This is a genomic window from Olivibacter sp. SA151, from assembly GCF_054130995.1.
The window spans coordinates 1903158-1960828 of the sequence record NZ_CP096391.1 but is presented as its reverse complement, the minus strand read 5'-3'; the positions used below and the strand labels follow the sequence as shown (position 1 = coordinate 1960828).

The following is a 57671-nucleotide window of genomic DNA, read 5'->3' as shown; positions in this document are numbered from 1 at the left end:
CGAGTGCAATACGCTTTAAAGACCCCGTATACCTCTCCTATTCGCTGCGGAGCGATTCCCAAGCCCACACAGGCACCCCCGGAAAGCGTACTAGAGGAAGTCGCGAAAGGGTAAGAGCCATGATCTAAATCCAGTAGAGTCGCCTGAGCTCCTTCCGCTAATATCCGGCCTCCGCTATTTAAAATTTCCTGGAGTACGGGTTCGGTATCGATAAGGGTGAATTGGCGTAAAATATTGATGTTTTCCATAAACTTTTGATAAAGTGTTTCCAGGTCAATTTCTTCTGAAAACAATACCTGCAGTTGTTTAGCATGGTCCTCCATCAATTTTCGACAGCGTAGCGCAAAGTCGGGTTGCAAGAGATCACCAACACGAATACCTTTGCGAAGAATTTTGTCCGCATAGGCTGGAGCAATCCCTTTCTGAGTGGATCCAATTTTCCGTTCTCCTAAGCGCTCCTCTGCAAAGCGATCCAGAAGGCAATGTGTCGGCAAAACCAAATGTGCTTTTTTCGAAATAAGCAGATTCTGCCAATCGATGATCTGGTGCCCCAAGGACTCGAGTGCATTCAGCTCGCGCCGTAATGCAGCCACATCCAATACAACACCGCTGCCAATTACATTACGAATTTTTCGGTTAAAAATTCCGGACGGTAGAACGCTAAGCACCACCTTCTGTCCATTAAATTCCAGGGTATGTCCGGCATTTGATCCACCGTGATATCGGGCCACCACTTGATACCGGTCACACAGAACATCAACGATTTTACCTTTACCTTCGTCTCCCCACTGAAGACCTAAAACAACATCTGCTTTCATTTTTGACGAATTAAATAATTATGATCCAAATTTGATCGCTAATTTTTAAATTCCCATTGCCATTTGACAAGAATGCTTTCGTTTAGGATATATTTCTTCGGATACGACTTAACGAGGAGGGAGTTATTCCAAGGTAGGAAGCCAACATTGATTGGGGAATACGATTAGACAGTCCCGGATAATGATTGAGGAAGTTCAAATAACGCGTTTGTCCATCCTGCACCAACATATTGCTAGCTGTTTTCATTTTGTTCTCCAACACGGCTGCATTCAGTTTTACAAAAATGGTTGACCAATTTGGAAGTTCGTGATCTAAAAGCTCAAAATCTTCCCGGTTCAAAAGATAAATACGTGCATCAGTTATCGCTTCAATATATTCTGTGGAGGCAATACGATCAATAAAACCATTTATATCGCCTATTAATCGACCTTCATAGACAAAATACCTCGTAAAATCATCTCCAAATTTGTTGTAATAACAAGACCGAAAGATCCCCTCTTGCACAAAACCGAGGCTCGAACAGATTTTTCCTGCTTCAACGAAATATGCGCCCTTATGGATCGAAACTTCTTTTACAAGCTCTTTTAGAAGCTGCTCCCCTTTGTGCGTAAGTCTTCCAAATTGATCGAGATACGCTAATAATTCTTTCATTCAATAAAGGTAGCTACCAAATATCGTGAACCAATTGTCAATTGACAAAAATTTAAAAACAAGTAGCAGCATCTACTACTTCTTATCGATCCACCGGACATTTATCTGTTTGCGCTTCTAATCGAATTAATTTATCTTTAGGTCGTGTAAAGATTAAGTTTTTGCCTACAATAGCGACTTTGTATAATTTGCCATCTATTGTCTTAAATCATTCCTAATTTCTACATAAACTTAGGCAGGTATAAGAATCTGTATGTAAAATGTAACAACCAACGGAAAGTAAGAATTAAATACACGATGAAGAACTTGTATGTGTAATCAATAGTTTCACCATGACCAAATTTTCAATGTTTCTCTTTGTTATCATTCATCAAGATGAGGTGATTGCTTATGCATCTAGTTTAGAAGATTTATGGGAACACTTCAAAAATTATCTCGGCAGTCAAGACCATGTCGATAGATTTAAGAAAATGATGGAAGAGCAACCAAATATAACAGGTAAAATCCAATCCTTCTCTTTTATAATAGAAGGCAAAGAATATCATTTTCAACAATTGGAAAAAAGAATTAAACGATGAAATGCTCACTTATGATAATGGACGATACAATTCTATAACAATTTTTGAAAGGTATATTCCTTTCCCGACAAGGTTAATTTAAAAAGCCTTTCTCTTTTAAATTTCCGATAAAAGAAGTCAAAATTTCTCGATTCTCCTTCGATCTCTTCAAATTTTCGTACAAAGGCCCGAAGATTCGTTTCAAAACAAATCGCTTCCCCATTTCGGATGACAATATATAATGCTTTTAAGCCCTGCAACATGGTAACAAAAATATACACTTTTTATGCAACTATATCTCAATAATGTTGTGATATTTTTTTCATTTGCAACAATATATACCTATATTTGCAATCCTATTTTACGAATCATAAATGAGCATCTATGAACTTGCCGCACAACTTGGTTTATCTGTTTCATCTGATAACGTTGCTGAAATTCCCATTATCATTTTGAATGATCATTTATTTGTGTCAGAATCAAGCATGAATAATCTGTTCGACCTCAATGACACCCGCACCATGGAGTGGCTGAGCCTTCCTCCCATGTCCTTAGCCGATTATTATTTTTCAGGATTATCCGATCCTACATCTTACCTTACATCTTCTGATAGACAACACATAAAAAACTGTCTATCAGAAGATAAAAAAACAAATTAAGCATACATTTGTGTGTCCGGCGTTCATTATATTTTTTTCGTAAGAGATAAAAATTAATTTCACATAAACTTTTCACATATTTTCACGTTTAACTGTAATCAAGTGGTTGATTATGAAGATATGCATTGTGGACGACGATCCAATATTTCAGTTATTGGCTAAAAAGCAATTTCAAAAAATCGCCGGTGATATCGATACGGTAAGTTTCACCAATGGGATAGACGCTTATGCGTATTTTCGGTCGGTTGAATTAACTTCTTTATCTATGCCTAAGCTTCTACTGGTAGATCTTAATCTTCCGATTATGAATGGCTGGCAGCTAATTGATAAATTAAGGAAGACCTGCCTTACAGAAAATACGCATATTTATATCGTAAGTTCATCCCCTGCTATTGAGGACAGAATACGAAGTCTATCCCTTACTTGCGTAAAAGATTATCTAATGAAACCTATCTATTCCCAACAATATGAAGAACTCTATAGAGCCGCTAATGTTGCGCACTAAAGTATAAAGGGGTTAGGTTTATCGTAAGAATACCGGGTGTATTGCAATATCGTCATCATTTATTTCAATGATACTGTACCCTAATCGCTTATTATCAATTTCAATTTGGCTGGCGTTTTTAACGAACTGATAAGATACCGCAGGCGAAACGTATTGATTAATATTTCTGTAAACCTGTGAGTCGGCCATGTGATAGTGTCCGCAACATACGTATATTTTGGATGCAGATTGCGTTAATAAATCGACTACTGTATCGCGACCACTTAATGGATATTCGTCGTCGACAGGTGTGTTTACTTTAAGGAGCGGATGATGAATAAAGATAACAACCTGCTGTTCATCTACTAACTGCGTCTTTAACCATTCTTGTTGACCGCGACTAATGCTACCGGACGAAGAATCCATAAAAACATACTTGAATCGACCTACCTTTTCACTATAAAACAACTCATTATCAACAAATTGAGCATCGACTTGAAAATGCTTTATCACCTCATGAAATTTATCGTGATTGCCTAGAATCAATCGGAAACGAATCTGTGGCACATCAAATAATTTAATGAACTGTGCGTTCACCTTTGGGTCTCCTATGTCCCCTCCGCAAATCACTTCCGTTATTCCCTTCGAACGGACGTCGTTCAAAACGGCTTCCAGATTTCTTACACCGTCAACACCCTGATCCAAGGTAAACTGTTCCCCCAGATGGGTATCCGTCAAAAATGCTATTTTCTTATGCATGCAATCAAGCGCTAAAATTAAGTATACAATGCTCCGTATTTTACAACGATCTTATTTTCCGAAGATACACCTATTTCAAGAACAAACGGAACATCACAAGGTTTAAAATAATATATTCATTTCAACCAAGTCCAAGGAGGTTCTAATACCGCATGAATAATAATAGTAAGGATGATGGTCTTTATATGGATCTACCGGTTTTAAATCTACATATTGTATAGGGAGCGGTCTAAATCCGTTAGGTTATCCGAATTTGCCACCCACATAATTCGCAGTCAGTTCATGTTGCGGATTATTAAAGAGCGACATGGTATTATTCTCCTCAATTATTTCGCCTAGGTACATAAACACTGTTTTGTCGGCAATACGCTGTGCTTGCTGCATGTTATGGGTAACAATGACAATGGTATAATTTTCCTTCAATTTAACAATAAGCTCTTCTATCTTCGAAGTGCTTATCGGATCAAGCGCGGAACAAGGCTCATCCATCAAAATCACTTCCGGTCGGAGTGCTACGGCCCGGGCAATACAAAGACGCTGCTGTTGGCCACCCGACAAGCGGGTGGCTGGTCTTAGCAAATCATCTTTTACTTCTTCCCAAATAAAACTTTCTTTCAGCGCATTTTCAACGATTCTTGGCCGTTGTTCTTTCGGCACTTGATTAATTTTCAAACCATAGTTTATATTTTCATAAATGCTTTTTGGAAAGGGATTCGGTTTTTGAAAGACCATTCCAATACGTCTTCTAACCTGTGTAACGGGAAAATCAGCATCATAAATATTTTTACCATCCAACAAAAAATCTCCTTCTATACGAGCGTCGGAGGTCAAGTCGTGCATCCTGTTAAAGCAACGTAACAAGGTGCTTTTTCCACAACCCGAAGGTCCAATGAGTGCCGTTACTTTATTTTTTTCAAAACGGACATGGATGTTCTTAAGTACCTGCTTAGATCCGAACCAAAGATTTATTCCTGAGGCCGCAAGCTTCGTCTGACTATCCTTCATTTTTACTGTGTTTATAACGTATATAAAAGGCGATGCTGTTCAATATAAAAACCACCATAATCAAAATCAGCGCCGTTCCATAAGCCAAGGGTCTCACCTCCTCAATGGCTTGGTGCTGTGTTGATAACATATACAAATGGTATGGCAAGGCCATAAACTCTTGGTTGAGATAACCGGTGGGGTTGTTGATATAAAAAGCAACGCCGGTAAAAAGGATCGGTGCGGTTTCTCCGGCCGCTCTCGATAAAGCTAATACCATGCCCGTAAGGATACCCGGTAACGCGGACGGTAGTACCATGTCACGAATGGATTCAAATTGTGTAGCACCTACCCCCAAAGCGCCTTCACGTGTACTTGCAGGAATTCGACGCAACGCTTCTTCTGTAGTGGTAATGATATAAGGCAGCGACAACAGACCTAAAGTAAAGCCTGCCGACAAGAGGGATGTCCCCATGTTTAATCCCTGCACAAACAGCGCCAGGCCAAAGAGACCGTAAATAATGGAAGGCACTCCGGCCAAATTACGTATAGAAGCGCGAATAAGACGCGTAAACCAAGTGTTAGGAGCATACTCATTGAGGTAAATAGCACAGCCTATGCCAAAGGGCGCAGCCACCACTGCAGTAATTAAGGTCAGCATTACCGTGCCTATTATTGCCGGCAAAATTCCCCCTTTGGTCATACCATCCGTAGGCAGTGTACTAACAAAGTCCCAAGTTAGCACGGGTGCTCCTTTTCCGATTATATCACCGATAATGATCAAAAGAAAAATGCAGACTAAGCCTGTACAAAGAAGCAAAGTCCCCCATTCAATAATTGGCGTTAATCTATTCATGGCTAAGGAGCTTGATATTTCTTAAACTTATTAACGTAATATTCACCTACTAGGTTAACGACTAAAGTAAACAGGAAGAGAACCGTAGCGATGGCAAATAAACTATAGTAATGCGTTGTTTGATAAGGCACCTCTCCCATCTCAATGGCAATTGTTGCAGTAATGGTGCGTACGGAGTGGAAAAATCCTTTCGGAAAGGCAGCCGCATTACCGGTTGCCATTAGTACGGTCATTGTTTCACCTAAAGCACGGCCAACGCCTAACATGACGGCAGCCAATATCCCGGGTGCACTACTCGGGATGGTGATTTTACACAGCGTTTGCCAACGATTTGCGCCCAAGCCGAAACTCGCTTCCTTATAAGACTGCGGCAAGCTATGTAAGGCATCTTCTGTAACCGTTATAATGGTAGGTAGTGCCATAATCGCTAAAAGAATGGCACCATTGAGTGCATTCAAACCGTTCGGTTGATTCGATAATTCTCCTAGTTGTGGGCTTAAAATAACAATTCCTAAAAAGCCAATAGCTACAGAGGGAACGGCTGCCAGCATTTCAATAGCCGGTTTAAGAATATTCCGCAGCCTTCTATCGGCATATTCGGAAAGAAAGGCTGCCGTACCAATTCCTATTGGGATTGCTATCAACATGGCACCAAAGGTGACTAAACAAGTACTGACTAATAAGGGAAGGATGCCATAAGTGGCGGGAGTACCTCCCGGATTCCACTGGGTACCGGTTATAAAGTCCAGCGGCTTAACCTCAATCAAGAAGGCGACAGTATTCCATAACAGCATAAAAAAAATTCCACCAAGAATGGCGATAATGAGCATACCGGTTGCCCGAAAAAGCCATTTAGCGAGGAGATCGATTTTTTCTTTAACACTTAATTGCATAGCCAGGGGATTTATCGGGTGATATAGTAGCCGGAAGCCTTTATAATTGACTTTCCTTCTTCGCTTCGCTCAAAATCGATAAAAGTCTTAACTTTCTCCCAAGAAGTACTCGGAATAAATTGATATAAGGGACGCTGAAAGGCATAACGTTTTTCCATGATTGCTTTTTCGTCTAAGGGAGAAACAGCGGTCGCCTTTTTCGGGTCGCGTATATAAAGAACTTTTACCGCTGGTTCCTTTGTGCCGTGGGAAATGTATCCCGCCCCCACATAGCCAATACCCGAGCGATCTGCCTTAATGCTCTCCATGATCTGCGCATTTCCGTTCATCTCCTTCGCATCCCTACTGAATCGAATACCAAGCCTTTCCTGAACAAAGGCATGCGTTCCGGAATTGCTTTGCCGTCCGTAAATATTAACGGGCATATTCCATCCGGTTACGGCCTTCCATGTTCGATATTGGCCACTTAAAACCTTCGCCAAGCTAGAAATATCGATTGTGTCTAAGGGAAAATCCTTATGTACGATAAAAGCGGTAGCATCTTCTGCAAAGACAATCGTGTGTAGCTTTATCTTTTTAACCTTGAATAAACTATCTTCTTCTGCGTTTAAACGTCGTGAAGAATTAGCGATATCTGCTTGCCCATTCAGTAAAGAGGCGATTCCCAAACCGGACCCTCCACCGGATATTGCTACGCTAAAAGCGGGGTTCACTTTATAGAAACGTTCTGCAAGGGTTACCGCCAAGTTCACCTCGGTATCCGATCCTTTTACCTTAATAGATCGACTATCATTGCTACAGGCACATATAAGTAACAGAAAGACAAACCGATACCACATAAGTCGCTTGTTTGGCAATTAAACAAATCTACTAAATTAATGTTAGCAGAATATGTATTTTACATAAAGGAAAACACCTATTAAGATGCCTCAACTATTCCGGAAGACTGTGACTAGTAAATAACCAATAGAATGGTTACCTGAACTACATCAATAAGCATTTGGCAACTATAACCTTCGATCTATCACTTCGTAACATCTATATGTGACATGAATGATTGGACTCGAAACAGAATAAGTATAATTTTTGTGTTCTCTCTATGGATATGGAAATTAAACTAATCAAGTAATTATGAAAAAGCTATTTTTATTTTCGGGAATATTGCTGTTAGCATTAATAGCACAATTCCAGCTAGCTCAAGCACAAACAGATCAAACAGGTAATGTAACCGTTTCGATCGACCTAACCGCTCCGGTTATATCCATTGATTTAGGTGCAGATCCAAACGTAACTTTCGTATACAGTACACCTGAAGACTACACCACACCACAGGTTGAACCGAAAGTGGGACATTTCACGGTGGTAAGTAATCAGGATTACGAAGTCACTGTACAAGCAACGGAAGAGTTTACGGTAATACCTGAGAACGCTTCGCCCATTCCACTGAGTGTTGTCCAAGTAAGTGTTGACCCTTCCACTACCGGTGGCGGAACGCCTGCGATAGTCCCATTATCATCCACCGCAGGAACTTTAGTTACTGATGGCCCAGCTACAATCGGCACAACTTATAATATCAATTACACCATACCCGATGCTACTTCTTTAATTGATAAAGTGCCCGAAGTATATTCTACTACGGTGATTTATACAGCAACGCAAATTTGATCGATGCATGATATATGACAGGTGTTACTTGGAATTGATCAGGCGATGGAGAATTCGCACTTCTTTGCTCTCAATGATTTTTTATTTGTTATGCACTTGGAACTGTTTCGCCCAAGGGATATCGATATCACCGTCTCGGATTTTTTTTAAGGGGCTTCCCGGCGAGACGGTCCAAGAAGTGATTACTCTTACCAACAACTCGTCAATATCGTTCAATTTTATTACGGCATTAAAAGATTGGCATCGCGATTCGATCGGTCGAAAGGTTTACGACGCCCCAGGAGATGTGGAACATTCCAATAGTCGCTGGATCAGACTTTCGGAATCTACCATTAACCTTAACCCGAACGAAACGAAACGCATAGTCGTGTCAATGACCGTACCAAAGGATGCAGGCGCACGCGGCTTGACCAACAGTATGCTTTTTTTACGCAAATGAAAGAGCAGACCAAGCTTTCAAAAGAAAAGAAGCAACTAGGCGTAAATGTGCTTTTAGAGGTCGGCGTGCAGATCTATCACGTGCCACCGGGACTAACACCTGGCGAGTTGGACTTTGTCGCTTTTGAAGACCAGGGTATCATAAAATTAGAAACAGACACTGTTCGTCGCGTTGCACTGAAGGTTAAGAACACGGGAGAAATCAATAAAGATGCGCATGTACGTTTCGAGTTGACAAACGTGCAAACCGGCGCAGAAATTCCCGTCAAAACCACCGCTATCGCCATGCTTCCCCATGCACAACAATGGATTTACGTCGATTTACCAATTTCATTAAAGGGAAAACACTTAGGAGTTGCCATCCTAGACGCGGGAGATAATTATGATTTGCGTGTTGCAGAAAAAGAAATTGATTATTAACAAGCTACTATTGGGATGGCTCCTGCTTTCAGCTCCAGCCTACGGACAAATCGTCATTAATTTGCCCCAAGCCAATATTACAGCACGTTCAAATTATACAGCTACCTTGGCAAGTGGAACGTATTCGAGCTTAATTGGGTTGGTGCCGAATATTGAGGTGAAAGCCAATAGTCCCAATTTTACCAATACGGTTGGAGGGACCTCTACTGTGCCACTGAATATCGCGCATATACGGTTACGAAGTATCGGCTCTCTTTCCTTAATAGGTGTCACAGCAGAAGTCACCCTGAGTACTTCCTACGCTTTATTATACGCAGCATTGGCCAGTATTTCGTCAGGCGCCGTTATCGCCGACTATCGTATATCAACGGGCAGCCACACTTGGATATCGGGCATTTATCGTGCACCTATTAACTTCAGAACAGGACTGCTATCCCCTAATCAGATAACACCTACTACGCCGAATTTAGATATAAACGTACCTGGATTTATTGCTCCCCAGGCTACGCTACCATCGCTAAGCTTGCCAGTAAACAATTTGAGTTTTTTCAGAAACAGCGCCGGTATCAGCGCTGCCGGCAATATCTCTGTATCAACTACGGTGCCCTATCTTCTGAGCTTGCAAGCAATTAACACGCAGTTTTCTTTCAACACGAATAGTTCTTATAATCAAACACCTAGCACTTCGGTTGGGCTTGTCAATTCAACGCTATCCAATATCACCAATGCTACGCCGATCATGTTATCCACCACTTCACAAGCATTAACGGCTGCTTCGGGTATAGCCGTGCCTATGAACAATAATCAAGCATTAACTGCAGCCTTTTCCATTACGGGAAACAATCTGAAAACAGGTTTTGTACAAGCAGGAACCTATTCAGTGCCCATTACTTATACTTGGAGTAAATTGGCCAACGCTTATCCTACAGGCTCATTACAGGTGCAGCGAAGCAGCACTTTACAAGTCGTCGTCAGTGATTTAGCGGAGTTGATTGCTTTGCAGCCAAGTGTTAACTTTGTTTTTGATGATGTGACGGATTACCGGCAAGGCATAACAAGAGATATGACGCAACATTTACGTATTAGTAAAACAACTCCCTATAGTCTCTACGTGCGTTCATCAACCGCTAACTTTTCGGGAGCCGGTGGCCAAATACCTGTAAATATTTTGCGTATAGGCGCCGCTGCCGGGCAAACAGGAGTTAATACTGTTACTCTTTCCACTACACCACAACAACTTATAAATAATGCTAATCCCACGATCGATCGAACGTTGGATATCCGTTATAGTATTCCGAACACAGCAATGTCGCAATTGCTCGGTAAAGCACCAGGCACTTATAGTGCTACCGTTATTTACAGTTTTACTACACTTTAGGTACTAGAATTTTTTAACGTCTACTTTACGGCGTTGGTCATAATATTTAAAATCTAAAACGTATTTATCCGGTGCTGCCTTCATATCGATCTTCTCTATTTTATTTTCAATAGTAAATGGCATTTCATCCGTTTCAACTGAAACCTCATAAATATCAGGAGCTAAATAAAAAGTGTATCTCCCATTCTGATCAGTTAACGTTCTATAGACCCTTCCTTGCGAATCGACGGCAATCAAGCGAATACCCGACAGTAGTGGAGCCGTTAGCTGATAGTTTTTACCCATAACTTGCATTTCGCCTTGCAATAACTTGGTTTGTGTCAGCGGAATTTCCATGGATATATTCTTGTTTAGGACCAAGGATATTGGTTGCGTACTCGTCCAGCCCTTTGTACTCAGCAAGTCGACGGTATAGTTTCCTACTGGCATATGCTGAAATTCCGCCTGACCGGATTTATCGGTCACAGCGGTTTGATCATTTATTTTAACCATGAGACCCGAAATGTACGATTCTCCTTCGTCTCGATTGCTATTGTTGTTAAGATCCTGATAATAGATGAGGCGGATTCTCTTGCCGTTGGATGTCTGCATGGCAGCAAACTGTTTTTCAATACCGATCCGTATCTGTCGCGTATCAAATGAAGAACGAACATAATTCAGACCTACTTCCGCAGGCAGTGCTGTTTGCATGGTCACCAATGTATAGAACATATCGCCTGTAACTGCCCAATTTCCCTTCAGATTCCACCTTGCCGTTCCATTTACAGAATAATTACGCGTATCTGTAAAGCCATAATAATTATACATCGCTGCCAATTGTACCTGCAACTTATTTTTAAACGCTGTAAAATTAGTATTGGGGCCTATTGAATATAAGCGGTAAGCTGCATCATTTACGTTTGCAAACAGATCGCTGAGGTAATAGGGATTTATTTGGATATAAGTGCTAATACCGAATAAAGGATTGGTATAGCTTCCGTTAATCCGCAAAGAATAGTAAGAGCTTGGAGCCATCGGCATCGTGCTTTCATAAACATAGCCATGATCAACGTGCAGATAAAAACTATGTATGGGAGCTGCATAACTCACATTCAATAGCATTCGCCCCGCTGAAGATCGCCATCGCGACGGGGCTTCACCCTCCGATGAGTAGGTACCATTCCGCAAGCTTTGTTGCATGAGGTAAGGCTTCATTTCCAGCCGAAATCTTCCCAAATTTTTACCATAACCTATTTCATAGGAATAGATACTATTTTGAAAAGGGAGATAACCATATCCGTATCTTCGACCTTGATAGGAAGGTCGATTATTCAGCAAGCTAATACGTAGGGAGTATGTCCCGCCATCCTCTGTTGATTTTATAATTCGACTATCGCTTTGCAAAATTCCGCGTCGAAGCCCGGTAAAATAAGGACTGCTGTAATAGTTATTGGTGCTGAATTGATACTCTTTATGTGTGATTGAGTAATCGATTCCCCCAGCTACTGCTCGCCGAGTGCTTGCAATGTCCGTAAAAGTTTCCTGGCTATAACCTGCTTCTATTTTCAAATCATGTTGCGCACCTAGCTTCAGAGGAACTGCAACACTGACCTGATGACTGTTCAACGCATTAAACGATTGGTGGCTATGCAAGTAAGTCAATCGCCCCTCTTGCCCGTTTTTCAAAAAACTATAATTCGCGGCTAATATATTTTCGTTCGGCAAATCATTGAATATTTGAGAAGCCAGCATATAATTATTCTGAAGAGCATATACACTTACGCGGTCCACCTCATTGATGCGATAACTGGCCCGGGCACCACGGCCGCTCAGCGCGTAATCTAAGTTCTCATAAATGTTACCCAACTTCAGCCCCCAATTTTGATTTTCATAAGACAAATAGGTATCATAGAGATTAACACCGCCCAGCTGCTGATAATAATCCAGATTTAAACGATAGTCAAGTTCGTGTTTATTCGTCATAGTAAGCTGGCCATTCGCCTGCATTTGGTAAATTTCATTATATTGATTTAAACTGAGATATCGAAAAGCGGCCGTATTATTAGGTGTTTGTGCGAAAGGCGCATTACTGAAAAACGAGCTTACACTATTCACGTGTTGAATGCGTACGCGATGCACGGCTAATTGCTGACTACTAGCGTCTACTGCTTGAATAGTGACGGAAAAATCAGCTGCCTGGCGGCTATTCGTTTTGTTTCGAGCAATGAACGGAATCAATTGGCGCGCACCTGCCGGCAATGTAAGACTCATCTGCTCGCCCATAAACTCCAATCCTTCAGGAACTTCGCTTAAAACCAAACGAAAGGAAATGGGAATTAAGCCATTGTTTACACAATTCAGCATCAGCTGCGTTTGGTTTGTACTTGGTTGCAAGAAGTAAACCGGTTGTTCTGTTTGGAGTGTTAAGGTGCGTGTATCCGCTAATTGAGTATAGAAGGAGGCATTAGGCAGCGCCTCCATTTCCTGATCTAAAGCATTTAACCGAACCTCAAAGCGTTGTAAATTTTCAACGATAGTCTGTTTATCCGCTATGTATTTTACGGGGAACCGCTTTTCCTCTCCCGGATCGAGTCTAATTGTGTCAGGTAAAGCGATCAGCGCCTTATTGGAAGATTTCCCGGTCGATTCAATTGTTAAGAAGACCTCATCAATAGTATGGTTTTTTACTACAAGTTTATTACTAAATGTACTACCTGGCTTTATAATTAAGGTATCTCTCTCGAAAACACAGCTAACCGTTAAGTCTTGCGCATATACATAACCGATGCACCAAACTATAGAGAAAAAAAGGATCAATATGGCTATAAGAGCTTTCACAAGCATAACAGACGTACATAAATCCCAAAAACAAATATTCTATTTACAAAGCGGACCTAGAAAAAGCAGATGTCACATAACGATGTGATGATTCTTAATATTTTAATTGTGCGATCAATTCCCCCTTACTGTTTATATTTAACTTGCGATAAATCCGTTTAATATAAACCCGTACCGTGTCAACTGCCAAATTGTAGCGATCGGCTACTAGCTTATAACTCAACCCATCGGCAAGCCCGTTAGCAATCTGCAATTCGCGCGCGGAAAGTAGATCCTCTCGCCGTTTTGCATCATGTATCCTTTCCACCATTTCGCGGGAAATAAAAGGGCTAATAACAGACCCACCTTTATGAGTTGCAATTAACGCTGATGCTATATTATTTAAGCAAGTAGACTTTAACAAATAGCTAACGGCGCCCGCGCGAAGGGCCTCCAGTACAGTCGCGATATTAGCGATTTCGCTTAATATGATTATATTTGTTTTTGGAAACTGAATTTTTATCTGTTTAATCACTCTTGTCGAATACCCTTTAAGTTCAACTAAGATCAGTTGTGGTGACAGGGCCTTTTGATGGAGCAGGTTATTGGCGCGCTCCAGCTCGAAAAGGATGTTGAATTCCTGACTTCTTTGTTTCAATAAGAGCGTCCGAATTGTAGCTCTCATCTGTTCATCCGGTTCTATTATACCTACGCTTACCATAATTATTCTTTATACTTGGTAACGAAGAACAATTATACCAACAATTAGTTTGAGAAAAAGCGAGAAATATTGAGAAATTATTTACAAATTATAGTGAATAAACGAGAACATATTATCTTATACCGAGCTAAGACATACTCGTTTTCTTCTCAATAGCATGCGGCACTATTAAGTATATCGCTCTATTTTTTCAAGCATATCGTTTAGTTCAAAAGGCTTGGCTATATAATCATCGGCTCCGGCTTCTTGGGCGATTTTCGCGATGTCTCTGTTTGCGGAAAACATAATAATGGGTAGTTGACGTGTTAGGTCTCGGCTTTTGAGCTGTTTACAAACGTCTTTTCCGTTCACACCCGACATCCAAATATCCAATAATAAAATATCCGGAAGCTCATGCCCTGAGTCTGTTACTATGCTCAAGTCGTCAGTTGCTTCAACGTCATAATTACACACTTCAAGCAATAATTTGACAGAATCAAGGATACCTGGATCATTATCTATGATCATTACCTTTTTCTTTCTCATCTTTATGCCAAGCTTTAACTTTTAACAACGTTTAGCTGATTATGTTCCCTTTATTTCTTTAGAAGTAATGAAAATGAAAAAATAGAGCCCCCCTCTTTTTTGTTTTCCAACCAAATGGTTCCTCCGTGCCATTTGATGATTTCCGAACAAATATAAAGCCCCAGTCCTAAACCCGGATACGTATTCTGATTTCCACCGGTTACGCGATAAAATCGATCGAATATCCTTTCTTGGTCAGCTTCAGGAATGCCAATGCCAAAATCTTCCACAGAGAATACGATACGATCGCGTTGATTCTCATTAACCAGCTTGGTGTACACATAGATAACATCTGACTGAGGGGAATACTTAATCGCATTAGTTAACAAATTGATGACAACCTGCCCAATCCGATCTTGATCACCAAACACCGTTCTTGATGTTGTTAAACGCCTAATGATCTGATGCCGATGCGTAGTTCGTTGTATTTCCTCCACCACACCATCAATCAATTCATTGAAGTCGAAATGTTTCTCTTGCAAGTGTAGCTTTCCACCTTGTATTCTCGACACATCAAGTAGTTCAGCTATTCGCGATGTTAACTTATCAATCTGCGCCTCCATTTTTAAGGCAAGGGTTGCTGCTTGCTTGTCATTCGCTTCTTGCGCAGAACGATGAAAGATTTGGGTATAGGCCTTAATTACCGTCACCGGTGTTTTTAATTCGTGTGAGGCCATAGCCAAGAATTCGTCCTTTTGTTCCGAAAGTTGCCTCATCTCGGTAATATCACGGGTTGTACCTGCCACCGCAACAATTTCATTGTTTGCGTCAAATACCGGCGAAAAGATGTAATCATAAATGCGTCTACCAAGTGTAGCATGAGGGAAAGCAACTTCGCCTCTTATCAATCGTTTCGTTGCAACCACTTCGTCAATCTCCCGCTCGTGCATTTCGGCATGCCATTCTTCATAGCCCAATTCACGAAGCCCCTTACCCTTTGCCTCTTCCAAGGTGTTTTTGCCCCACATTATAAGTAAGGCCTTGTTAGCATAGGTGAATTTGTATTGTAAATCAAACACGTAGACAAGATCCGGTGTACTTGCCGTTACTGCCTCATAAAGCCTTTTCTGTTGTTCCAGCTCGTCTTTCGATCGACGTAAGGCTTCTTCCGCTTGCTTCCGTTGCGTAATGTCACTGGTGGTTCCAAACCATTCAATTATATTGCCGTCTCGGTCTACAATTGGAATAGCACGAGAAGATGCCCAACCCATTTTACCGTCAAGCCGTTTCACTTGGTGTTCCAGTTGAAAAATGCTCTTAGTGCGTAGTGCTTCTTGGATGACATGCAAGATCTGTTCCTTATCTTCGGAATGGATGTACTTATCCATCCAATGTTGAATGGGTTCCCCTGTATCTTCGAGAAATTCACGGCCCTGAAGTTCGAGCATAATGGTCCAATCTGCGTTCATCCGATAAATGACATCGGAAGTGGCTTTCACAAATGCGGCAAAACGTGTTTCACTATCTCGTAATTGCTTATTAACGTTTACCAATTGCTGATTTAACACGTTTGCGTCGGAAATAAGTGGGCTAGAAAATAACTGAGCACTATTCGTCTTCGGATCTGTCATCATTGTCAAGGTCGTCTTTGGTGAATTATCTATCAAAACCGACGCCGGTTTTTTCGTCAAACAGGGAGCCTATTAAAAAGATAATATAAAAAAATTGGGAAGCTTATATTGATGAATAAACAGCGCCCCTTATTAAGCGGAACTGACTCCTATACATCGCTGCTTATCAACCAATTTCCAATTGAACAGCTCATAGGCATGCAAGGTTACCCAACGAATTAAAGCCGGCCGATCCGATACCATGGCCTTCTTGCATAACCTATCAATACAGACTCCTACCCTACGAGCAGGCATTTTCAGCTCGCTTCCAATTTCCGCATTGGTGTATCCTTCAATGACATAATGCAAAACCATTTTTTCTTGCTCACTGATCAAAGGTATTTTTCCGTTGAGTGCGAGACCTGATAAGCGAACAACATTTTCGGCGATCTCAAAGGAAGTTTCAGGTGAAAGCACGTACTCGCCTGCTAACAGCAACTTAATTATAGTCAGATAGTAATCATAAAAAAAACTCCTGGAGACATAACCATTTAGGTAAGTCCGAAAGTTGGAGAAATGAGTATAACAAGCCAACTCATCCACCAAAACAAGTTTTCCCGCAACACCGATATTGTGTTTGACTTTCGTTAAAGTATTTTCGTCCACGCGCTTTGTCTTCGTTTGAAATAGGAATAAAATTTTTGGAGGAACGCGATAATTTTCGATAAAATCATCTACACTTTGATAATACTGGAAACTACATGCTTGGTTTTCACTGATTGCGAGTCCATTTTTCAACAGGGCGGATCCCTCCCTGATAATTGAGATTTTTACTTTTTTCATGGTAGAACGACAGAAATTACGGTTTCTAAAGTCTTGAACAACAAAGAAGGATTTTTGTTCGCTTTTCTATAGGAAGAATCTCTTTTATTTTTAATATCAAAATCGCACTTGCTAGAAATTAAGGCAAAGAAGAATCGTTAAGATAATTTCGTTCCAAAATGCGCTTCAATAGTAAAAAGGGCAATCGATGCGATCTAAGGAACGTATTCAATTCGTCAACGGGCATTTTCAATTCAAGCGCCAACAAAGAGAGAAAGGGAATGTCCAATTTTTGCAGTTCAGTTACTTCCTCAATACTGAATGAACCGATTGCTTCGCAATCATGGTACAAATCTTTCAGCTTTCGTATTTTATTCGCTTGTTTCTTTGTGTAGTCGTCGATCAGCTGCTTGTGATCGCGCATGAAATCGTCAAAATATCGGTGCAACAGATGTACCTCTTGAAAGGGTACCTCAAAATCAAGACTTGTTATGGAGTCGTCGCTACGTCTACTTATCCGCACCAAAACGTTCACTTTTCCATCGAGGTGTACGTGTTCTAAAAGTTCAAGATAAGTAGTCCCGTCTGAAAGTTTAATGCTCTTTTTCCCCATGATATCCAAATGGCGACAATATACCAAATTACCAAGCAAAAATAATTTTTAGTTAATTTTTTAGACTAGCAACTAATACATTAATAAAAATAGGCTAACAAACAAAAATACAATAGGTTTCTTTTATATGCAATATCCTACTTTTTCAAAACTTATACTACAACAAGTATTAGTTTAATACGTTTGCCGTTGATCTTAACTAAAATGCAATGCCGTAAACAGTAATTGTGATCTTCAACGTAAGTTTATAAAGGAAGGCTTCGGGCCGGACCTTGCGTCAGCGAAGATGAGAAGACACGATTCGCTGTAGACTGAGAATCTTTCCAAGCTATTTATCGAGAAAAAGTCGGTATTTATATACAATGGTTACCGGTCACCACATCTCACCTAGCAGTTTCGACTTTATTTCCTGTCCAAGTATATCGTCCTCATTTAGATCAGACATCCGGACACAGAGTTCAAGATGCCAACTGTGTATAGATTCCTCAATGGTGCTACCAAACCCGAATATAGTATCCGAAATACCATAGTAACAGCAATACATTTTACGGTAAGGGAAGACAATGGGAGTCAATACAGTATATACGTAATTCAGTTCAAGAACAGAACCTATTTCTTCATGGATATGAGAATTGCTGCGTTCCATTTACCGTATTTTTCATCAAATAGTATTCATTATGGAACCACAGACTAGCCATTTTGTTTATTTAAAATGATATTTTAAAGAAGGAAGGCAAATACTAAAACGCAGATTAACCCGCTTTCAATGTTGAGGAACTTGCAATATGTTCAATATTAAGGCTGTTGCAATTCCCGTACGATCGCGGCCGCCGGTGCAGTGATAAAAAACCGCCTGCTTTTCGTCCATTGTTAACAGGGCTTGGAATAACGGTTTGTAACGAATTGCCAGTGGATCTACCCGACTATAAAATGCTGTCAGGAAATCAGGGAGTCCTTCAAGGTTAACTCCAAACAATGGGCAGTTCGACGCAGGTATAACCGCTTTTTCCAACGCAGCATACGATATCTTGTGTAGTAAAAAAAGCGCCTTCAATACGCAAGATGTTATCTTCGTCTTCCAGATCAAAATTGATTTTCGAACCTGGGTAGATTCGAGAAAGAAGACGAATGATGCGTTCAGCCTCCTGGAGATGCTCGACATCGGTTCTAAAAACTTTGATCATATTATTTGCTTGCTTTAATGTGTCTTATTCTTTCTTACCAGAAACGAAAACGGATTAAAGGATACCCCCAAATTAACGTAGAATGTTGGATCAGGACTTGTTTGGAATACCGGGTCGCCAAAAGAATCTTCTTTCCGGAATAATCGGCCTGATGTTGTCAATTTCATTCCCGTCTTAGCCGTGAGCACAAAATATTTTGCTAAAAGATGTTCATACACCAGTCCCGAATTAATATCCAATTGCCTGTATTCATATCGCTGTGAAGTGCCGTCAAGATCGTAAACATAAAAAGAAGTTCTATCTAATTCGGTTCCCAAAGACAGACGCCCATTGTTAAAGACATATTTTCGAAGGTAAATATTTCGTGGCAGTACAATGTCAGCTATAAGTCCATTATTGAATTTATGCTCATAAGAAAAGGTTGGTATAAATGGTGTTTGTGCGCTGGGATCGATGTTAACCAACATTCCAACCATTAACCTGGTGCGTTGATTGGCTTTCAACACCATCGTGGCGGTCAACAGCCCTTTAACCCTTTCGAAATGTCGGTCACTGCCGTCACCGGAAATGCTAGAGGTATAGATGGTCCGTTTGTTAAATAGCTTAGAGAAATAGGTAAGGGTCAAGGCTGAAAAGAGGTAATGATAATCTTCATCCACCGTTTTAATTGCACCGGTGGGTAATGACAAATCTGTGTTTAGTGAGGTGTATCGATAACCGGCTGTTGCGCCCAAAAGCCACGTCTTTCTTTTTATAAAATTAAAATTAGCGCTAATGTCGGCCTGTCTAATGTGATTAACCTTACTCTCCGGAATCGCATTGGGGCCTTTCTCGGAAGTAAATTTGTAAGGTGCCGTCTGAATGAACTCGATATTCAATGGACGGGTAAAGGCAAATTTATCGGCTACATAGGCCACGGCTTTTTTTCGTATGTTTAAACTATCGGATGTTGCCCTATACAGGCTGTCTTTCTGTTGCGAAAAACATTTTGCTGAACATAGTGCCAATAAGTTAAACAGAAGGAAGCTGGTTTTCTTTAAATTATCCATTTAATCGAGATTTTTTAATGTTGATGCTATGGCAGACATTACAGGATAAACCAGTACTACTCGGCAATAATCAAGTAACGATATTTCGGGGTCATTTTTACTTTCCATATAATCCGATGTGGGATTAACAGTCCAAAGAAAAGCATAAGCTTCTGACTTTTTTGGGTTTTTAGACCAAAGCCCTTACATATTATACTAAAGCCTTTCTATGGTAGATTTGGTATAATAAACAACAAGGTTAGTATAAAAACTAGTGTACATACAGCTTATCGAGTTATCTTTGCTAAGAATTTGATCTTCCCCAATGCAGCAGCAGGAATCATTAGAAATAAAGAATACAGCGATTATCCGACTAATTGTAGACGAGCGTTATCGAGCGTTTCGACATATTTTTCTCTTTTTGGCCCTCTTTGTTATGATCTCCTTTACAAATCCCTTATCAGAATACACGGGACTTTATCGTTATTATCGTCGGTTTTGTGTTTTTGCTCATTTAATATTCATGTTCTATGTGAATATGAATATTTTGATCCCTAAATTTTTCTTCAAAGGTAAATATGTACTATATATAGTGTCTTTACTCCTACTGGTAATGATATGCCTCTTTATGATGAAGTTTTTACTGGAAAACACACTTGACCCACTAAACGTTTCTGTAAACTATCAAAAGGGCAACCCTGCTAAAGGATTCTATGAAACTACACTCATATTAACACCAGTCATATTGGTTACCACAATGATCAAGTTATTTCAACGTTGGATACGCGATAATGAGCGGATGTCTGATCTTAAAAACCTCACCCTCACCATGGAACTAAACGAGTTACGAAATCAGATTAATCCGCATTTTCTTTTTAACATGCTGAATGGTATTAAAGCGCTGGTTCGCAGTAATCCTGAAAAAGCGACGCTCGTTATCATGAAATTATCTGAGTTTCTTCGTTATCAACTTTATGAAAATAATGTAGAAAAAACACCGCTCCGATCCGAGATTGATTTCCTAACCAACTTCCTCGAATTAGAGAAGATCCGCCGGGACAACTTTCAGGTTGAGGTCAATGATAAGTCGACCATGCATAACTTAAATGCTATTTTTTTACCCGCCAATATTTTCACCACTTTCGTCGAAAATGCCATCAAACATAGCATTGATATAAAGCAAGGGGAATCTTATATCCGTATTGACATAAACGTAAATAATCATAAACTTTATTTTGATTGTGTTAATTCAATAGATCCCAATTATGTCGCTTCAGATAAAAAGAACAGCGGACTTGGGCTGGCGAATGTTAAGAGACGGCTCCATTTACTGTATGGCGATAGTTATACATTAAATACCACTTCTAAAGTAAACGAATACCATGTTCACTTAATCTTACCGATATGAATTGTATTATCGTAGACGACGAACCATTGGCGAGAGACGAAATGCAGGCGCTGATTAAAGACGTCTCTGACCTTGACATGCTGGGCAAATTCTCCAATGCGCCGGCAGCGCTTGATTTTATAAGCACCAATGAAGTAGATCTTATCTTTCTCGATATTCAGATGCCTATGGTAACCGGCCTGGAGTTTGCTGCACAAATCCCCAACCAGGTACTCACCATTTTTACAACCGCCTATCCGCAATATGCCTTAAAAAGCTATGAGCTTGACGCCATTGATTACCTTTTAAAACCCGTTGATAAATCCCGCCTGGAAAAAGCAATACATAAAGCCGAAATATATAAAACGCTGCTTTCGCATGCTACGGAAAAGAACACCATTGAAGCGAATACGGAGCAGTACTTGATCGTCAAATCTGATCGTCGATTTTATCGGGTAAACTTCGAAGATATCCGATTTATCGAAGGACTCAAAGACTATGTCGTGATTTATACCAAAAGCCAGAAACTGATAACAGCGATGAACTTAAAGGCCATCCATCAGAAAATTCCTTCTGCGATATTCGTCCGTGTAAGTAAATCGTATGTGGTTAACAAGAAATATGTTGAATCATTCGACCATCATACCATTTATCTAACGGACAATGAAATACCTTTAGGGGAAGTCTACAAAAATGATTTTTTTAAGGAATATTTAGGCAATGTTTCCAATACGGATATTCCCTGACCAAATTTGTCTTTATTTCAGGTAATTTCCCGAGACTTTTAGACGCCGACCGCGGCAAACACGCGAAGATCGACGCCTATTTTTCTAATTATATCACAGTTACTACTTTACACTACGATACTATCGATGGCCGTATCCAATGCAGTTTCTTGAACCGCCGATACGGCAAAACCTTCGCCCCGAATAAAAGTAACATCGGTAATGCCTATAAATCCCAGAGCCATTTTAAGATACGGTGTCACGAAATCAAAGGATTTATAGTCGCCGGAGCTGTAAATGCCGCCTGTTGTTACCGCTACGTAGGCTTTCTTTCCCGTTATCAAACCTACCGGGCCCTCAGTCGTATATTTAAAGGTAATTCCTGCGCGTGTAATATGATCAATCCATGCTTTCAAGGTAGATGAAATACCAAAGTTGTACATTGGAGCACCAATTACCAAAATATCCGCATCCATTATTTCCTGAATCGCCTGATTGGAATGTTGTATAGCTGCCCTATTCTCATCTGTGTGTTTCTCAGCTGGTGTAAAAAAAGCATTGAGATGCACTTCTTCCAGATGAGGGAACGGGTTACGCGTTAAATCTTTCACTTTTACGAAAGATGCGGGTTCCTTTTCTCTAAGGCGGTCGATTACCGCATTCGCTAACTTGATACTGTTCGATTGCTCACCCCTTGGGCTAGAAATAATATTTAGAATCCTTGCCATTTTATATTTAATAATTTTTTGATTTGTTTTATGAGGTAAAATTAGGCAAGCAGCTCGCTGCCCGGAATAACATAGGTTAAGAAATTCGATTGATTTAGATCAAGAAATTACATGACTAGCTAAACAATAAGGCGGACAATTATCTCGCCGCTTTCCCAAATAGCGTAGTTGATAGGAAGGAAGTAGAGGGTGCCTGATGACAATCTAGCTTTTTAGGCACCCTTATGAATATTTCAATTATTCCCAACCAAAAATCTGTTTAAGATTGGGATTGAGCATAATCTGTTGTTGCGGAATCGGTCGATAATAATATTTAGGGGTTACAAATGTTCCTACATCTTCTATTATCTGAATATTTCCTGCGTTTGCTCCTCCTAAGAAGACCGATACATCCTGACCGAAGGTACCAACGCGGTAGTATTGGAGCACCTTACCCAAACTATTGGTTTCTTTATCGTTAGGGATCGATTGCGAAGCAGGAAGCAAATAAATATCAGGCACGCCGTCACCGGTTAAATCATGTTTTCCCAACGAAGCAAAATAGATTCCCTGTGGTTCCTTTTCCAATACTTCTCCGGCTTCCCACCGCATCAAATCATCATGTCGCAAGCCCTCCATTGCCAGTTCTACCCTACGTTCCCTCCTAATTTCCAATAATTCGCTACGCTGTGCAGACGAAAGGTTGGGAAATTTGGCAGCCTCCACCGGATCCATTGGCGGGTTTAAGGTCATGTGTGGCATACCAACACGATCCCTTAATTTATTCACCGTAATATCCAAGTCGCCTTGCGTAAGTTGCGCTAATTCGGCCCTAGCTTCCGCATAAATCAATAAAATCTCCGCGAAGCGATAAAGCGGTACATCCATGTTGTTCCGCACATCCTGATCTGTTGTATTATAAAAGCCTTTAATCTGATGATAACCCGAAAAGTTCTTCGCCAACTGTTGCACATATAAACCCGTTCCCTGCGCATAAGTACCGGAGCGCACCAAAACCCATCCCGGATAAGCAAAAGTTTGATATAAACGCGGATCGCGGTTGCTGAATTCTTCAACAAACTCGTTTTGCTGATAATTGGGACGACTGCTATAAAAAGAACCGTCCTTCATAAGATACGCCTGTACGAGATCCTTTTGCGGATAAGTCTCATAGTTGCCGAAAACCCCTTCGCCGCTATCTCCATTCAGCACATTCGCTTGGTAAAACCGACCAAATATGATTTCCGGATTGCTTGAGAGATCTGCACTTGCGAAAAGGCTCCCATAGTCTTCATTTGGTTTTCCGGTAGAATAGAGACTAAAGGTCCCGCTGTCCATAATTTCTTTCGCCACAGCGGCGGCTTTTTGTAGCAGTTCATCAGCTGATTCTGACAAGTTCAGTTCAGCATGGTATTTCCGAAAAGTTCCTTCATATAACAAAAAGCGGGCATAATCAGCTTTGACCACCCAACGGTTCACGGCTCCTTTAGGGGCCGAAACATCCACATTGTTCATCGCGAACTCATAGTCTTCGATGAGGTGGTTGACCACGGTTTCCCGTGAGTCACGCCCGGCAAATAAAATGTCTTCGCTGTTTGCTTCCAATGGTACATCTATCCAGGGAACATCCGAATATCGTTTTATTTTATCAACATAAAAGCGGGCACGGAAAAAACGGGCTAAACCTTCGAAGTGGTTTAAGCGGTCCTCTGCAGCGTTGGCCCTCCGGAAATGCGCCAAAAAGAAATTAACATTTCTGAGCTGGCCCCAGTCCCACCCACCGGTGATCGTAGTGGAAGAAGGATTGGTGGTCATCATGGTTTTCAATTCCACATTTCCCGTCGAGAAGGCATTGTCGGTTAAGTTATAAGCATCTGCTGTATAAATACCGGTAGAAGGAAAATTGTAAAGATTATAAATATATAGGTTTAAGTCTCCTTCCGTATTGAAAAAATTACCGGCGTCAATATCCGTTTCGGGTGTTTTTTCCAAAAAATCATCATTACAGCTTACTGTCGAAAGGGCTAGGAGTCCGATGAACAGGCCGATTTTAAGAAACTTGTTCTTCTTTGTATATTCTTTTGCTGACATGTTTTTATTTTTTAAAAGATGGCATTGATTCCTACCGAATAACTCCTTTGGAAAGGGTAAGTCATTCCATTTCCTTTTCTACCGATGCCACTGGTTGGATCGGTATTGATATTAGCATTGGTACTTTCGGGATCATAAAAATCTTTGATTCCCGACCATTCGAAGAGGTTCTCACCCGAGGCATAAATGCGAAGACGGGCCAAGCCTATTTTTTTTATCAATGTTTCAGGTAAAGTGTAACCGATTGTAATATTTTTTATACGCAAATACGAACCGTTAAGCAGATAGCCGGTTTGCGGAATGGCCAATCCCATCGCATCGTCAATTCTTGTTCCTAGGTTAGCATCAGCCAACCACGATTGCATAATCGGGTATTTTCCGTTGGGATTTGCATCTGCAAGTCCGAGGTTCAGATAAGATTGTGAATGACGCGCCCTTTGTTCATCACTGTCACTGGTAGGTCTATAAAAGTCGAGCAAATGCTCATAAATATTTCCATAGGGTTGTTGATAAAAGCCCCAATAAAGGTAATCGATTGGATAATAATCCCGTTTTCCAACACCTTGTAAAAAGACCCTGATATCAAAATTTTTCCACGAAGAGTTCAGATCAAGACCAAACTGGTAGCGCGGTGTTGAATTTCCGATTACGGTCAAATCCTTTGTATCGTCCAGCGTATAGCCCTTTTCAATTTTTCCGTTACCATCCCGATCGATATATTTGGGCCATCCCGGTACAATCTGTAACGCACCCCAAGGAATAATAGCTGACTCGTCTAATTGTGCAATCTCGTCTGTATTGGCAAAAAGTCCGTTGCTTTGCAATCCCCAGATTTCCCCCAGCTCCATTCCTTTGTAGTATTGCAGGATGCTTCCGTTCGGATTATCAAAACGTGTAATATGTGTTTTAGAATCGGAGAGTACAAAGCGGCCCTGGAAGGTAAGTGGGCTTCCGCCAACCTCATATTTATTCTGATATCCAAATGAAAGCTCCCAACCTTTCGTTTGCAGATCAGCAGCATTTTCACTCGGTTCAACGGCACCCAACACACCGGGGAGCTCCTTTCCACGCGTTAACATATTGAGGGTATTCCGTTTATACATGTCGAAAGTCAGCGTAATACGATCCTGGAGGAGCCCCATATCCAAACCGACATTAAGTGTATTCACCTTTTCCCACGTATAATTGGGTGAAACGAGGAGCGGCGGACTGATCATGGTCGGGCGCGAATCACCGATCAGGTAACCGGACTGTGAAGCCTCCATGAAAGGAAGATAGCCGTAGTTGGCCACGTTCTGATTTCCTAAGGAACCATAGGAAGCCCGAAGCTTTAGATTATTAACGGTCTGACGGATACCGTCCATAAAAGACTCCTGATCGATCCGCCATGCAGCGGAAGCCGAAGGGAAAAATCCGAAGCGTTTATTTTTGGGAAAGCGTGAAGAGCCGTCATATCTTCCATTGAATTCCACGATATAACGGTCATTATAAATATAATTGACTCGACCAAAAGCACCTCTAAGTGCATAGGTCCTTATATCTTCCTCGCCATTGGTCAATCCAGTGGCTAAGCCAATCGTGGGATAAGATGAAGAAATCAGGTCTTGTTTGCTGACATAAAAAAATTCGTCACGGTAATTTTCCTGGTTATACCCCGCAATGGCTGACAAACTGTGTTTTCCGAAGCTCTTATTCAATGTCCCATAGATATTGAATACTTGATAGGTAATAGATTCGGCATCTCTTCTGGCACTATTCTCTCCTTCCTCCCGTATATCATTCGGGCCATAACCAATTTGATATTTGGTATTATAAGAATTCGTGTTGATGGAGGTATTTCTAAAGGTAAAATCACTATTAACGGTGAGCAACCTATCCCAAAAAGACATCTCAGCGGTAAAGGTAGACTGAATCATGTTTTGCTTCACCGTTGTTGCACCACCGTCAACTAGTTGGGCGGCCAGCCGACCTACGGTTTCATTAGCCCAGGTGCCATCCGGGTTCTTATCCCATGAAGTAGGAAAAATAGTATACAGATCATAAATACTGAAAGGAGTGTTCGTAACAGGCAGTGATGAGGAAGCTTGGCTGGGATTGCTGTAAAATCGGGTTGGCGATTTTCGATTCGTATAGGTATAGTAGGTGTTATTCCCAACTTTAAGCCACTTCTTTAAGTTATAATCAATTTTAGCGCGCAGACTATAGCGTTCATTGTAATCATCGGCCAAGGTTAACGGACTGTTCTGTCTGTTATAACCGCCTGATAGGTAATATTGTGCTTTATTGTTTTCGCTCACGCCGCTAATGGCGAGGTCGTGATTTTGGTTGAAGTTATAATCATCCATAAAATAGCGGCTCCAGTCCCGATTACCCATATATTCCCATAAGCTGGGATCGGTAGGATTTACCCGTACCCCGGCGATAGATGGATCATCCGATCGTTCTTTGGCATATTGGTAAAATTGATCGCTATAATTAACGTTATCCCAAGGGGTATTATCGGTAGATAATTCCAGTAAACGCGAAAAGATGTAAGGATCTGTCACCATTTTCGGCAAAACGGTGGGTTTATTTAAACTGAAATTATTGGAGTAACTGACGGTAGCACCCGCTACAGCGCCTGTTTTCGTTTTAATTAAAATCACCCCAAATGCCGCCCGCGCCCCATAGATGGCCGCAGCGGACGCATCTTTGATCACCGACATCGTCTCAATGTCCTGTGGCGCTATCAAGTTCAGTTCAGCGGCACTTATTTGCACACCGTCAACCAATATAAGCGGCCCGCCACCATTGATGGAAGTGATGCCCCGAATATTGATGTCCGCCGCTTCTCCGGGACCACCGGATGCAAAGCGGATATTTAAATTTGGCACCATTCCCTGCAAACCTTGCGCAACATTTGCTATTGGTCGATTCTGTAGGTCTGTTGCTTTCACTTGGTCGACCGCACCCGATAGGTTCACTTTTTTTTGTGTTCCGTAACCAACCACGACAACTTCGTTGAGGCTTTGTTTGTCATCGGCCAATATGATGTCATAGTGCTCAGCCGCTGTTATCTTTACCTCTTGCGGCAAATAACCAATGGCAGAGATATGCAGCACATCCCCTGTTTTTACTTTTAAAGAGAAAACGCCGTCTATCGTTGTCGACGTTCCCTGTGTCTTACCAACAATGGCAATACTCACACCCGGCAGTGTTTCGCCAATCGAGTCTTTCACCGTTCCGGAAATTGTGCGGTCATCTTGACGCACCTGTCGGCCATATACCCCATACTGCCAGATGATCAGCGGGCTTATGACAAGTAACAGTAAAATCTGTTTCATAACTATTTTTTAAGATTAGGGATCTGGCAACAAAGATGAATTTCAGATGTTAAGGAGGAATTAATATATCGTTATTTTAATTGAACATTCATTCAATTAAAAAAGAAAAGACACTTACTGTCAGCCACTATCATAGGCCACTAACCTTATGGCGGCGTTGTTACGATCAATAAAGATGCGCAAGTCTGCTTATGGAATATGCAGACAGAATAGCAAATTAGGAAAGAATGCTTGTAGGAGACGCTAGGTTAACTTTAACAGATCATAAACTTCTTCTTTGTATTGATTGAGTCTATTTTCGACCATCGACTTATCTTCTACCAACGATAAATAAAAATAAGCGCCATCCAGAAAAATAAAAATCAGATCAGCCGTATGAGCAGGGTTCGTTAGACGCAGCTGTTGCCGGTCGTTCAATTTAGCGAGTATGGTGCTAAGTGTCGATCGTAACGAGTCGAGAATGGTAATGTATTTACGCCTAATTTGTTTGTTCCGGAAACTCTCTGCATAAAAGTCGTAGAATAGACTATCATCAAATAATTTGTTCCATTTCTTTGAAAAGAGTCGATCAATAATATCGTAGAGGTCTGTCAGGCTATAATCTTTTTCCTTGTCTATGTTGAAAATCAGCAGATAGCGTTCCAATAAGTAATCGATCAACGCTTCCTTTAAATCCTCTTTAGTAGCAAAATAATGGATGATAAGGCTAGGGTTTATATTCATCACTTTAGCCACTTTTGCTATTGAAGTATTGGCGTAACCAATTTTTTTTGCTACTTTATAGAAGACTTTGATAATCTCCTGTTTCCTGATATCTTTTATACTTTTTCTACCCATATATTTATCGTACTGAAATCGGTTACAAATAGATGAGTTATTATTGAATGAACATTCAATTAATTAATAAAATAAAGATTTCTTAATGATGGCTTAACTGCTCAAGCTGAATTTTACCGTCAACTAATATAAGTGCGACAAAAAGGAAAACCCAATGTCATCCCTATTAAAGAACCAAGTTAATCAATCCTTTCTGATTATGGGGATAATTCGGGATATTTGATTTTGCCGAAAGATTTAAAACATAACACATGAAACCATCATGATTTATTCAAACCACACAGGGGAATGAATAAATCTGGTAGCTTCATCACCACTAAAAAACAAATTTAAATAGATGAAAAAACTTAGTATTTTAGTTCTATTCTGTATGTGCTTTGGCCCCGTCATTGCACAACGACAAAAAAAGGTAGTATTCATAATTGCAGATGGTATTTCAGCAGATGCATTGGAGCGAACAGACGTGCCAAATATGAAAAAGTTGATGGCGAAAGGCGCCTACCTTCGCGCTTACCAAGGGGGTGAAGCAGGCTCGTATAGTGAATCGCCAACAATTTCTGCTGTAGGCTATAACAATGTACTAACAGGCGTTTGGTATAACAAACACAACGTTCCGGATAATGATATCAAAGATCCCAATTACAACTATCCAACGATTTTCCGTTTACTGAAAGACGCTTTTCCAAAGAAAAAAATTGCGGTTTTTTCCAGTTGGCAGGATAATAGAACGAAGTTAATCGGCGAAAACCTGGCACAAACGAATTACATTAAGATGGACGAAGCGTTCGATGGGTTGGAATCGGACACAGTGAAATATCCACATGACGCGAAACGCCGGTTTATGTTGGCAATTGATCAGGCAGTTAGCGCTAAAGCTGCCGAATCGATTGCCGAGCGGGCACCCGACCTCTCCTGGGTATACCTCGAACACACGGACGATATGGGCCACATGTATGGCGACAGCCCCGAATACACAGAGGCTATACAAAAGGTAGACGAAGAGGTTGGGCAAATTATGGCCGCTATAGACGAACGCGAAAAAAAATTCAACGAAGACTGGCTACTCCTGATAACTACGGATCACGGCAGAGCAGAAAAAGACGGTAAAGGCCATGGGGGGCAGTCCTTTCGCCAGCGCTCAGCATGGATTCTCAGTAACAGGCCACTTAAAAACACCTATAGTGCAATGCTATACCCTTCTGTCGTTGATATTCTACCTACCATTGCCCGATATATGGAGATTCCTGTTCCGACAATAGCCGCACGCGAATTGGATGGTATTTCTTTAATGGGCGAAGTAGCAATAGCGCTTCCAAAAGTTCATCGCCTAAAAGAACACCTCGACATTTTTTGGACTCCCCTGAAGCAGGAAGGAGAAGTGAAGATCTGGTTATCCACCACCAATAATAAAAAAACAGGCAAAGAAGATGAATATCGGCTCATGGGCACGTATCCATTAACCGGTAAACATGCGCTTGTTTCCATCAAAGATATTCCTTCCCCTTTTTATAAAATAGTGTTGGAAACGCAAGACAATACGGTCAATCGCTGGGTAACCGAATAAAGGTTACCTGCAGATCTAATATGCTTATCGTTTATCCACATTTATAAGGGTTTAACCGCTTTTGGCCGGCCGCTATCTTTCGAAATTAGATATTCCGGTATATTTGCAAAAAAGAGCTATTCAAATCTTTATTTTGAAAGACCGTATGATCATGAAGTCGATAGCAGTTAGTAAAGCGTCGCTTGGCGAGTTAAAAGTTATTCAAGACCTTGGCCGAACAACCTTCTTTGAAACCTTTGCAGCCAGTAATTCCGAAGCCGACATGCGCACCTATTTGGAGGCAAATTTCAGTGAAGAAAAGATCAGAACCGAACTAAATAATGCAGAATCGTTATTCTTCATTGCCTGGGACGGGGAAGAGGCGGTAGGTTATCTGAAAATTAATGTGGGCCATGCGCAAACCGAAGAACAAGGCGACGAAGCATTGGAAATTGAGCGTATCTATGTAAAAAGTAGCCATCAAGGAAAAAAGGTCGGACAGCTTCTTTATGAAAAGGCGCTCGAAGTGGCCAAATCGTTAAACAAAGTATACATCTGGCTCGGGGTTTGGGAAGAAAATCCACGAGCTATCCGATTTTATGAAAAGAACGGATTCGTTGCATTCGATAAGCACATTTTCAAAATGGGTACCGATGAGCAAACGGATATTATGATGAAAAAGAATCTGAAATAAGCCGTTTCCATATCAGTCATTGCTTAATAATTTTTATTAAAAAACCCACCCCGGGGAAAGGGATGGGTTCTACTAATTGAATTGGACAAGTTTGGCAACTTGTTTTCGAAGTCACCATAAAAATAACAAGCCTGCATTATAATGACATTAAAGACCACGAACGATGAGCGGCTATTTTCTTTGCTAATCGATCGCTCTCAGCACCCTTGTATCCGTTTGGCAGCATCCGAAGCAACTAACAGCCCACCTGCCATCATAATAATATCCTTAAGAACCAATCGGCCCGCGCCCGAGAGATAAGGAAAGCCGTAATTGGGCGTTGGAAAATCGCCTCCCAAATTTGGCACATATACCTCCGGTGTGGTGATGAGGAAGGATAAGGTTACGATCGACATGGCGGCAGTTAACAATCCGCCCAGCAGGCCTATTCGTGCCGACCATATCCCTGCTAAGGTCAATAGTCCAATAACAATGATGACGGTGCCCAAGCCGAAAGCAAAAAGGTAGGTCCCATTTTGTTTATGCCAGGCCACATTTTTAGCTACTGTCTTCCCTTCCGGGTTTTTATACTGTTGGTATTCCGGTGCATTCTTTGTGTAAAAGAAGCTCATAAAAGGACTATTGGCAACAAAAGGGACAATTCCATCAGCCTCATATTGAAAGGCTTTCAATCCTCCTATCCAAGCCATTACAATAAAAATGGCAATACGCATAAGATGAACAAAACTCGCTTGTCCATTTGCTAAAACGTTCAATAGCTGTTTCATATTTTATTTTCTATTGAACAAAGGTAGCTGGTCGCTTAGGTTTATAAAATGGACAGAAACGGCATTATGGTACACTATTTTGCCGCAATGGAAATCCCCACTTTCGAGCGAAATTCCGATGGAGAGATACCCACATTTTTTTTAAAGTAACGACTGAAATAATGTTCATCATCAAAATTTAGTTGTACAGCGATTTCTTTTATTGATTGATACGTCAGGTGTAAAAGCTTTTTCGATTCCAATATAATCCGATCTTGAATAAAAATAGAAGGCGCTTTACCTAATTGTTTCTTGATTTTTTTACTAAAGGCATCTATACTGAGGTTAAAATGTTGCGCATAAAAATTCACGGACTTTTCCCTCATAAAATTTTCTTCCAGTAATTGCTGGAAAATGCGCCCCTCACCTATATCCTCCTGCTGTGGAATTTCATGTAGATTAATCTGATGCTTCTTCACTTGACTCGATAAAGCCAAGATCAATTGCAGGTAGGCTTTGACCACCGCATCAGAAAATTCAAGGCCAACCTTTAGTTCCTTCTCCATTTTGCGAACAAGTTGCTCGATCTCAAGATATGTTTCCTTTCCCAAGTTAACATGAGGTTGTAGATAGATGTTATTAAAAAGCAAGCCATTACAAGCCACTTCTTTTTTATGGTATTCAATACAATAGAAATCTCCGTGAAACAGCAATTGCAAACCGGTTGTCAACGGACCTTTTAACCAACTCAAATGTTGATACGGACTTAGGCAAAGTAAAGAGTACGGAGCGGTTTTATAGTTCGTAAAATCTACCGTCATCTCCATCGGATCGCGGAGCAGGAAAATTTGATAGAACTCATTATCTTGAGTTTGTACTTCGTTGCCAATGGTACGGATAGAAAGCATAAGGCAAAGTTAACTTGATTTTTTCTTTTTACATGGATACGTTCTTTTTCAGTTAAAGTCAGTCCCTTAGCTCCTTCACATTTCTTTATGCGAAGATTATAAGTAAATCAAACAGGATTTAACATTGACTTTATATCATATCCATACATTTGTGTCGAGTGACCATTAACGAAAGGCGTGTTCTTAAGCACCCTAATCAACAGATCTAATGCATAGTTTAGCGGATAACGCGCTGTTTCAAAAACCTTTCAACTACTTAACCACTCAACTACTCCACTTAACTAGTTGTTTGAATACCTTAAGAAAATGTTTGATAATCATTAGCCCAAATCCGGTAATAAGATTAACTTTGATAGTAGGATGACAAAATTTAGCCAATGATTTCATTTACAGTCAACAACAAAACGTATCAGCTTGATCTGGACCCCAATATGCCACTGCTCTGGGCCTTACGGGATGTCGTCGGGCTCACCGGCACCAAATATGGCTGCGGTGTCGCACAATGTGGCGCCTGCGTCGTACATCTTGATGGAGAGGCGATCCGATCCTGCATAACTAAATTAAGCCGGGTTGCGGGTAAACATGTTACTACCATTGAGGGTCTGTCGGAAAAAAACGACCATCCTTTGCAGCAAGCCTGGGCCGCAGTGGACGTACCACAATGTGGGTACTGTCACTCCGGCCAGATTATGTCGGCCGCTGTATTACTGCGAGAAAAACCCAATCCAAGCGATGAAGATATCGACAATGCCATGGCGGGTAATATATGCCGGTGTGGCACGTATCTGCGCATACGTAAAGCTATACATATCGCCGCCGAACTACAGCAGAAAACATCAGAACGATAATTAAGGAAGACCTATGGCAAAAAAGCTCAAATTGATTATTTACGCCGTAATGATTGCTGCACTCGGGTTCTCTCTTTATACAGGTACAGAGAACACTTACGCACGCGATACCGGTAGACCGATTAGCAAAAGGAAGTTGGCCGATGACAGTGTCCGATCAGTCAGAGCGTTTAACAAAGTATATGCCGTGCTCATGAGCCCCCGATGTGTAAACTGCCATCCCGCCGGCGACGTGCCCCTACAAGGCGACGACAGTCATTTGCATACCATGTTGCCAAAAAGAGGGGCAGATGGCAAAGGTCTCTTCGCGATGAAGTGTGCAAACTGCCACCAACCTGAAAATACACCTGGACCGCACACGCCTCCCGGAAATCCCAACTGGCACCTTCCTCCGGCAGACATGAAAATGGTTTTTCAGGGTAAAACAGCCCATGAACTTGCAAAGCAGTTGTTAGATCCTCAACAAAACGGCCATAAAAACAAGCAACAACTGATTGAACATGCTGACGACGACTTGGTACTTGCCGGATGGAATATGGGAGAAGGGCGCACCAAACCGCCGTTGAGCCATGCGGAATTCAAAAAGGCCTGGATTGAGTGGTTGGAAACAGGAGCCTATGCGCCACCCGCAAATTAATAATACAAGGTAAGAAAGCATCGCACATATGAAGGATTCACTTAAGCGAAATAGCCAATATTCACAAGAAGAGGCCACGCGTCTTTCACGGAAAAATTTTTTAAAAGCCGCCGGCCTGGGTTCAGCAGCATTGGCGCTGGGCTTTTATTTTCCCGCCGGCGCCCACATCGTAAATATACTTGCAGGAGAAACAGCAGCGGATAACGAAGCCCCTTTAATATCATTAAATGCATGGATACATATCGATACAAACGGTCAAGTAACCTTGTTTGACCACCGCGCCGAAATGGGCCAGGGTTCCTATCACTCGGTTCCTCAAATCATCGCCGAAGAGCTGGAAGTAGATCTAAAAGATATTCAGGTATCCTTTGCTCCGGGCAATCGGAACGAATATGGCGGACAGATTACCGGTGGCAGTTCAACTATTCGCGGAAGCTATAAAAAACTGCTCAAGCTAAGCGCTACTGCCCGCATGATGCTCGTACAGGCGGCCGCCAATCAATGGAAGGTAGATGTATCGACCTGTTACGCAGCATCCGGTCACGTTATCCATAAGCCTTCCGGAAAGAAGCTCCATTATGGGCTATTGGTTGTTGCTGCATCAAAACTTCAGCCGCCTAAGGAAGTTCCGTTAAAGCCCGTTTCCGAATACAAGCTGATACGGAAAGCGAGCCGTCGGATCGATACACCATTAAAGACCAATGGCAGTGCCGTTTTCGGACTTGATAAGCGTATTCCCGATATGTTGTTCGCCACGGTGGAGCGCAATCCCCGCATGCGCGGCACTGTCCGATCTTTCGACGATTCGGACACGATGAAAGTAAAAGGGGTAACGAAGGTCTTCAAAGTAAGGATGAAGGTTTTTAACACCTGGCGTGAGGGGGTCGCTGTCGTAGCCGATTCAACTTGGGCGGCAATGCAAGGCAAAAAGGCCTTAAAAGTTGAATGGGATGATAGCAATTTTGAACATATAAGCACCCCTGAAATCTATAGGCGACAAAAAGAACTACTTTCCGGTCAAGAAGGCTTGATCTTTCAAACGCAAGGCAATCCATCGGAAGTCATTGCCGCCGCCAGCACCGACGCCAAGTTAGACGTGCTATACGAAACACCTTACCAATCGCACTACGCGATGGAGCCGGTGAACTGTATCGCTCATTGGAAAGGCGATACGGTAGAAATCTGGGGGCCGATACAAGCCCCCGAAATGGTTCAGGACGCGATTGCCCAAGAGTTCAGTATTCCATGGCAAAACGTGAAGGTCAATATGACTTTTCTAGGCGGAGGCTTCGGACGTAAAGCCTTCATGGACTACCCTTTTGAGGCTGCCGTGATATCAAAAGAACTCGGAAAACCCGTACAGGTTGTCTGGACCCGCGAAGATGATGCAACCCAGGGGCCTTATCGCCCCGGCATATCCTATCGATGTGAAGGCGTTGTAAAGGCAGGTAAAATTGAGGCGATGAAAGTCCGTCTCTGTGGACAAAATATTGGCCATTTCAGTAGTAACGACCGGTCAAAGCCTAACGGAAGCGCCAGTGAGGGTTTCCTTAAGCCCTATACACAGTCGATCCCGCACCTTAGCATCGCTGATGTCACCTTTGAGCTTCCCATACCGGTTCTATGGTGGCGTTCGGTATACGCATCTACCAATGGATTTGCTTACGAAAGCTTTATTGACGAGTTAGCAGTTGCCGCCGGTACCGATCCGCTTGAGTTCCGTCGACAGCATTTGCCGGATGAACGCGTTCATAAACTAATCGATAAACTGGAAGCGGTTTCCGGATGGAAATCGCGGGGTACTAACAAAGGGTATGGCGTGGCGATTACAGAATGTTTTAATTCAACAGTAGGTCAGGTAGTAAAAGTTTCTCGCATTCCGGAGGGAGGAATTAAAATAGATAAAGTATGGGCCGTAATCGATTGTGGCTGGTATGTAAACCCCGATATTATCCACGCTCAGGTTGAAGGCAGCGTTGCCATGGGGCTAGGTGCTGCAGCTTTGCATGAAGTCACTTTTACCGACGGACTGGTTGACCAGAAAAATTTCTACGACTATAATATGCCCCGCATTGCGGATATGCCGCCGGTTGAGGTACACATCATCGATAATGCCGAGGATGCGGGCGGCGTGGGAGAACCAGGCCTACCACCTTTCGCTCCCGCGCTGGCTAATGCCGTGTACGACTTGAGTGGGAAGAGAATTAGGCGGCTGCCTTTCAGCCTTGCATCCGTATAATATACATTATTCAGTTGTCAATGAATATAAGAAAGCCGATCAGTGAAATCCGATCGGCTTTCTTATAAATTGCTACTTTAAGCCATGAACTTCGTGATGCTATCTGTTAAAAAGTCTAAAAAGGACAGGCATGTCTTGTCGTGTTCATTAAAATAGCTTAAATTGCACAATAAATGATCCGCACGTTATCAAATAGGATAAAAACATATTACCCATACGGTCTCGTATTTGTAACCATGCTTTTAACGCTACTGACGTCCTGTCCAATTAAAAGTGGCATCAAAAGTCTTGCAGGTATTCCGATAAACGTTGAACAAGGCCATGCTAAAAGCGGTGTCGTAGGGAACATTCTTGGACAATGTATGAGTGGGTCAACAACAGATTCGGTCATCACCAAATCGATGTCTCACCATACCAACAAATTACTTCCCAGCGTCATTTTTATCGCGGCGTTTTTACTTCTACTCGGTTTCCGGATTTATAAAGGTCAATCTAATCTGTTTTATAGGAAACTAAAAGTTCCTAATATTGTTCCTCTCTTTCTTCAATACCGAAAACTCGTCATTTAATACCACTTCCCTTTCTCTTTTTTCTATTAGCTGCAAGGCATCAATAGACAACAACTTTATTCATTTTAGATCATCAGCACTTTACAAGAAGTAATAATTATTTAAATAAGCGGTCATGAAGACACAATTTATAAATCCGGCAATCCGCACAGGCGCGTTGGTTATGGTAACGATTTTTATAATGGCCTGTGGGAACAACGCAACACATGAAGAAAAAAATCCTACGAAAGGACATAGCGAAACACAAGCTTCAAGCATGAGCCAAACGGCAGATCTGATATTTCAGGATCAACAAGGTAAAACCGTATCATTAAGTTCACTAAAAGGCAAAGTGGTATTCATTAATTTTTGGGCAACCTGGTGCCCTCCCTGTATACAGGAAATGCCCTCCATTAATAAATTAAAGCAGTCTTTTAATGGTAATGACCATATTGTATTCCTGATGGTAGACGTCGATGCGAATATCAAAAAATCGACCGGCTTTATGGAAAAAAATCAGTATGACTTACCGGTGTATGTTCCCGCCAGTGAAATACCACCAAGTTTTTTGGGAGATGCCATTCCAACAACGGTAATACTAGACAAAAAGGGGAATCTAATTGCCCGCATGGAAGGTGGTCGGGATTATGCAGATCCTCAAATGGTAACAGCCTTGAATGCGTTGATTAAAAGTGATGAATAAGCATTAACAAAAGTAAATAGAAACGAACTATGTTTAATAATAAGGAGATTTCAACGGAAAAATCGTCAGCAAATAAGTTTTGGCAATTTGTCCGAAAAAATGCGTTTTCTATCCTAATGGGAATTATTGCGTTGACCATGCTGATCAGTCCCGGAGCAAAATCGATGGTGCTTCGGCAGCTTATGCTTACCGGATTGTTTAATGCCTCGATAGACCAAAAGAGTTTCGATGCCACAGATCAATCGATTGTTGATTTTGACTTTGAAGACGACAAAGGGCGTATTCAAAACACCTCCTCACTACGAGGCAAAGTGGTATTTATTAATTTTTGGGCTTCCTGGTGCCCGCCATGCAGGGCAGAATTTCCATCGATAGAAAAGCTCTATGCAAATTTCAAAGAGCATCCCGCTATTTTCTTTTTGACGATTAATGAAGATAAAGATTTAGCTACAGCATACACTTATTTAAAGAGAGAAAAGTACTCCATACCCATCTATAGGGCAAAAGGCAATGTTCCGGCCTCTATTTACGCCGGAACGTTGCCTACAACTGTCGTACTGGATAAGAATGGGAAAATAAGATTTCATCATACCGGTTTTGCCAACTATGCATCCGATAAATTCAATAAGCAGCTGGAAGAATTGATTCAGGAATAAGCGTTGAACGAGGGAAGTATGCGGTCTTGATAATATATTACTATGATGCCGACACCAAGTTGGGGTGCGACATATTTTTATTTTTAAATAACTACTAAATCTATATAGTTTGTGTATTATATATTTTATTCTATTTTTGCTACGACTTTTTACAGTCTGGCAGCAGGGAAAAAGACCTGTATTGTTTACTTGAACTTAACCATATCGAAAAAATGATTTTACTTGTTAGAACAAGGCCCAAAAGCCTTATTCCTTTATTCTTGCTGTTCATAGGAAGCTATGTCACACTTCGCGCACAGCAAACCAAACCCCTTATCAACTCAACCCTCAGCGGTAAAGTACAGGACGCCCATACGGGCGAAGCCGTCGCAGGGGCTACCCTTACCCTGGAAGGCACCACGCACCGGGCAACATCCGATGGAAACGGACGATTTAACTTCGTAACCGGCCAAAAATTTCCCTACACGTTAATTGCCAGCTATGTAGGTTATAAGACCGTCAAGCTCGTAGTGAATAGCAGTGACATCATTGTTCAATTAGAGCCTGATTTAAATGAACTCGAAGATGTTGTGGTGGTCGGCTACGGCACCCAAAAGAAAAGCACGCTTACCGGCGCGGTGGCTACCGTAGATTCGAAATTCCTTTCCAACAGACCGATCACTAATTCTACACAGGCCCTTCAGGGAGCTAACGGCGTTTATGTTAATCAGAATAAGGGACGTCCCGGAGCGGAAGGAAACACCATTCGTATACGAGGCGTCGGTACATTGAATAATAACAATCCCTTGGTGCTGGTGGATGGAATTGAATACCCGCTAAGTGAAGTGAACCCGAACGATATCGAAAGCATATCGGTATTGAAAGATGCCGCCTCCGCCGCCATCTACGGTAACCGAGCGGCAAATGGCGTGATCCTCGTAAAAACAAAAACCGGACAAAAAGGCCAGTTCCAAGTAGACTATAACATTTACGTCGGTTCCCAGCGGGCAACCTTTAAACCGGATGTTGTTTCCAACGCCATTCAGTACATGGAAGGTAAAAATCGTGCACTGGCTAACGAAGGAAAACCGGCAGAGTATGGGACGGAACTGTTAGATGAATACCGCAACGGAACTGATCCCTTTATATATCCCAATACGAACTGGTTCGACGTTATGTACAGAAATGCCCCCATCCAAGAACATAATCTCCGATTATCCGGTGGTGGCGAAAAAACCACCTTCTCGCTATCTTTCGGTTATTTGAATCAAGATGGTGTGCTTATCGCAACTGATGCCAAGAAGTATACTTTGAACAGCAATGTACAATCTGATCTCAATTCCTGGTTAAAAATAGGCGCTAATCTGGCCGGTACTTTCTGGAACGATCGCGAGAGCGCCTATACCGCCGACGAAGGCAATGGAGAAGGAGGCATCATGGGGCTCCTATACAGAGGTTTGCCCATGCAAGTTCCCTACGCGCAGGATGGAAGCTATGCCGATCAGTGGGTACGGGTCCCGGGCCATAATTTTTTCCGGAACCCGTTAGCCCTCTCTTATGAAGGTTTTCGCAGAAATCATCGATACCGTACACTAGCCAACGTTTTTGCAGAAGTTAAACTTCCGCTTAATTTAACTTATAAAATTACCGCCGCTGCCAATATCTTTTTCGGCAGAGAGAAATATGCCTATCCGCAGATTTCATTGACCAACCCCAAAACGGGAGTTGTCACCCCGATGGGTAACATTCCGGCGCGCGGCGTGAAACAGATTGCAACGGAAGGCGTAAACCTGACCAACTTCCATACGTTGAATTTTACCCGTCAGTTTGGTGATCACTCCGTCAATGCTTTAGCGGGATTCAGCATGGAGCGTTTTGACGACAGCGATTTTGACGCTTATAACCAAGGTTACCTGGGCAATGAATTGAACGAGCTGGATGCCGGAAGTACTGCACCTGCGGTGGGCGGCACTTCATCGCAATCGCGCCTACAGTCGTATTTCGGGCGGATAAACTATAGTTTTCGCGACAAATATATATTCGAAGCGAATGTGCGCTATGACGGATCGTCCCGCTTTGCCAACGGTAAACGCTGGGGCCTATTTCCATCTTTCTCCGGCGCTTGGAGACTGAACAGAGAAAACTTTTTAGCAGACGCAAGCTGGATCGATAACCTGAAGCTCCGCGCATCTTGGGGCCAACTCGGCAATCAGAACATACCACTCTACAGTTATGTCAACGCCATTAGCTTAGGAAACAATTACAGCTTTAACAACAATGTGGTACCCGGAACCGCCATTATCCAACTTGCCGATCCCTCTATCTCCTGGGAGAAAACCACCATGACCAATATTGGTGTCGATTTTGATATTTTACAAGGAAAATTGGCCTTCCAACTAGATTTGTTCGATAAAACGACCAGTGAAATCCTAAGACAGGTAAATGTTCCTGCACAGGTAGGCAATTTAACGGGTCCTTTCCGTAATATCGGAAAAGTGTCCAACAAAGGTATCGAAGTCTCTTTAGCGTATCAGGACGCTATCGGCGATTTTCGCTATCGAGTGGGTGGAAACCTAGCCTACTTAAAAAATGAAGTATTGGATGTAAAAGGTAACATCTATTACGATGGTGTTACCATCATAAGAAAAGGCGATCCGATAAGTGCCTTTTACGGATTACAGTCGGCCGGTATTTTTCAGAACGAGGCCGAAATTGAACAACATGCCTTTCAGGCCGCCAACACCCGACCCGGTGATATCCGCTATGTCGACCAAAACCAAGACGGTATCGTCGATAATAACGACCGCATAGTGATCGGCAATAGCATTCCTAAATATACCTACGGTTTCACCTTGAGCGGCTCCTACAAAAACGTAGATCTTGATTTATTCTTTCAGGGAGTAGCGGATGTAGACACCTATGCCAACGGCAATCTAGCCTTCCCTTATCGGAACGGGGCAGGCGTAACAAACGAATGGTTGACCGACTCGTGGACGCCCGAAAATCCCGGGGCGCGGCTACCTATCCTTACCACCTCTTCCGGCTACCCGCAAAATTTTCTAACCTCTGATTTCTGGATCAAAGATGCCAGCTACTTGCGACTTAAGAATATTCAACTTGCTTACAGTTTACCCGGCGCTTGGCTGGAACGTCTACATATCCGAAGGTTCAAGGTTTTCGTAAACGCTCAGAACTATTTAACCTTTACGGACTTTAAATTAGGCGATCCAGAGCGGAACCTGACGCGAGCCAATATGATCGATTACCCTAACTATAAATCCATTACCGCAGGGGTAAATTTAACCCTCTAATGTTGTCCTCACCATGAATAGATTTTATATAAGAATGAAAACATTTAGCAAATATTTCATAATAGGAAGCCTACTTTTGTGCTTTGGTAGCTGCTCCTCTTTTCTTGATGTGGAGCCTACCGACCGATATACTGATGATAATTACTGGGAAACCGAAGAGCGCGTGGTTGCCAGCCTGAACGGTGTATACGCATCGTTGCTGCATAATGGTTTATATGGTGGTACAACACCTCTTTATTTTGAAAACCTGTCGCCTAACGCCTACCGCTATCAGGGCGATTACAATTTGGTAGCACAAGGGCAGCACAATGCCAATACGGCGCTATTTTATACCGTTTGGCAGGGAGCTTATCAAGGTATCGGGCGAGCCAATAACCTATTGGCTAATATCGGCAAGGTTGAAATGGATGAAAGCAGGCGTAAACGTTATATTGCTGAGGCGAAATTCCTACGGGCCGTATTTTACTTTCCTTTATGGAATCTTTTCGGAGGGGCGCCGCTTATTTTGGATGCAACCAATGATGCCACCCAATCGAATTTACCCAGAAACACAGCCGAGGAAATTTATACACAGCTATTGCGTGATCTGAATGAAGCCATTCCCGATCTACCCGCAAACTATGGTGCCAACGAAAAAGGAAGGGCTACCAGTGGTGCCGCCCTTGCATTCAAAGCACGCATATTGCTTTACGCGAGGCAGTGGGAAGAGGCAGCCAAGACCGCCAAAGAAGTAATTGACGCCAACAACTATCAACTATTTCCGGACTATCGCGGATTGTTTTACCTGGAAAATGAAGGAAATGAAGAAGTCATATTTGATGTACAGTTTAAGTTTCCTGAATTTACGCACGGATTTGATATCAACTTGGATCAGTATAATAACATCGGGCCCTTACCTAATCTGGTTAATGACTATTACGATCGCGAAGGAAAAAACATCGGTCAGTCAAACCTATATGATCCGGCCAAGCCTTACGAAAATAGAGACCCGCGCTTACAGGCAACGGTAATTGTTAAGGGCAGTTTATTCAAGGGAGCGGTGGTGACCGAGGGACAATATCCGCGAACAGGGTATGGGCAGAAAAAATACACGGTATTTAAAGACGACATACCAGCTGCGACAATTCCGGATGGGCAATCCGAATTAAACTATATCCTGCTACGTTATGCAGATGTCTTGCTGATGTACGCGGAGGCACAAAATGAAGCTTACGGCCCAGATCAATCCGTTTACAATGCCTTACAGCAAATAAGGTCCCGTATAGGGATGCCCGGATTATCCACCAGTTTATCGCAGGACGAATTACGACGAGAAATACGTCATGAACGACGCATTGAATTGGCAGGAGAAGGGCTCTATTATTACGATATAAGACGCTGGGGCATTGCACAAGAAGTTCTTAATGGCGATATTTACAACGACAAGGGGCAACGCATCGATACCAGACGGTTTGATCCGCAACGGGATAATCTTTGGCCTATTCCGGCCATCGCCATACAGGAGAATCCGGCATTGGCACAAAACCCCGGTTATGGAAATTAAGCAATGGCCGCTAACAACCATGGATACATCACAACAACAATTATAATCGAATGAAGAAGTTTTTGCTATTACCCTTACTAATGACACTATGCCTGCTATTTAATGCGAAAGCGCAGGAAAAAAAACCAAATATTATTTTTATTCTAGCGGATGATCTTGGTTATGGAGATGTGGGCTTCAATGGCCAACGGCTGATCAACACACCGAATCTGGACCGACTGGCAAAAGAGGGAATTCGCTTCAATCAGTTTTATGCGGGCACCGCTGTATGTGCGCCTTCCAGATCATCGCTGATGAGCGGGCAACATACCGGTCACACCTTTATCCGTGGCAACCTCGGCGTAGAGCCCGAGGGACAATACCCTATTCCTGATTCGGTAGAGACGATCGCGGAGACGCTGAAAAAGGCGGGTTACCAAACCGGCGCCTTCGGTAAATGGGGCCTCGGCCCGGTCGGTTCCGAAGGCGATCCGAACAAGCAGGGCTTCGACCGCTTTTACGGTTACAACTGCCAGTCGTTAGCGCACCGTTACTATCCCACCCATCTGTGGGACAATAGCGAGAAAGTAGTCTTAACCGAAAATGGCGATCTGGAATACCATAAGCAATATGCACCCGATCTGATACAAAAGCAGGCACTTGGCTTTATCGAGGAGCATAAGGACCGACCCTTTTTCCTTTTTCTTCCCTATATCCTCCCCCATGCCGAGCTCTTGGTACCGGACGATAGCATTTTTCAGTATTACAAAGGTAAATTTGAGGAAAAGCCTTTTAAAGGCTTCGACTATGGCAAGGGTGCGAAATCCGGCGGCTACGCTTCTCAACAGTATCCGCATGCTACCTTTGCAGCAATGGTGGCCCGGTTGGACTTATATGTCGGCCAGATAGAGGAAAAATTACGCAGTTTGGGATTGGATGAAAATACATTGATCGTTTTCACCAGTGATAATGGCCCGCACAAAGAAGGCGGAGCAGATCCTAACTTCTTTCAAAGTTCCGGAGGACTTCGTGGAATAAAACGCGACTTGTATGAAGGCGGAATACGTGTGCCCTTTGTCGCCAAATGGTCAAAGGCAATCCGCGCGGGGCAACAGAGCGAGTTCATTGGCGCATTCTGGGACATTTTCCCTACGTTCGCCGAACTAGGCGGCGCAGCAACTGCCGCATCTACCGATGGTATCTCATTCGTAAATACGCTAAAGGGACAAGGAACACAAAAGCAGCATGAATATCTATACTGGGAATTTCATGAACAAGGCAGTAAACAGGCCGTACGTTACGGCAAATGGAAAGGTGTCCGGTTAAATGTAAAGGCAGATGGTGGCGCACCGATTGAGCTGTACGATCTATCAGTCGACAGAGCCGAGAAGAATAACATCGCTTCCCAACATCCTGAAATTGTTGAAAAGATTGCCGGATTTATGCAAGAAGCGCACGCGGACAATCCCATTTTCCCGTGGGAATAAAAAAATTAAAGGTACCTCCACTCCCTTTGTTCCAATCCTAAAACTTGGTAGAAACTGAAGGAAGTGGAGGTCTTAGCTTACCATTGAATCCTGTCCGGTTACCCTTTAGTCACGGACCATCAGGATGTTCCCTTGCCTTGATAAGCGTTTGCAAACGTGCAATGGCAGGCTTTCGCCATTCAACGGGCATATCCCCTTCAATATAGTCGAAGTTTTCGTCAATGTAAAGCACCTTTCCATCACAGGTGATTCTATAATAGTTAAAAGACTGGTTCTCCATCAAATCAAAATCAAAACGTCTTTCTTCAAGTGGTGTAATCGCTACCGGTATTTCTTCGTATTCCATTTCCTACATTTTTTACAACATCCGTAAAAACCCGATCCTTAAAAGAACAACTTCATGGATCTGGTAAATTATGTAATTAACAAAACCTCAGAAAGATAGTTGCGACTGTTTTTATTTTGTAAATAAGTGAGAAAACAGCGCGCGCAATAAAGTTGAAATCAAGAAATACGATAAAATCTGTATTTTTGTATATGCCAGCTATCCAAAGTCTAGAAGCATTTTATGCCCGCAAATTCGACAAAAACCCTTCGCTATCCGCGAATGGTGTGGAAGCTTTTAACGTTTTCCGCTTAACGGACAGTAGAAATAGCAGTACAGCGGCCTCGCCCTATGCTCGGTACGACTTTTACAAGATTATGCTTATTCGCGGACAACACCGCTGTCATTATGCCGATAAAAGCATCGCCTTTGCCGGTAGCACGCTCCTTTTTTTCAACCCGGCTGTCCCCTATCGCTTTGAGCGTTTAGATAAACAGTCCACCGGATTCTTTTGCGTTTTTAAAGAATCATTTTACACGGAAAGTTTTCGAAAGGGAATCCACGATTTGCCAATGTTCACACCTGGCGGAAAACCCGTATATGCTTTAAACGAAACGCGGGAATTAGAAGTAGCTACCCTATTTGAGAAAATGCTGAACGAGATGCATTCGGATTATCGCTTTAAGTACGACCTGCTGCGTAATTATGTATCCGAACTGCTTCATTGCGCTATGAAAATGGAACCGCATGAACAGCTATACCACCATCCGGACACCAATGCGAGAATCACTTCCATATTTATGGCTTTACTGGAACGCCAGTTTCCGATCGATTTACCCGGTCAGCCCATTCAAATGCGATCGCCAAGTGATTTCGCTGACAAGCTAGGCGTACACGTAAACCATCTCAACCGTGCGGTTCGACTAACAACCGGAAAAACAACCACCGCTCACATCGCCGAGCGCATGGCAGCCGAAGCCACGGCATTATTGAAACATACCAACTGGAATATCTCCGAGATCAGTTATAGCCTCGGTTTCGCCCATCCCTCCTATTTTACCTCTTTCTTTAAGAAACAAACTAAAGTCACACCTACTTCCATCCGACTTGTTTGAATTTCAATAGCATCCGTTTGATTTACCCAAACAGCTTCGCTTGTGTCCGTTATACCTTTGCCATATGAATACAAACAATATGGAAAATAAGAAAGTATGGTTTATTACAGGGGCCTCCAAAGGCCTCGGACTCGCTTTAGCGAAACAATTATTACAGATTGGCCACCAAGTGGTTGCAACTTCCCGAAACAGCACAAGCTTGATTAATGCGATAAATTTTAAAGGCGAAGCCTTTCTTCCACTTCAGGTAGATCTGAGCAGTGATCAAGATGTAGCTGCAGCCATCCGGCAGGCTCATCAAACCTTCGGCCAAATAGACGTAGTTGTGAATAATGCCGGCTATGGTATTGGCGGTAGTATCGAAGAATTAACGAACAAGGAAACGCGTGACAGTTTTGATATTAATGTATTCGGAACGATTAATGTTATTCGTCATGCACTGCCCATCCTACGCGCACAAGCTTCAGGGCATATCATTAATATTTCCTCTATTGCAGGTATTGCACCGGCTATTGGCTGGTCGGTTTATGGCGCAGCAAAACATGCCATAATCGGTTTAAGTGAAGTATTGGCCGACGAAGTTAAAGAGCTGGGCATCAAGGTAACGGTTATTGCACCGGGAGCCTTCCGTACCAATTTCCTGCAAACGGATTCGCTTGTGTTGTCAGAAAGAAAAATCGATGCTTACGCTAACATCAGAGCTTCACATGAACGCTATACCCAGATGAACGGTCATCAGGCCGGCGATCCTGAAAAGGCGGCAAAGGCGATGATCGAGCTCGCTGAAATGCCCGAACCGCCTGTATACTTACTGCTGGGCAGCGACGCTTATGCACGTGCCTTTAGTAAGCTAGAGCTCCTAGCCTCCAGCTATAAACAATGGGAAGCTCTGACCAAATCGACTGATTATTAAGTTTACAACGAGCTGGCGATAAGCTATAAGCGTTAGGCACTCATAGCTTATCGCTCATAGCTCCTGCCTGTCGGCAGGCAGGCATCATTTCTCTCGGCTATTAGCAATCAGCGGCGCTAGTACTACTGCAACTGCCACTATTCATCACTCCGAATTCATAATTCTTCGCTTAAAACCTCGTCACATCGACTTATTATCCACCGTCCACTTCAATCACCGTTAGCTCCGCGAAACATTTCGGAAAGCCGCTGGTTAATAAAGTAGCCGACGGCGTTTTTTGTTATGAACCGCGACGAAGCATTCGCGCTTCGAATACAAATCAATAATCGCGATTATGTGTGCATTTATCAATATTATACTTATGACCCACCTTTTACAGCTGAACAGTAACACCGCCTCCTTTGCCGACTTCAAGAAAAATAAAGAGATTCCAAAAATTATTGAAGCAAATGTACTGAAAGCCCTTTCCTATTATCCGGAACTACAGAACACCCACATTCGCTTCGAATTTAAGCAACACATCAAAAAATCGGTTATGCAAGCCCAACCGGCGGCCTTATCATTGCTCCGGAAAAAAGAAAACAGAATCTACAAAATAAATATCAGCGCTCTGTTTCGGCTCACCCATACCGCTATCCCGATCCATCAACTCCCCGATAGTATTATGATTGGATGGATTGGCCATGAACTTGGGCATATTATGGATTATGAATCAAGAAGTACCTGGAGCATAATTGGTTTTGGGATTTCCTACCTGCTTTCAAAAAAGTTCATTCAGCGCGCGGAATTTACCGCTGATACCTTTGCGGTAACCCATGGTTTGGGCGCCTATATCATAGAAACAAAACGCTTTATTCTCGAACATGCGGATATACCGCAAGCTTATAAAGATCGAATTGCCCGATTATACACCTCGCCCGATGAAATTGTAGAACAAGTTAAAGCATTAGAGGAAGAGCGGGAGCTACCCTAAAGCATTCAAAAACTTCTCTAAGGCCAAAAACTCGTTATCTTTCATCACCCTTGGTATCTTCACCTGTCCACCGAGCTTCTTGGTTTGTGCACTCCACTCATAAAAATGGTTAATAGGAACCAGTTTTACCTCTACCGATTTTAGCGCCTTGTTTCTTGCCACATCGTAGTTCTTATTCAAAGCACGTAATTGATTGTCCAGGTAATCGGCTACTTTCGTGGCATCAGCCGATAGGTTAGTTGTTCCCAGAATCCATCGATTTTTGTAATCGCCATCATTCACCAAAGCTGCAACCGTGAATTCTTCAATCGTGGTATTAAATTCCCTTTCCACCAAACGCATCGCTTCATTCATTTGGTAAACGGATAATTGCTCACCCACCACATTTAAATAATGCTTGGTACGCCCACTTATCTTAATCTCCATTCTCTCTTTGTTGGTCACCATCACGGTGTCGCCAATCATATAGCGCCAAGCGCCCGCTACGGTCGAAATAAGGAGCACATAATTCACGTTCTCTTCTACCTCCGCAATACTTAGCACCTGCGCCTGCGGTTTAATCGTCCCGTCTTTTTCCATATTCGCCTCAGTGAAGGGCACAAACTCAAAGAATACGCCATTATCCGTAATCAAAGCCATGTCGGCGTCCGGACGTTTTTGCGTAGCCAGGTAGCCTTCGGAGGCCAAATAAGTATCAATATAGACGAGTGGTTTCGCAACTAGTTTCTCGAAGCTCTTCCGATAGGGTTCAAAGGCCACGCCACCGGAAGTATATACTGCCAAATTCGGCCATACATCATGAATGGTATTCAATTTATTAAAAGAAATGATTTCCTTTAACATCAGTTCCGTCCATGACGGGATACCCGTAATGCTACCAATATCCCACTCGGGCGCCCGCTCTGCTATCTGTCTTATTTTCTGTTCCCAGTTATCCAGCGAAGCAATTTCGCTTCCGGGCTTATAGAACTTTCTAAACCAAAAAGGAATATTTGCCGCACTGATCCCGCTGATTTCCCCCTCCAGGTGATCATCCTTTTGAATCAGGTTAGTACTGCTACCGAGCATCAATATTTGCTTTTCAAAAAATGTGGGTGGGAGGTCAAAGTTCTTTAAGCTTGTTATTTGTTGGATGCCCGCTCTACGGATCGCTTCCAGCATATCCTCGGTTACAGGTATGTATTTACTGTTGCTTGTTGTTCCGCTGCTTATAGCAAAGTACGACTGTCCACCCGGCCAGGTAACATTTTGATGTCCCGCCAGTAGGTAATGCCACCATTCAGTATACAACTTATCATAATCAAAAATCGGTACTGCCTGTTGGAATGCCGGCACCAAGGATTCCTGTGCTAAAATCTTTTGAAAATCATATTGTTTTCCGAAAGCGGTAAGCTGGGCTTTTTCCAAAAGTTTTCCCAATACCCGATTTTGTTCTTTCACTGGGTCGGCTTCCGTACCAATCGCATCCGAAAGATGAATTGCCTGCTTAATGATTTTACCTATGATGGCCATAGAAATTTGATCAATCAGTTACGCCACTACCGTGGCAACATTATTTTTGTTAGTTCCCGATTAAAACTCATCGGTGATGGCTATACCGGTACCTGCGCCTGCTCGTACAACAAACCTTCCGCTTTTAGTTCTTGCCAAAAAGCGGTAGGAACCGGTGTTTCCAACGCCTTCGCATTTGATATTACCTGTTCAGGTTTGCTGGCGCCCGGGATGATGGATACAAACTCGTCCGCAGCCAGCACAAAATGGAGAGCGGCCGTGATGATGTCAATCCCATGGCGCCTGGCAATCGCATCAATGCGATCCCTCTTTTCTCGAAAACCTTTTGGAATAACTTCTTTATAATTATAACGATCGCGTCCAGCTATAAATCCGGAATTATAGCCCGCGCCCGATACCAGTTGTACCCCGGCCTTTCTTACGGCAGGTAAAAGGCGGTCAACGGCGTCTTCATGTGCCAGAATAGAATACTGCGTGGCTGATAAGCAGATATCCGGATCGGCCCGCTCGATGCAATCAAGAATGGGCTCTATCTGATTAACGCCCATACCCCAAGCATTAATAATGCCCTGATCCCGATAATCGCTTAACACCTTGAAGGCACCCTCTGTCGCCTGTTTCAGGAAATAAGGATATCGATCGCCCACCTGATCTTCTGATAAATCATGCACGAAAACGATGTCAATCCGATCTAATCCTGTGCGTTTCAAACTATCGTCCAGCGATCGCTTCACTGCGTCCGCAGTATAGTTATGTTCAAAATCATAGGGTAAAGGATCTTGCCACATGGTAGGTGGAACTTGCTTTTCAGGGACCTCGCGGAAAAGCCGACCTACTTTAGTAGAAAAAACGAAATCTTCCCGTACTTTATCCCCTAAGAACGTTCCGAAAGCCCGCTCACTTTTAGTGAGCCCATACCAAGGCGAAGTATCGTAATAACGTATACCTACGTCCCAAGCCTTTGCTAAAACTTCCTGCGCTTGATCATGGCTTATTTTTTCAAACGCTGTACCGATAGCGACACCACCTAGCCCTAGTTTTTCTTTCAGGTGAAAAGCACCTTCCTTAATCCATGTTTTCATAATGTTTATTCCGTTTTACATTCCCCCTTTTATTTACCATTTAAAAACCTAATTGTTTTTCTCGAGTCTCACTTAATTGCTGGCGGGAAAATCCTACCCACCACTTAACTACCGTCCTATTAACAAAACCGAACAACAAGTGTTCATATTCGTACAGCGTTTCAGCATAAAATGGGCCTTGAATCGCCTTACAATCGTTTATATAAAATGGCTTCCTATTTGAGCTGATTTTAGCAATCCAATTTATTACGATATGTTCAGACATTATTTTCGGATAGCGATACGATCCATAGCTCGTTATAAATCTTATGCTGCCATTAACATTTTCGGTCTGGCCTTAGGGCTTGCCTCTTGCATATTAATCTTTCTCATTGTTCGGAATGAGCTTAGCTATGATCAATATCATAAACAAGCAGCCAGAACTTACCGGGTTACGTCGTTGGGTTTGGATTATAATCCAAGTGTTTCATTTGCCGTTGCGCCCGCCCTCAGAAATGATTTTCCTGAGCTGGAACACGTTTCACAATACTATTATTGGCGGGAAAGTATGATCGAGATCAATCACGAACGTTTTATCCTAAAAGACGTTGCCGCTGCCGATAATGAATTTGCCAAGATATTTGATTTAGTTTGGTTGGCAGGTGATCCCAATTCAGCCTTGGAAGCACCGAATACGATTGTACTTACCGAGAGCACCGCAAAACAATATTTCGGAGATCAGAACCCTATCGGGCAGACCATCCGTATGGATAACGATTGGGAATTGAAGGTAACCGGTCTTATTAAAGACCTACCCGGTAATACCCATTTAACCTTTAAATCGTTGGTCTCTTGGGCAACATTCCATGATGAAACGAGCAATTTTTGGTCTATACAAGGAGGATACCTATACGTTACTTTACCTGAAAAACTATCCGCCGCCACTGTTGAACAAAGGCTTCCGGCCTTTATTAAAAAAAATTGGCGCGAAGCCGTTGAAAAAGAAAAAGCTACGCTATTGTTACAACCATTAACCGATATACATTACGATCAACGATATCTCAACCAGACCAGTATGCCGCGGTCTAAAAAAAGCATATACGGTTTAGCAGCAGTTGGTTTATTCATTTTAGTAATCGCCTGCATTAATTTTGTAAATATGGCTACCGCTTTTGCTTTAAAACGCTCCAAAGATGTGGGCATCCGAAAAGTAATTGGTGCCAGGCCCATTCAGATTATTAAAAGTGCGCTCTCAGAAATAGTCATTCAAGTGATCATTGCATTAGGACTGGCAATAGGTTGTCTATTGTTATTTATCCCTTATACAGAAGGATTCTTTGGTACCCGTATCAACGCCAATCAGCTTTTACACCTAGATGTTCTTATTGGCCTTTTTATTATTTCACTATTCGCGATTTTGATCTCCGGCTTATACCCCGCTTTGATTCAGTCGCGTTTCAATCAATTGCAGATTTTAAAGTCGTCTTTCTCAACAGCCGGTAAAGGAACTACCGTCTTGAAAAGAGGACTGATCGGTATTCAGTTTTTGGTAACTCAATTGCTCATTATAAGCACCTTTATTGTAGCCAAACAGATGGATTTCTTTCTTAATAAAGACATTGGTTTTGATAAAGAATCCATTATCACTTTTGATATGGGAAAAAATCCCGAAGGATTGCGTCAGCTACTTTCAAACCAACCCGGTGTTAAAGACTTTAGTTTTGCTTCCGTTGCGCCGGCTTACAACAATAATTATATGCCTTTTTCTGCGCCGAATTTGGGCATGCAAGAAGTAGATGTAACCGAAATGAAGGTGGTAGATGAAAATTATTTTTCCATGTTTGGACTAAAAATGTTGGCTGGATTACCTATTACCAAGAGCGTTATGCCGCAGGACAGTATTTTGAGAATTGTCGTCAATAAAACCCTTGTAAACCGATTAGGAATACAAAATTATAATGATGCGTTGGGACAGCAGATAACAGTAGGCGATCGTCGGGCAGAAATTCAGGGCGTGGTGGCCGATTTTCAAAGCGAATCCAAGCACAAAAAAATCAGGGCTTGCTTTCTTTATTACAATCCTGAAAGATTTCAGCAAGCAAGTGTGAAGCTTCAATCGAACCACATCAAACAGACCATCGCGTCCATCAACAAAGAATGGTCAGTGCTCAATCCCGAATCTTTATTCAATTATGAATTCATTGATAATAAGCTTGCAAGATTATATGAACGCGAGCAAACACTCTATAATACCTTTAAAGTGTTTACGTTTATTGCCATTCTTATCAGCTGCGTAGGGCTGCTCGGATTGGTGTCATTAATGGCCGTTCAACGTGTAAAAGAGATTGGTGTCCGCAAAGTGTTGGGTGCGTCAGTAAACAATATTGTGCTGCTCTTCTTAAAAGACTTTGTCATATTGATCGGCATCTCCTTCGTAATAGCCGTACCCATTGCCTGGTACGCTATGCACAGTTGGCTGCAAGAATTTGCCTATCAGATTAAAATAAGCCCTTTACATTTTATGGTCGGCTTGCTGGTTACGCTCTTTATTGCCGGGACTACTGTTTTTATCCGTAGCTTCATCGCCGCTACCGGCAATCCAATTAAGGCAATAAAAGAGGAGTAAGGTTAGTTAATAGGTTTTAGAAATTAGCTTTCAGCAGTCAGCTTTAGGCAGTGCCGGCCCTATCATCAAATTGGCTAATCGGCTCATTGGCTAATTATGGATTTCGGATATCGGCAGTCAGCTTTGGTTAGCCTGCCTGTATGTGGGCACTACTGCTATTACGACAATTCTAGAACTCAACCACTGAGCTACTCAACAACTCCGGCACCTGCAATAAGTCGCAATCCCCCTCACAATTTGACGTTTATACCCTAATATCTCTTTCAATTTTTCGATAGTTTTGTTATTAATAAAATGGGTCTGAAATAAAATAAAAATAAACTTATGAGAACATTAGAATTCACAAAAGAAATTAAAGCACCCGCCCAAAAAGTTTGGGATGTACTTTGGAACGACGACACCTATTCAAAGTGGACAAATGCTTTTAATCCAAATGGCGGTTCCCGCATGCAAAGCGATTGGCAGGTAGGTGGTAGAACACTTTTCCTGGACAACAATGGCAACGGCATGGTAAGTACCATTAAAAGTAAAAACGAACCCTACGACGTCGTATTCGAGCACCTTGGAGAAATAATGGATGGTAAAGAAGACACCACCAGCGAGCAGGTTAAAAGCTGGGCAGGCTCATTAGAAGAATATCACCTTTCTGAAACCAACGGCATCACTACACTGAAAGCGTCCGTACAAGTGGGAGAAGAATGGGTGGATATGATGAGCAAAGGGTTTACCGAAGGACTGGAAACTGTTAGAACATTCTCGGAACAATAGTTTCCCTTCGCTTCTTTTAGATAACGACGTTTGGTTCGATTAAAAAAGAATGTCCGGCCTTTAAGAGCCGGACATTCTTTTTTGTAAAACCCATTAAAGAAAAATCACTAATGATGATGACCGTGATGTCCTTCATCAGCCGCCTTTTGTTCTCCCTCTGTAACATTTACGGTGAAATCGGCTGTGTGCACTTTACCATCTGTTTGGAATTCTACCCAAACACGGTAGATACCCGGTTTCTCAATATGCGTTTCGGCATAAATAGGGAAACGTTTGGCTGACATCGGATGAATATGCAGGAATTCTGTACCCTCTTTGCTGATCATTGCAATATGTGCAGTAGCACCAAGGTAGGGCTGTATATCACTTTCCGACAAAGGTCTACCTTTATCCGTCACGGAGAGCGCTAAGAATTCTGTCCTATTAGTTTTTAAATCGCTTCCGTTTTCAAGAGTAACCCTATAGCCATCTACTTCCGATATAAGTTTGACCGACTGATCTGCTTTATTTGCGCTTGAATCTCCTTTCACAATAATCTCTTTTTTATCTACCATCGACGTAGCTCCTTTCGGTTTAAAGTCGGCAAACAGAAAGTATTTACCTCCATAAGGAAAGGTCTCCGATATCGCATAAGAACCGTCAGCCTGTTCGGTAGGGTGGACATGCCGAAACCAGTTAAGTTCTTCATTAACCACCATTAGATGTACCTTCATTTCGTGTGAAACATCCAACGATACCTTTCGGTCGCTTTCCTTAAAATCGAACAACAGTTTCGTCGGCGATCCCGCCTCAATGGCCTGCGGTTCGGTATGAAGTACCGCCTGATATTGCTTCGGACTTTCATTCGGGTGCTGGTGATTATGTTGATTTTCCATGTCTGAAGATTTAATTTGTGTATTGTTGCAAGTAGCGAAAAACAGTCCTAGTGCAACTGTACTTATAAATAATGGTGGCCTAACTATTCTTTTCATTTGCACTTGCTTATCTTTATTGATTACCGCATCGAAGCAATACGTCTTATACGAAATCCATTACTCCGATAGCGTGCATGATTATCCCATCGGCTCGGCTTTGAAACCCTTGCGTTGGATGATCGCGACTACCTCATCCTTGGTAATGCCCTTCGAACTGACGGTAAGGATTTTGTCTGCATTATCTGTATCAACGTGCCAGTGACAGATACCGTCTGCACTATCTAAATCCGATTGAACTTTTGATACACATCCGCCACAGTTAAGATTGGTTTTGAATTGATATTCTTTGTTCTCCATTGTTTTAAAATTTAGTGTTATTTAATACGCCAAATTTCGGTACAATATGGATGCCCCTTGTTGTACAATTTCTTGTTTGATTTATGAGATTTACTGTTAGTTTCTCGATGTTATTCCAAGTTATTAGTGGCAACGTCATATCCTTGCTGCACAGGTAGCCATCGGCTTAAAAAAAATCGTTCATCAAGCCCTGAGGCGCATTATTTCTTATGGAATTTCGGCAATGGACTGCTAAATTTAAAGAATGGAGAGCCTATTATTTTATTACACTTTATCCAAAGGCTTTCTTTTATCTTCGCGTATTTGCTTAAAATGGCTTGGGGAAAGTCCGGTTACTTTTTTGAACTGATTACTTAAATAGGCAACACTCGAATAATTCAGACGGTAAGCAATCTCGCTCAACGACAGTTCATCATATACCAGCAGCTCCTTTACTTTTTCTATTTTTTGCGCAATAAAATACTTTTCGATCGTCGTCCCTTCTACCTCAGAAAACAAGTTAGACAAGTAATTATAATCATGGTTCAATTTGTCGCTTAGCACATCTGAAAGATTCGTTTTAGCATCATTATCCCTGTGATGAACCAAATCAATAATTATATTCTTTATCTTCTCAATGGTGCGGCTTTTTTTGTCGTCAATTAACTCAAAGCCTAAGGGATTCAAAGCCTGCTTTAATGCATCTTTCTGTTCAGCCGATAATTCACCAGTAAGACTAACCTCACCCAATTTGACGCTTTTAGCGGCGATGCCAAGTTTATCCAGTTCATGCTGTACCACCATAATACAACGGTTACAGACCATATTTTTCACAAATAATGTATTCATACCCTTTCTAAACTGCAAACTAACGAATATAAAATAAATTTCGGCGATCTGCTTTCGGCTGCCAGCCGTCGGCTTTCATTAGCCTGCCCAGCGGTAGGCAGGCACCCCGCTACTCAACATTCACATTCATATCTCATCCACTCCATCCAACTCCCTCAGTGAACAAGGGAACCTGTTAGTTGAGAACATGTCTTACGCCCCATAAAGCTCCTAGTAACTATTCCCTACTCACAATTAACTATTCCCTACTCACTGTTAACTATTAATTATTCCCCACTCACTATCAACTATTCCACAATTCATTCATCACTTACGAAAAGCCTACTCAACAACTTAACTACTCAACAACTTAACTACTCAACAACTTAACTACTCAACAACTCAACTAAAACTCAATAATATTTCCTTCTCAACCAAAATGCCAGGTTAACCAGGGCAATCAATGCCGGGACTTCTACCAAAGGGCCGATAACTCCCGCAAAGGCTTGGCCCGAATTGATCCCGAACACCCCAATCGCTACGGCAATAGCCAGCTCAAAATTATTTCCGGTTGCTGTAAAAGCGATCGACGTGTTTTTTGAATAATCCGCTCCGAAGCGTTTGCCGATCATGAAACTGAAAATGAACATAAAAGCAAAATAGATGATTAGTGGAAGGGCTATCCGCAACACATCCATCGGAATCTGCACAATCAATTCGCCCTTTAAACTGAACATGACCACGATGGTAAATAACAAGGCAATCAGCGTAATAGGTGATATAAAAGGCAGAAACTTTTCCTGAAACCATTGCTCTCCTTTCATAGCAATCAGCCCGTAGCGACTGATCAGTCCCATGGCAAAAGGAATCCCCAGATAAATACCTACGCTTTTGGCTATTTCACTGATGGTAATGTGTACTTCTGCCCCTTCAATTCCGAATAAAGGAGGGAGTACCGTAATAAAAATATAAGCGAATACGCTATAGAACAGTACCTGAAATATACTGTTAAGCGCAATTAGCCCCGCTGCATATTCTCGGTTTCCTTCAGCAAGTTCATTCCAAACCACCACCATAGCAATACAACGCGCCAAACCGATCAAGATCAAGCCAATCATATATTCGGGATAATCTCTTAAAAACGTGACGGCTAAAAAGAACATCAGTAGCGGGCCTATTAGCCAATTTAGAATCAGCGAGACGCTGAGCACCTTTACATCCTTAAATACGTTCCCTAAGTTTTCATACTTCACCTTTGCCAAAGGCGGATACATCATTAATATCAAGCCGATCGCCAAGGGAATGTTTGTTGTGCCACTCGAGTACGAATTAATAAAAGCCGCTGTAGACGGAATAAAATAACCCATTCCAACACCTATGGCCATGGCGAGAAAAATCCATAAAGTCAGATAACGATCAAGAAAGCTTAACTGTTTACGGCCGGCAATCGGTGCGCAATTATTCGCTGACATATCGTTCGTTATTAACCTGTTCATCGATAAAATCCTTCATATAGGCTTTAACCAGATCCCTGACCGCCCGAAACTCGTTCAGGATTTCTTCTGAAG

General features: G+C 42.2%; 56 protein-coding genes (2 of these 56 cut by a window edge). 24 read left to right on the top strand and 32 right to left on the bottom strand.

Going from position 1 to position 57671, the window contains the following annotated elements:
* Together M1D52_RS07925 and M1D52_RS07920 are read right to left on the bottom strand one after the other, a co-directional pair.
* Nucleotides 1–818, bottom strand: partial view of an adenylosuccinate synthase gene (locus tag M1D52_RS07925; RefSeq protein WP_437392134.1) — the 5' portion only. 454 nt of this gene lie to the left of the window's left edge; only the first 818 of its 1272 coding nucleotides appear in the window; the start codon lies at nucleotides 816–818; its stop codon lies beyond the left edge, outside the window.
* A gap of 82 nt (nucleotides 819–900) precedes the next feature.
* Nucleotides 901–1470, bottom strand: a complete 570-nt coding sequence (locus M1D52_RS07920; RefSeq protein WP_437392132.1) for a Crp/Fnr family transcriptional regulator — start codon at nucleotides 1468–1470, stop codon at nucleotides 901–903.
* A 332-nt stretch (nucleotides 1471–1802) separates the two neighbouring features.
* Here M1D52_RS07920 and M1D52_RS07915 point away from each other — a divergent pair, with 332 nt between their 5' ends.
* Nucleotides 1803–2048, top strand: coding sequence for a hypothetical protein (locus M1D52_RS07915; protein WP_437392131.1), 246 nt, complete (start codon nucleotides 1803–1805; stop codon nucleotides 2046–2048).
* Nucleotides 2049–2080: 32 nt separating this feature from the next.
* Here M1D52_RS07915 and M1D52_RS07910 read toward each other — a convergent pair whose 3' ends face one another.
* Nucleotides 2081–2308, bottom strand: a complete 228-nt coding sequence (locus tag M1D52_RS07910) for a hypothetical protein (protein ID WP_013667944.1) — start codon at nucleotides 2306–2308, stop codon at nucleotides 2081–2083.
* Nucleotides 2309–2401: 93 nt separating this feature from the next.
* On the opposite strand from M1D52_RS07910, the gene M1D52_RS07905 reads away from it, so the two are divergent.
* Both M1D52_RS07905 and M1D52_RS07900 read left to right on the top strand, forming a co-directional pair.
* Nucleotides 2402–2686 carry a hypothetical protein gene (locus tag M1D52_RS07905; RefSeq protein ID WP_437392130.1) on the top strand — a complete coding sequence of 95 codons (285 nt, stop codon included), beginning with the start codon at nucleotides 2402–2404 and terminating at the stop codon, nucleotides 2684–2686.
* A gap of 112 nt (nucleotides 2687–2798) precedes the next feature.
* A complete protein-coding gene (locus M1D52_RS07900; protein WP_437392129.1) occupies nucleotides 2799–3191 on the top strand; it encodes a response regulator in 393 nt (130 codons plus the stop codon).
* 18 nt (nucleotides 3192–3209) lie between these two features.
* Here M1D52_RS07900 and M1D52_RS07895 read toward each other — a convergent pair whose 3' ends face one another.
* The 5 genes from M1D52_RS07895 to M1D52_RS07875 all read right to left on the bottom strand — a co-directional run bounded on the left by M1D52_RS07895 (nucleotide 3210) and on the right by M1D52_RS07875 (nucleotide 7501).
* Entirely contained in the window at nucleotides 3210–3929 is a 720-nt protein-coding gene (locus tag M1D52_RS07895; RefSeq protein WP_437365605.1) for a metallophosphoesterase family protein, read from the bottom strand.
* A 243-nt stretch (nucleotides 3930–4172) separates the two neighbouring features.
* The gene (gene pstB, locus M1D52_RS07890; protein WP_149106018.1) at nucleotides 4173–4934 is read right to left on the bottom strand and encodes a phosphate ABC transporter ATP-binding protein PstB; all 762 of its coding nucleotides are present in this window, start codon (nucleotides 4932–4934) and stop codon (nucleotides 4173–4175) included.
* Nucleotides 4924–5769, bottom strand: a complete 846-nt coding sequence (gene pstA, locus M1D52_RS07885; RefSeq protein ID WP_437392127.1) for a phosphate ABC transporter permease PstA — start codon at nucleotides 5767–5769, stop codon at nucleotides 4924–4926. Before pstA ends, pstB begins: the two co-directional genes overlap by 11 nt.
* 2 nt (nucleotides 5770–5771) lie before the next feature.
* On the bottom strand, nucleotides 5772–6662 hold the full coding sequence (gene pstC, locus M1D52_RS07880) for a phosphate ABC transporter permease subunit PstC (protein ID WP_437392125.1): 891 nt from the start codon (nucleotides 6660–6662) through the stop codon (nucleotides 5772–5774).
* An 11-nt stretch (nucleotides 6663–6673) separates the two neighbouring features.
* Entirely contained in the window at nucleotides 6674–7501 is an 828-nt protein-coding gene (locus M1D52_RS07875) for a substrate-binding domain-containing protein (protein ID WP_013667951.1), read from the bottom strand.
* A gap of 292 nt (nucleotides 7502–7793) precedes the next feature.
* On the opposite strand from M1D52_RS07875, the gene M1D52_RS07870 reads away from it, so the two are divergent.
* The 4 genes from M1D52_RS07870 (at nucleotide 7794) to M1D52_RS07855 (ending at nucleotide 10563) form a co-directional block, all read left to right on the top strand.
* Nucleotides 7794–8327 carry a hypothetical protein gene (locus M1D52_RS07870; protein WP_130856757.1) on the top strand — a complete coding sequence of 178 codons (534 nt, stop codon included), beginning with the start codon at nucleotides 7794–7796 and terminating at the stop codon, nucleotides 8325–8327.
* A gap of 73 nt (nucleotides 8328–8400) precedes the next feature.
* Nucleotides 8401–8766, top strand: coding sequence for a COG1470 family protein (locus M1D52_RS07865; protein ID WP_437392123.1), 366 nt, complete (start codon nucleotides 8401–8403; stop codon nucleotides 8764–8766).
* Nucleotides 8763–9185 (top strand): hypothetical protein, encoded by a 423-nt coding sequence (locus M1D52_RS07860; protein WP_437392122.1) that lies wholly within the window; start codon nucleotides 8763–8765, stop codon nucleotides 9183–9185. Before M1D52_RS07865 ends, M1D52_RS07860 begins: the two co-directional genes overlap by 4 nt.
* Nucleotides 9160–10563 carry a hypothetical protein gene (locus tag M1D52_RS07855; protein WP_437392120.1) on the top strand — a complete coding sequence of 468 codons (1404 nt, stop codon included), beginning with the start codon at nucleotides 9160–9162 and terminating at the stop codon, nucleotides 10561–10563. The genes M1D52_RS07860 and M1D52_RS07855 overlap by 26 nt, the downstream gene beginning before the upstream one ends.
* A gap of 3 nt (nucleotides 10564–10566) precedes the next feature.
* Here the strand turns inward: M1D52_RS07855 and M1D52_RS07850 are convergent, their stop codons facing one another.
* The 10 genes from M1D52_RS07850 to M1D52_RS07805 form a co-directional block, all read right to left on the bottom strand.
* A complete protein-coding gene (locus M1D52_RS07850) occupies nucleotides 10567–13386 on the bottom strand; it encodes a hypothetical protein (RefSeq protein ID WP_437392119.1) in 2820 nt (939 codons plus the stop codon).
* Between the two features lie 88 nt (nucleotides 13387–13474).
* Nucleotides 13475–14080 carry a LuxR C-terminal-related transcriptional regulator gene (locus M1D52_RS07845; protein ID WP_437392118.1) on the bottom strand — a complete coding sequence of 202 codons (606 nt, stop codon included), beginning with the start codon at nucleotides 14078–14080 and terminating at the stop codon, nucleotides 13475–13477.
* Nucleotides 14081–14248: 168 nt separating this feature from the next.
* Nucleotides 14249–14605, bottom strand: a complete 357-nt coding sequence (locus M1D52_RS07840) for a response regulator (protein WP_437392117.1) — start codon at nucleotides 14603–14605, stop codon at nucleotides 14249–14251.
* Nucleotides 14606–14655: 50 nt separating this feature from the next.
* Nucleotides 14656–16218, bottom strand: coding sequence for a PAS domain-containing sensor histidine kinase (locus tag M1D52_RS07835; RefSeq protein ID WP_437392115.1), 1563 nt, complete (start codon nucleotides 16216–16218; stop codon nucleotides 14656–14658).
* Nucleotides 16219–16347: 129 nt separating this feature from the next.
* A complete protein-coding gene (locus M1D52_RS07830) occupies nucleotides 16348–17037 on the bottom strand; it encodes a helix-turn-helix transcriptional regulator (protein WP_437392113.1) in 690 nt (229 codons plus the stop codon).
* A 118-nt stretch (nucleotides 17038–17155) separates the two neighbouring features.
* On the bottom strand, nucleotides 17156–17629 hold the full coding sequence (locus tag M1D52_RS07825) for a hypothetical protein (protein ID WP_437365590.1): 474 nt from the start codon (nucleotides 17627–17629) through the stop codon (nucleotides 17156–17158).
* 373 nt (nucleotides 17630–18002) lie between these two features.
* Nucleotides 18003–18275 carry a hypothetical protein gene (locus tag M1D52_RS07820; RefSeq protein WP_130856748.1) on the bottom strand — a complete coding sequence of 91 codons (273 nt, stop codon included), beginning with the start codon at nucleotides 18273–18275 and terminating at the stop codon, nucleotides 18003–18005.
* A gap of 117 nt (nucleotides 18276–18392) precedes the next feature.
* A complete protein-coding gene (locus M1D52_RS07815) occupies nucleotides 18393–18605 on the bottom strand; it encodes a tyrosine-protein phosphatase (protein WP_437392111.1) in 213 nt (70 codons plus the stop codon).
* Nucleotides 18592–18813 (bottom strand): hypothetical protein, encoded by a 222-nt coding sequence (locus M1D52_RS07810; RefSeq protein WP_013667957.1) that lies wholly within the window; start codon nucleotides 18811–18813, stop codon nucleotides 18592–18594. Before M1D52_RS07810 ends, M1D52_RS07815 begins: the two co-directional genes overlap by 14 nt.
* A 14-nt stretch (nucleotides 18814–18827) precedes the next feature.
* Complete coding sequence (locus M1D52_RS07805) at nucleotides 18828–19862, bottom strand: hypothetical protein (RefSeq protein ID WP_437365578.1); 1035 nt, start codon at nucleotides 19860–19862, stop codon at nucleotides 18828–18830.
* Between the two features lie 304 nt (nucleotides 19863–20166).
* Between M1D52_RS07805 and M1D52_RS07800 the strand changes: the two genes are divergently transcribed.
* Together M1D52_RS07800 and M1D52_RS07795 are read left to right on the top strand one after the other, a co-directional pair.
* Nucleotides 20167–21249 carry a sensor histidine kinase gene (locus M1D52_RS07800; protein ID WP_437392110.1) on the top strand — a complete coding sequence of 361 codons (1083 nt, stop codon included), beginning with the start codon at nucleotides 20167–20169 and terminating at the stop codon, nucleotides 21247–21249.
* On the top strand, nucleotides 21246–21974 hold the full coding sequence (locus M1D52_RS07795; protein ID WP_013667960.1) for a LytR/AlgR family response regulator transcription factor: 729 nt from the start codon (nucleotides 21246–21248) through the stop codon (nucleotides 21972–21974). The genes M1D52_RS07800 and M1D52_RS07795 overlap by 4 nt, the downstream gene beginning before the upstream one ends.
* 107 nt (nucleotides 21975–22081) lie before the next feature.
* Here the strand turns inward: M1D52_RS07795 and M1D52_RS07790 are convergent, their stop codons facing one another.
* The 4 genes from M1D52_RS07790 to M1D52_RS07775 all read right to left on the bottom strand — a co-directional run bounded on the left by M1D52_RS07790 (nucleotide 22082) and on the right by M1D52_RS07775 (nucleotide 28911).
* Nucleotides 22082–22681, bottom strand: coding sequence for an FMN-dependent NADH-azoreductase (locus M1D52_RS07790; protein WP_437392109.1), 600 nt, complete (start codon nucleotides 22679–22681; stop codon nucleotides 22082–22084).
* Nucleotides 22682–22918: 237 nt separating this feature from the next.
* Complete coding sequence (locus M1D52_RS07785; protein WP_437392107.1) at nucleotides 22919–24751, bottom strand: RagB/SusD family nutrient uptake outer membrane protein; 1833 nt, start codon at nucleotides 24749–24751, stop codon at nucleotides 22919–22921.
* Between the two features lie 11 nt (nucleotides 24752–24762).
* Nucleotides 24763–28074: a SusC/RagA family TonB-linked outer membrane protein gene (locus tag M1D52_RS07780; protein WP_437392105.1), complete on the bottom strand. Its 3312-nt coding sequence runs from the start codon at nucleotides 28072–28074 to the stop codon at nucleotides 24763–24765.
* 243 nt (nucleotides 28075–28317) lie between these two features.
* Nucleotides 28318–28911 carry a TetR family transcriptional regulator gene (locus M1D52_RS07775; RefSeq protein ID WP_437392103.1) on the bottom strand — a complete coding sequence of 198 codons (594 nt, stop codon included), beginning with the start codon at nucleotides 28909–28911 and terminating at the stop codon, nucleotides 28318–28320.
* A 337-nt stretch (nucleotides 28912–29248) separates the two neighbouring features.
* Here M1D52_RS07775 and M1D52_RS07770 point away from each other — a divergent pair, with 337 nt between their 5' ends.
* Together M1D52_RS07770 and M1D52_RS07765 are read left to right on the top strand one after the other, a co-directional pair.
* A complete protein-coding gene (locus M1D52_RS07770) occupies nucleotides 29249–30475 on the top strand; it encodes an alkaline phosphatase family protein (protein ID WP_437392101.1) in 1227 nt (408 codons plus the stop codon).
* A 151-nt stretch (nucleotides 30476–30626) separates the two neighbouring features.
* On the top strand, nucleotides 30627–31148 hold the full coding sequence (locus tag M1D52_RS07765; protein WP_437392100.1) for a GNAT family N-acetyltransferase: 522 nt from the start codon (nucleotides 30627–30629) through the stop codon (nucleotides 31146–31148).
* Nucleotides 31149–31345: 197 nt separating this feature from the next.
* On the opposite strand, the gene M1D52_RS07760 is transcribed toward M1D52_RS07765, so the two are convergent.
* Nucleotides 31346–31915: a DUF417 family protein gene (locus M1D52_RS07760; protein WP_149106036.1), complete on the bottom strand. Its 570-nt coding sequence runs from the start codon at nucleotides 31913–31915 to the stop codon at nucleotides 31346–31348.
* Nucleotides 31916–31989: 74 nt separating this feature from the next.
* A complete protein-coding gene (locus M1D52_RS07755) occupies nucleotides 31990–32802 on the bottom strand; it encodes a helix-turn-helix domain-containing protein (RefSeq protein WP_437392099.1) in 813 nt (270 codons plus the stop codon).
* A 377-nt stretch (nucleotides 32803–33179) separates the two neighbouring features.
* Here M1D52_RS07755 and M1D52_RS07750 point away from each other — a divergent pair, with 377 nt between their 5' ends.
* The 8 genes from M1D52_RS07750 to M1D52_RS07715 all read left to right on the top strand — a co-directional run bounded on the left by M1D52_RS07750 (nucleotide 33180) and on the right by M1D52_RS07715 (nucleotide 44732).
* On the top strand, nucleotides 33180–33650 hold the full coding sequence (locus M1D52_RS07750; protein ID WP_437392097.1) for a (2Fe-2S)-binding protein: 471 nt from the start codon (nucleotides 33180–33182) through the stop codon (nucleotides 33648–33650).
* Between the two features lie 13 nt (nucleotides 33651–33663).
* Nucleotides 33664–34287 (top strand): c-type cytochrome, encoded by a 624-nt coding sequence (locus tag M1D52_RS07745; RefSeq protein WP_013667970.1) that lies wholly within the window; start codon nucleotides 33664–33666, stop codon nucleotides 34285–34287.
* Between the two features lie 28 nt (nucleotides 34288–34315).
* Entirely contained in the window at nucleotides 34316–36526 is a 2211-nt protein-coding gene (locus M1D52_RS07740) for a xanthine dehydrogenase family protein molybdopterin-binding subunit (RefSeq protein ID WP_437392095.1), read from the top strand.
* Nucleotides 36527–37210: 684 nt separating this feature from the next.
* Nucleotides 37211–37777, top strand: a complete 567-nt coding sequence (locus tag M1D52_RS07735) for a TlpA family protein disulfide reductase (RefSeq protein ID WP_130856731.1) — start codon at nucleotides 37211–37213, stop codon at nucleotides 37775–37777.
* Between the two features lie 29 nt (nucleotides 37778–37806).
* Complete coding sequence (locus M1D52_RS07730; RefSeq protein WP_130856730.1) at nucleotides 37807–38433, top strand: TlpA family protein disulfide reductase; 627 nt, start codon at nucleotides 37807–37809, stop codon at nucleotides 38431–38433.
* A 212-nt stretch (nucleotides 38434–38645) separates the two neighbouring features.
* Nucleotides 38646–41723: a SusC/RagA family TonB-linked outer membrane protein gene (locus M1D52_RS07725; RefSeq protein WP_437392093.1), complete on the top strand. Its 3078-nt coding sequence runs from the start codon at nucleotides 38646–38648 to the stop codon at nucleotides 41721–41723.
* A 34-nt stretch (nucleotides 41724–41757) separates the two neighbouring features.
* On the top strand, nucleotides 41758–43266 hold the full coding sequence (locus M1D52_RS07720) for a RagB/SusD family nutrient uptake outer membrane protein (protein ID WP_437392092.1): 1509 nt from the start codon (nucleotides 41758–41760) through the stop codon (nucleotides 43264–43266).
* Nucleotides 43267–43316: 50 nt separating this feature from the next.
* The gene (locus tag M1D52_RS07715; protein ID WP_437392091.1) at nucleotides 43317–44732 is read left to right on the top strand and encodes an arylsulfatase; all 1416 of its coding nucleotides are present in this window, start codon (nucleotides 43317–43319) and stop codon (nucleotides 44730–44732) included.
* A gap of 109 nt (nucleotides 44733–44841) precedes the next feature.
* On the opposite strand, the gene M1D52_RS07710 is transcribed toward M1D52_RS07715, so the two are convergent.
* Nucleotides 44842–45078, bottom strand: a complete 237-nt coding sequence (locus M1D52_RS07710; protein ID WP_013667978.1) for a hypothetical protein — start codon at nucleotides 45076–45078, stop codon at nucleotides 44842–44844.
* A 191-nt stretch (nucleotides 45079–45269) separates the two neighbouring features.
* Here M1D52_RS07710 and M1D52_RS07705 point away from each other — a divergent pair, with 191 nt between their 5' ends.
* The 3 genes from M1D52_RS07705 (at nucleotide 45270) to M1D52_RS07695 (ending at nucleotide 48058) form a co-directional block, all read left to right on the top strand.
* Nucleotides 45270–46172 carry a helix-turn-helix domain-containing protein gene (locus M1D52_RS07705; RefSeq protein WP_013667979.1) on the top strand — a complete coding sequence of 301 codons (903 nt, stop codon included), beginning with the start codon at nucleotides 45270–45272 and terminating at the stop codon, nucleotides 46170–46172.
* A gap of 64 nt (nucleotides 46173–46236) precedes the next feature.
* Nucleotides 46237–47085 (top strand): oxidoreductase, encoded by an 849-nt coding sequence (locus tag M1D52_RS07700; RefSeq protein ID WP_013667980.1) that lies wholly within the window; start codon nucleotides 46237–46239, stop codon nucleotides 47083–47085.
* A 361-nt stretch (nucleotides 47086–47446) separates the two neighbouring features.
* Nucleotides 47447–48058: a hypothetical protein gene (locus M1D52_RS07695; RefSeq protein ID WP_457941728.1), complete on the top strand. Its 612-nt coding sequence runs from the start codon at nucleotides 47447–47449 to the stop codon at nucleotides 48056–48058.
* Here M1D52_RS07695 and M1D52_RS07690 read toward each other — a convergent pair.
* Both M1D52_RS07690 and M1D52_RS07685 read right to left on the bottom strand, forming a co-directional pair.
* A complete protein-coding gene (locus M1D52_RS07690) occupies nucleotides 48050–49570 on the bottom strand; it encodes a GH3 family domain-containing protein (RefSeq protein ID WP_437392087.1) in 1521 nt (506 codons plus the stop codon). The two genes, M1D52_RS07695 and M1D52_RS07690, sit on opposite strands and share 9 nt — an antisense overlap.
* An 80-nt stretch (nucleotides 49571–49650) precedes the next feature.
* Entirely contained in the window at nucleotides 49651–50652 is a 1002-nt protein-coding gene (locus tag M1D52_RS07685; RefSeq protein WP_149106049.1) for an aldo/keto reductase, read from the bottom strand.
* A gap of 253 nt (nucleotides 50653–50905) precedes the next feature.
* Here M1D52_RS07685 and M1D52_RS07680 point away from each other — a divergent pair, with 253 nt between their 5' ends.
* Together M1D52_RS07680 and M1D52_RS07675 are read left to right on the top strand one after the other, a co-directional pair.
* On the top strand, nucleotides 50906–53257 hold the full coding sequence (locus tag M1D52_RS07680) for an ABC transporter permease (RefSeq protein WP_437392085.1): 2352 nt from the start codon (nucleotides 50906–50908) through the stop codon (nucleotides 53255–53257).
* Nucleotides 53258–53581: 324 nt separating this feature from the next.
* Entirely contained in the window at nucleotides 53582–54025 is a 444-nt protein-coding gene (locus M1D52_RS07675) for an SRPBCC family protein (protein WP_437392084.1), read from the top strand.
* 107 nt (nucleotides 54026–54132) lie between these two features.
* Here M1D52_RS07675 and M1D52_RS07670 read toward each other — a convergent pair whose 3' ends face one another.
* The 5 genes from M1D52_RS07670 to M1D52_RS07650 form a co-directional block, all read right to left on the bottom strand.
* Nucleotides 54133–54900, bottom strand: coding sequence for a hypothetical protein (locus tag M1D52_RS07670; protein WP_437392082.1), 768 nt, complete (start codon nucleotides 54898–54900; stop codon nucleotides 54133–54135).
* A gap of 177 nt (nucleotides 54901–55077) precedes the next feature.
* Nucleotides 55078–55296 carry a heavy-metal-associated domain-containing protein gene (locus M1D52_RS07665; protein ID WP_437392080.1) on the bottom strand — a complete coding sequence of 73 codons (219 nt, stop codon included), beginning with the start codon at nucleotides 55294–55296 and terminating at the stop codon, nucleotides 55078–55080.
* A 264-nt stretch (nucleotides 55297–55560) separates the two neighbouring features.
* Nucleotides 55561–56124 carry a helix-turn-helix domain-containing protein gene (locus tag M1D52_RS07660; RefSeq protein ID WP_437392079.1) on the bottom strand — a complete coding sequence of 188 codons (564 nt, stop codon included), beginning with the start codon at nucleotides 56122–56124 and terminating at the stop codon, nucleotides 55561–55563.
* 392 nt (nucleotides 56125–56516) lie between these two features.
* Nucleotides 56517–57575, bottom strand: a complete 1059-nt coding sequence (gene arsB, locus M1D52_RS07655) for an ACR3 family arsenite efflux transporter (protein ID WP_437365516.1) — start codon at nucleotides 57573–57575, stop codon at nucleotides 56517–56519.
* A protein-coding gene (locus M1D52_RS07650) for an arsenate reductase ArsC (RefSeq protein WP_437365514.1) crosses the window boundary here: on the bottom strand, nucleotides 57562–57671 show its end. It continues 328 nt past the right edge of the window; only the last 110 of its 438 coding nucleotides appear in the window; its start codon lies beyond the right edge, outside the window; the stop codon is at nucleotides 57562–57564. The genes arsB and M1D52_RS07650 overlap by 14 nt, the downstream gene beginning before the upstream one ends.

Excerpts from the sequence above, each read along its gene's own strand:
- M1D52_RS07920 (WP_437392132.1), bottom strand. The coding sequence starts at position 1,470 with ATGAAAGAATTATTAGCGTATCTCGATCAATTTGGAAGACTTACGCAC.
- M1D52_RS07915 (WP_437392131.1), top strand. The coding sequence starts at position 1,803 with ATGACCAAATTTTCAATGTTTCTCTTTGTTATCATTCATCAAGATGAG.
- M1D52_RS07905 (WP_437392130.1), top strand. The coding sequence starts at position 2,402 with ATGAGCATCTATGAACTTGCCGCACAACTTGGTTTATCTGTTTCATCT.
- M1D52_RS07900 (WP_437392129.1), top strand. The coding sequence starts at position 2,799 with ATGAAGATATGCATTGTGGACGACGATCCAATATTTCAGTTATTGGCT.
- M1D52_RS07895 (WP_437365605.1), bottom strand. The coding sequence starts at position 3,929 with ATGCATAAGAAAATAGCATTTTTGACGGATACCCATCTGGGGGAACAG.
- pstB (WP_149106018.1), bottom strand. The coding sequence starts at position 4,934 with ATGAAGGATAGTCAGACGAAGCTTGCGGCCTCAGGAATAAATCTTTGG.
- pstA (WP_437392127.1), bottom strand. The coding sequence starts at position 5,769 with ATGAATAGATTAACGCCAATTATTGAATGGGGGACTTTGCTTCTTTGT.
- pstC (WP_437392125.1), bottom strand. The coding sequence starts at position 6,662 with ATGCAATTAAGTGTTAAAGAAAAAATCGATCTCCTCGCTAAATGGCTT.
- M1D52_RS07875 (WP_013667951.1), bottom strand. The coding sequence starts at position 7,501 with ATGTGGTATCGGTTTGTCTTTCTGTTACTTATATGTGCCTGTAGCAAT.
- M1D52_RS07870 (WP_130856757.1), top strand. The coding sequence starts at position 7,794 with ATGAAAAAGCTATTTTTATTTTCGGGAATATTGCTGTTAGCATTAATA.
- M1D52_RS07865 (WP_437392123.1), top strand. The coding sequence starts at position 8,401 with ATGATTTTTTATTTGTTATGCACTTGGAACTGTTTCGCCCAAGGGATA.
- M1D52_RS07860 (WP_437392122.1), top strand. The coding sequence starts at position 8,763 with ATGAAAGAGCAGACCAAGCTTTCAAAAGAAAAGAAGCAACTAGGCGTA.
- M1D52_RS07850 (WP_437392119.1), bottom strand. The coding sequence starts at position 13,386 with ATGCTTGTGAAAGCTCTTATAGCCATATTGATCCTTTTTTTCTCTATA.
- M1D52_RS07845 (WP_437392118.1), bottom strand. The coding sequence starts at position 14,080 with ATGGTAAGCGTAGGTATAATAGAACCGGATGAACAGATGAGAGCTACA.
- M1D52_RS07840 (WP_437392117.1), bottom strand. The coding sequence starts at position 14,605 with ATGAGAAAGAAAAAGGTAATGATCATAGATAATGATCCAGGTATCCTT.
- M1D52_RS07835 (WP_437392115.1), bottom strand. The coding sequence starts at position 16,218 with ATGATGACAGATCCGAAGACGAATAGTGCTCAGTTATTTTCTAGCCCA.
- M1D52_RS07830 (WP_437392113.1), bottom strand. The coding sequence starts at position 17,037 with ATGAAAAAAGTAAAAATCTCAATTATCAGGGAGGGATCCGCCCTGTTG.
- M1D52_RS07825 (WP_437365590.1), bottom strand. The coding sequence starts at position 17,629 with ATGGGGAAAAAGAGCATTAAACTTTCAGACGGGACTACTTATCTTGAA.
- M1D52_RS07820 (WP_130856748.1), bottom strand. The coding sequence starts at position 18,275 with ATGGAACGCAGCAATTCTCATATCCATGAAGAAATAGGTTCTGTTCTT.
- M1D52_RS07810 (WP_013667957.1), bottom strand. The coding sequence starts at position 18,813 with ATGATCAAAGTTTTTAGAACCGATGTCGAGCATCTCCAGGAGGCTGAA.
- M1D52_RS07805 (WP_437365578.1), bottom strand. The coding sequence starts at position 19,862 with ATGGATAATTTAAAGAAAACCAGCTTCCTTCTGTTTAACTTATTGGCA.
- M1D52_RS07800 (WP_437392110.1), top strand. The coding sequence starts at position 20,167 with ATGCAGCAGCAGGAATCATTAGAAATAAAGAATACAGCGATTATCCGA.
- M1D52_RS07795 (WP_013667960.1), top strand. The coding sequence starts at position 21,246 with ATGAATTGTATTATCGTAGACGACGAACCATTGGCGAGAGACGAAATG.
- M1D52_RS07790 (WP_437392109.1), bottom strand. The coding sequence starts at position 22,681 with ATGGCAAGGATTCTAAATATTATTTCTAGCCCAAGGGGTGAGCAATCG.
- M1D52_RS07785 (WP_437392107.1), bottom strand. The coding sequence starts at position 24,751 with ATGTCAGCAAAAGAATATACAAAGAAGAACAAGTTTCTTAAAATCGGC.
- M1D52_RS07780 (WP_437392105.1), bottom strand. The coding sequence starts at position 28,074 with ATGAAACAGATTTTACTGTTACTTGTCATAAGCCCGCTGATCATCTGG.
- M1D52_RS07775 (WP_437392103.1), bottom strand. The coding sequence starts at position 28,911 with ATGGGTAGAAAAAGTATAAAAGATATCAGGAAACAGGAGATTATCAAA.
- M1D52_RS07770 (WP_437392101.1), top strand. The coding sequence starts at position 29,249 with ATGAAAAAACTTAGTATTTTAGTTCTATTCTGTATGTGCTTTGGCCCC.
- M1D52_RS07765 (WP_437392100.1), top strand. The coding sequence starts at position 30,627 with ATGAAGTCGATAGCAGTTAGTAAAGCGTCGCTTGGCGAGTTAAAAGTT.
- M1D52_RS07760 (WP_149106036.1), bottom strand. The coding sequence starts at position 31,915 with ATGAAACAGCTATTGAACGTTTTAGCAAATGGACAAGCGAGTTTTGTT.
- M1D52_RS07755 (WP_437392099.1), bottom strand. The coding sequence starts at position 32,802 with ATGCTTTCTATCCGTACCATTGGCAACGAAGTACAAACTCAAGATAAT.
- M1D52_RS07750 (WP_437392097.1), top strand. The coding sequence starts at position 33,180 with ATGATTTCATTTACAGTCAACAACAAAACGTATCAGCTTGATCTGGAC.
- M1D52_RS07745 (WP_013667970.1), top strand. The coding sequence starts at position 33,664 with ATGGCAAAAAAGCTCAAATTGATTATTTACGCCGTAATGATTGCTGCA.
- M1D52_RS07740 (WP_437392095.1), top strand. The coding sequence starts at position 34,316 with ATGAAGGATTCACTTAAGCGAAATAGCCAATATTCACAAGAAGAGGCC.
- M1D52_RS07735 (WP_130856731.1), top strand. The coding sequence starts at position 37,211 with ATGAAGACACAATTTATAAATCCGGCAATCCGCACAGGCGCGTTGGTT.
- M1D52_RS07730 (WP_130856730.1), top strand. The coding sequence starts at position 37,807 with ATGTTTAATAATAAGGAGATTTCAACGGAAAAATCGTCAGCAAATAAG.
- M1D52_RS07725 (WP_437392093.1), top strand. The coding sequence starts at position 38,646 with ATGATTTTACTTGTTAGAACAAGGCCCAAAAGCCTTATTCCTTTATTC.
- M1D52_RS07720 (WP_437392092.1), top strand. The coding sequence starts at position 41,758 with ATGAAAACATTTAGCAAATATTTCATAATAGGAAGCCTACTTTTGTGC.
- M1D52_RS07715 (WP_437392091.1), top strand. The coding sequence starts at position 43,317 with ATGAAGAAGTTTTTGCTATTACCCTTACTAATGACACTATGCCTGCTA.
- M1D52_RS07710 (WP_013667978.1), bottom strand. The coding sequence starts at position 45,078 with ATGGAATACGAAGAAATACCGGTAGCGATTACACCACTTGAAGAAAGA.
- M1D52_RS07705 (WP_013667979.1), top strand. The coding sequence starts at position 45,270 with ATGCCAGCTATCCAAAGTCTAGAAGCATTTTATGCCCGCAAATTCGAC.
- M1D52_RS07700 (WP_013667980.1), top strand. The coding sequence starts at position 46,237 with ATGAATACAAACAATATGGAAAATAAGAAAGTATGGTTTATTACAGGG.
- M1D52_RS07695 (WP_457941728.1), top strand. The coding sequence starts at position 47,447 with ATGACCCACCTTTTACAGCTGAACAGTAACACCGCCTCCTTTGCCGAC.
- M1D52_RS07690 (WP_437392087.1), bottom strand. The coding sequence starts at position 49,570 with ATGGCCATCATAGGTAAAATCATTAAGCAGGCAATTCATCTTTCGGAT.
- M1D52_RS07685 (WP_149106049.1), bottom strand. The coding sequence starts at position 50,652 with ATGAAAACATGGATTAAGGAAGGTGCTTTTCACCTGAAAGAAAAACTA.
- M1D52_RS07680 (WP_437392085.1), top strand. The coding sequence starts at position 50,906 with ATGTTCAGACATTATTTTCGGATAGCGATACGATCCATAGCTCGTTAT.
- M1D52_RS07675 (WP_437392084.1), top strand. The coding sequence starts at position 53,582 with ATGAGAACATTAGAATTCACAAAAGAAATTAAAGCACCCGCCCAAAAA.
- M1D52_RS07670 (WP_437392082.1), bottom strand. The coding sequence starts at position 54,900 with ATGGAAAATCAACATAATCACCAGCACCCGAATGAAAGTCCGAAGCAA.
- M1D52_RS07665 (WP_437392080.1), bottom strand. The coding sequence starts at position 55,296 with ATGGAGAACAAAGAATATCAATTCAAAACCAATCTTAACTGTGGCGGA.
- M1D52_RS07660 (WP_437392079.1), bottom strand. The coding sequence starts at position 56,124 with ATGAATACATTATTTGTGAAAAATATGGTCTGTAACCGTTGTATTATG.
- arsB (WP_437365516.1), bottom strand. The coding sequence starts at position 57,575 with ATGTCAGCGAATAATTGCGCACCGATTGCCGGCCGTAAACAGTTAAGC.